General features: G+C 62.9%; 57 protein-coding genes (2 of these 57 only partly in view). 40 read left to right on the top strand and 17 right to left on the bottom strand.

Annotation, left to right across the window (positions count from 1 at the left end):
• Positions 1–487, bottom strand: partial view of an NADH:flavin oxidoreductase/NADH oxidase gene (locus EEB13_RS20465; RefSeq protein WP_033232921.1) — the 5' portion only. 617 nt of this gene lie to the left of the window's left edge; the window shows 487 of its 1,104 coding nt (coding positions 1–487); the start codon lies at positions 485–487; its stop codon lies beyond the left edge, outside the window.
• A 123-nt stretch (positions 488–610) separates the two neighbouring features.
• Between EEB13_RS20465 and EEB13_RS20460 the strand changes: the two genes are divergently transcribed.
• The 11 genes from EEB13_RS20460 to holA all read left to right on the top strand — a co-directional run bounded on the left by EEB13_RS20460 (position 611) and on the right by holA (position 11,976).
• A complete protein-coding gene (locus tag EEB13_RS20460) occupies positions 611–1,876 on the top strand; it encodes a glutamate-5-semialdehyde dehydrogenase (protein WP_045066954.1) in 1,266 nt (421 codons plus the stop codon).
• A 41-nt stretch (positions 1,877–1,917) separates the two neighbouring features.
• Complete coding sequence (locus tag EEB13_RS20455; protein WP_033232924.1) at positions 1,918–2,799, top strand: AAA family ATPase; 882 nt, start codon at positions 1,918–1,920, stop codon at positions 2,797–2,799.
• Positions 2,800–2,808: 9 nt separating this feature from the next.
• Complete coding sequence (locus EEB13_RS20450; protein WP_033232925.1) at positions 2,809–4,266, top strand: vWA domain-containing protein; 1,458 nt, start codon at positions 2,809–2,811, stop codon at positions 4,264–4,266.
• Between the two features lie 20 nt (positions 4,267–4,286).
• Positions 4,287–4,988 carry a nicotinate-nucleotide adenylyltransferase gene (nadD, locus tag EEB13_RS20445; RefSeq protein WP_072782446.1) on the top strand — a complete coding sequence of 234 codons (702 nt, stop codon included), beginning with the start codon at positions 4,287–4,289 and terminating at the stop codon, positions 4,986–4,988.
• 36 nt (positions 4,989–5,024) lie between these two features.
• Positions 5,025–5,471, top strand: coding sequence for a ribosome silencing factor (rsfS, locus tag EEB13_RS20440; protein ID WP_141486129.1), 447 nt, complete (start codon positions 5,025–5,027; stop codon positions 5,469–5,471).
• Positions 5,468–6,142: a histidine phosphatase family protein gene (locus tag EEB13_RS20435; protein WP_045066957.1), complete on the top strand. Its 675-nt coding sequence runs from the start codon at positions 5,468–5,470 to the stop codon at positions 6,140–6,142. Before rsfS ends, EEB13_RS20435 begins: the two co-directional genes overlap by 4 nt.
• Entirely contained in the window at positions 6,129–6,896 is a 768-nt protein-coding gene (gene octT, locus EEB13_RS20430; RefSeq protein WP_095885909.1) for a diglucosylglycerate octanoyltransferase, read from the top strand. The genes EEB13_RS20435 and octT overlap by 14 nt, the downstream gene beginning before the upstream one ends.
• Positions 6,897–6,900: 4 nt before the next feature.
• Positions 6,901–7,737 carry a DegV family protein gene (locus tag EEB13_RS20425; RefSeq protein ID WP_141486128.1) on the top strand — a complete coding sequence of 279 codons (837 nt, stop codon included), beginning with the start codon at positions 6,901–6,903 and terminating at the stop codon, positions 7,735–7,737.
• A gap of 86 nt (positions 7,738–7,823) precedes the next feature.
• Positions 7,824–8,648 (top strand): ComEA family DNA-binding protein, encoded by an 825-nt coding sequence (locus EEB13_RS20420; protein ID WP_095885910.1) that lies wholly within the window; start codon positions 7,824–7,826, stop codon positions 8,646–8,648.
• Positions 8,645–11,005, top strand: a complete 2,361-nt coding sequence (locus EEB13_RS20415) for a ComEC/Rec2 family competence protein (protein ID WP_095885911.1) — start codon at positions 8,645–8,647, stop codon at positions 11,003–11,005. The genes EEB13_RS20420 and EEB13_RS20415 overlap by 4 nt, the downstream gene beginning before the upstream one ends.
• Positions 11,002–11,976, top strand: coding sequence for a DNA polymerase III subunit delta (holA, locus tag EEB13_RS20410; protein ID WP_095885912.1), 975 nt, complete (start codon positions 11,002–11,004; stop codon positions 11,974–11,976). The genes EEB13_RS20415 and holA overlap by 4 nt, the downstream gene beginning before the upstream one ends.
• A gap of 124 nt (positions 11,977–12,100) precedes the next feature.
• On the opposite strand, the gene rpsT is transcribed toward holA, so the two are convergent.
• A complete protein-coding gene (gene rpsT / locus EEB13_RS20405; RefSeq protein WP_033232941.1) occupies positions 12,101–12,361 on the bottom strand; it encodes a 30S ribosomal protein S20 in 261 nt (86 codons plus the stop codon).
• A 198-nt stretch (positions 12,362–12,559) separates the two neighbouring features.
• Here rpsT and EEB13_RS20400 point away from each other — a divergent pair, with 198 nt between their 5' ends.
• The 4 genes from EEB13_RS20400 to EEB13_RS20385 all read left to right on the top strand — a co-directional run bounded on the left by EEB13_RS20400 (position 12,560) and on the right by EEB13_RS20385 (position 16,865).
• On the top strand, positions 12,560–14,179 hold the full coding sequence (locus EEB13_RS20400; RefSeq protein ID WP_045067891.1) for a circularly permuted type 2 ATP-grasp protein: 1,620 nt from the start codon (positions 12,560–12,562) through the stop codon (positions 14,177–14,179).
• A gap of 40 nt (positions 14,180–14,219) precedes the next feature.
• Positions 14,220–15,191 (top strand): alpha-E domain-containing protein, encoded by a 972-nt coding sequence (locus EEB13_RS20395; protein WP_033232943.1) that lies wholly within the window; start codon positions 14,220–14,222, stop codon positions 15,189–15,191.
• Between the two features lie 8 nt (positions 15,192–15,199).
• The gene (locus EEB13_RS20390) at positions 15,200–16,030 is read left to right on the top strand and encodes a transglutaminase domain-containing protein (RefSeq protein WP_095885913.1); all 831 of its coding nucleotides are present in this window, start codon (positions 15,200–15,202) and stop codon (positions 16,028–16,030) included.
• A 61-nt stretch (positions 16,031–16,091) separates the two neighbouring features.
• Positions 16,092–16,865: an aquaporin gene (locus EEB13_RS20385; RefSeq protein WP_033232946.1), complete on the top strand. Its 774-nt coding sequence runs from the start codon at positions 16,092–16,094 to the stop codon at positions 16,863–16,865.
• 52 nt (positions 16,866–16,917) lie between these two features.
• Here EEB13_RS20385 and EEB13_RS20380 read toward each other — a convergent pair whose 3' ends face one another.
• Entirely contained in the window at positions 16,918–17,436 is a 519-nt protein-coding gene (locus EEB13_RS20380) for a type II toxin-antitoxin system PemK/MazF family toxin (RefSeq protein WP_045066969.1), read from the bottom strand.
• A gap of 118 nt (positions 17,437–17,554) precedes the next feature.
• Between EEB13_RS20380 and lepA the strand changes: the two genes are divergently transcribed.
• A complete protein-coding gene (lepA, locus tag EEB13_RS20375; protein ID WP_033232951.1) occupies positions 17,555–19,447 on the top strand; it encodes a translation elongation factor 4 in 1,893 nt (630 codons plus the stop codon).
• Positions 19,448–19,453: 6 nt separating this feature from the next.
• Positions 19,454–20,389 carry an NAD(P)H-dependent flavin oxidoreductase gene (locus EEB13_RS20370; protein WP_045066971.1) on the top strand — a complete coding sequence of 312 codons (936 nt, stop codon included), beginning with the start codon at positions 19,454–19,456 and terminating at the stop codon, positions 20,387–20,389.
• Between the two features lie 35 nt (positions 20,390–20,424).
• On the opposite strand, the gene EEB13_RS20365 is transcribed toward EEB13_RS20370, so the two are convergent.
• Positions 20,425–22,383 carry a glycoside hydrolase family 15 protein gene (locus tag EEB13_RS20365; RefSeq protein ID WP_033233173.1) on the bottom strand — a complete coding sequence of 653 codons (1,959 nt, stop codon included), beginning with the start codon at positions 22,381–22,383 and terminating at the stop codon, positions 20,425–20,427.
• Positions 22,384–22,466: 83 nt separating this feature from the next.
• Between EEB13_RS20365 and EEB13_RS20360 the strand changes: the two genes are divergently transcribed.
• From EEB13_RS20360 to EEB13_RS20340, 6 genes are all read left to right on the top strand, one after another.
• The gene (locus EEB13_RS20360) at positions 22,467–22,709 is read left to right on the top strand and encodes a hypothetical protein (RefSeq protein ID WP_033233174.1); all 243 of its coding nucleotides are present in this window, start codon (positions 22,467–22,469) and stop codon (positions 22,707–22,709) included.
• Positions 22,710–22,831: 122 nt separating this feature from the next.
• Positions 22,832–22,921 carry an Ms4533A family Cys-rich leader peptide gene (locus EEB13_RS32335; RefSeq protein ID WP_309599224.1) on the top strand — a complete coding sequence of 30 codons (90 nt, stop codon included), beginning with the start codon at positions 22,832–22,834 and terminating at the stop codon, positions 22,919–22,921.
• 204 nt (positions 22,922–23,125) lie between these two features.
• Positions 23,126–24,157 (top strand): sulfate ABC transporter substrate-binding protein, encoded by a 1,032-nt coding sequence (locus EEB13_RS20355; protein ID WP_033232955.1) that lies wholly within the window; start codon positions 23,126–23,128, stop codon positions 24,155–24,157.
• A 7-nt stretch (positions 24,158–24,164) separates the two neighbouring features.
• Positions 24,165–25,010 (top strand): sulfate ABC transporter permease subunit CysT, encoded by an 846-nt coding sequence (cysT, locus tag EEB13_RS20350; RefSeq protein WP_033232957.1) that lies wholly within the window; start codon positions 24,165–24,167, stop codon positions 25,008–25,010.
• A complete protein-coding gene (cysW, locus tag EEB13_RS20345; protein WP_033232959.1) occupies positions 25,010–25,816 on the top strand; it encodes a sulfate ABC transporter permease subunit CysW in 807 nt (268 codons plus the stop codon). The genes cysT and cysW overlap by 1 nt, the downstream gene beginning before the upstream one ends.
• Positions 25,813–26,850 carry a sulfate/molybdate ABC transporter ATP-binding protein gene (locus tag EEB13_RS20340; RefSeq protein WP_033232961.1) on the top strand — a complete coding sequence of 346 codons (1,038 nt, stop codon included), beginning with the start codon at positions 25,813–25,815 and terminating at the stop codon, positions 26,848–26,850. Before cysW ends, EEB13_RS20340 begins: the two co-directional genes overlap by 4 nt.
• 9 nt (positions 26,851–26,859) lie before the next feature.
• Here the strand turns inward: EEB13_RS20340 and EEB13_RS20335 are convergent, their stop codons facing one another.
• Genes EEB13_RS20335 through EEB13_RS20305 form a run of 7 tightly spaced genes read right to left on the bottom strand, consistent with a single transcriptional unit; the run spans position 26,860 to position 34,072 of the window.
• Complete coding sequence (locus tag EEB13_RS20335; RefSeq protein WP_033232963.1) at positions 26,860–27,756, bottom strand: universal stress protein; 897 nt, start codon at positions 27,754–27,756, stop codon at positions 26,860–26,862.
• A gap of 54 nt (positions 27,757–27,810) precedes the next feature.
• Positions 27,811–28,596 (bottom strand): DUF998 domain-containing protein, encoded by a 786-nt coding sequence (locus tag EEB13_RS20330; RefSeq protein ID WP_051730377.1) that lies wholly within the window; start codon positions 28,594–28,596, stop codon positions 27,811–27,813.
• 24 nt (positions 28,597–28,620) lie between these two features.
• Entirely contained in the window at positions 28,621–29,376 is a 756-nt protein-coding gene (locus tag EEB13_RS20325; protein ID WP_033232965.1) for a sirohydrochlorin chelatase, read from the bottom strand.
• 4 nt (positions 29,377–29,380) lie between these two features.
• Entirely contained in the window at positions 29,381–30,667 is a 1,287-nt protein-coding gene (locus EEB13_RS20320) for a sulfate adenylyltransferase subunit 1 (RefSeq protein WP_033232967.1), read from the bottom strand.
• Positions 30,668–30,669: 2 nt separating this feature from the next.
• Positions 30,670–31,605, bottom strand: a complete 936-nt coding sequence (gene cysD, locus EEB13_RS20315; RefSeq protein WP_033233176.1) for a sulfate adenylyltransferase subunit CysD — start codon at positions 31,603–31,605, stop codon at positions 30,670–30,672.
• A complete protein-coding gene (locus tag EEB13_RS20310) occupies positions 31,602–32,345 on the bottom strand; it encodes a phosphoadenylyl-sulfate reductase (protein ID WP_141486127.1) in 744 nt (247 codons plus the stop codon). Before EEB13_RS20310 ends, cysD begins: the two co-directional genes overlap by 4 nt.
• Positions 32,342–34,072 (bottom strand): nitrite/sulfite reductase, encoded by a 1,731-nt coding sequence (locus EEB13_RS20305; RefSeq protein WP_033232972.1) that lies wholly within the window; start codon positions 34,070–34,072, stop codon positions 32,342–32,344. The genes EEB13_RS20310 and EEB13_RS20305 overlap by 4 nt, the downstream gene beginning before the upstream one ends.
• A gap of 471 nt (positions 34,073–34,543) precedes the next feature.
• Between EEB13_RS20305 and hemW the strand changes: the two genes are divergently transcribed.
• The gene (hemW, locus tag EEB13_RS20295; protein ID WP_092808674.1) at positions 34,544–35,746 is read left to right on the top strand and encodes a radical SAM family heme chaperone HemW; all 1,203 of its coding nucleotides are present in this window, start codon (positions 34,544–34,546) and stop codon (positions 35,744–35,746) included.
• 4 nt (positions 35,747–35,750) lie between these two features.
• Here the strand turns inward: hemW and EEB13_RS20290 are convergent, their stop codons facing one another.
• A complete protein-coding gene (locus tag EEB13_RS20290; RefSeq protein WP_187328589.1) occupies positions 35,751–36,581 on the bottom strand; it encodes an RCC1 domain-containing protein in 831 nt (276 codons plus the stop codon).
• Between the two features lie 238 nt (positions 36,582–36,819).
• Positions 36,820–37,536, bottom strand: a complete 717-nt coding sequence (locus tag EEB13_RS20285; RefSeq protein WP_261984601.1) for a TetR/AcrR family transcriptional regulator — start codon at positions 37,534–37,536, stop codon at positions 36,820–36,822.
• A 94-nt stretch (positions 37,537–37,630) separates the two neighbouring features.
• Between EEB13_RS20285 and EEB13_RS20280 the strand changes: the two genes are divergently transcribed.
• The 3 genes from EEB13_RS20280 to EEB13_RS20270 are packed head-to-tail and all read left to right on the top strand — an operon-like array spanning position 37,631 to position 40,050.
• Positions 37,631–38,578 carry an ATP-binding cassette domain-containing protein gene (locus EEB13_RS20280; protein WP_095885917.1) on the top strand — a complete coding sequence of 316 codons (948 nt, stop codon included), beginning with the start codon at positions 37,631–37,633 and terminating at the stop codon, positions 38,576–38,578.
• Complete coding sequence (locus EEB13_RS20275; protein ID WP_095885918.1) at positions 38,575–39,384, top strand: ABC transporter permease; 810 nt, start codon at positions 38,575–38,577, stop codon at positions 39,382–39,384. The genes EEB13_RS20280 and EEB13_RS20275 overlap by 4 nt, the downstream gene beginning before the upstream one ends.
• Positions 39,385–39,411: 27 nt before the next feature.
• Positions 39,412–40,050, top strand: coding sequence for a CG0192-related protein (locus EEB13_RS20270; protein WP_095885919.1), 639 nt, complete (start codon positions 39,412–39,414; stop codon positions 40,048–40,050).
• Here the strand turns inward: EEB13_RS20270 and EEB13_RS20265 are convergent.
• Positions 40,047–40,370, bottom strand: coding sequence for a type II toxin-antitoxin system VapB family antitoxin (locus tag EEB13_RS20265; RefSeq protein WP_033232977.1), 324 nt, complete (start codon positions 40,368–40,370; stop codon positions 40,047–40,049). The genes EEB13_RS20270 and EEB13_RS20265 overlap by 4 nt on opposite strands.
• Positions 40,371–40,469: 99 nt before the next feature.
• On the opposite strand from EEB13_RS20265, the gene hrcA reads away from it, so the two are divergent.
• From hrcA to EEB13_RS20240, 5 genes are all read left to right on the top strand, one after another.
• A complete protein-coding gene (gene hrcA / locus EEB13_RS20260) occupies positions 40,470–41,513 on the top strand; it encodes a heat-inducible transcriptional repressor HrcA (RefSeq protein WP_033232979.1) in 1,044 nt (347 codons plus the stop codon).
• A 79-nt stretch (positions 41,514–41,592) separates the two neighbouring features.
• Entirely contained in the window at positions 41,593–42,744 is a 1,152-nt protein-coding gene (gene dnaJ / locus EEB13_RS20255) for a molecular chaperone DnaJ (RefSeq protein ID WP_033232981.1), read from the top strand.
• Positions 42,745–42,746: 2 nt separating this feature from the next.
• Entirely contained in the window at positions 42,747–43,508 is a 762-nt protein-coding gene (locus EEB13_RS20250) for a 16S rRNA (uracil(1498)-N(3))-methyltransferase (protein ID WP_095885920.1), read from the top strand.
• Positions 43,509–43,627: 119 nt separating this feature from the next.
• Positions 43,628–44,866 carry an Ig-like domain-containing protein gene (locus EEB13_RS20245; protein WP_095887776.1) on the top strand — a complete coding sequence of 413 codons (1,239 nt, stop codon included), beginning with the start codon at positions 43,628–43,630 and terminating at the stop codon, positions 44,864–44,866.
• Positions 44,867–44,880: 14 nt separating this feature from the next.
• Positions 44,881–45,645: an alpha/beta hydrolase gene (locus EEB13_RS20240; protein WP_141486124.1), complete on the top strand. Its 765-nt coding sequence runs from the start codon at positions 44,881–44,883 to the stop codon at positions 45,643–45,645.
• Here the strand turns inward: EEB13_RS20240 and EEB13_RS20235 are convergent.
• Positions 45,637–47,226 carry an MFS transporter gene (locus EEB13_RS20235; RefSeq protein WP_141486123.1) on the bottom strand — a complete coding sequence of 530 codons (1,590 nt, stop codon included), beginning with the start codon at positions 47,224–47,226 and terminating at the stop codon, positions 45,637–45,639. The genes EEB13_RS20240 and EEB13_RS20235 overlap by 9 nt on opposite strands.
• 98 nt (positions 47,227–47,324) lie before the next feature.
• Here EEB13_RS20235 and EEB13_RS20230 point away from each other — a divergent pair, with 98 nt between their 5' ends.
• From EEB13_RS20230 to era, 5 genes are all read left to right on the top strand, one after another.
• Positions 47,325–48,005 (top strand): TetR/AcrR family transcriptional regulator, encoded by a 681-nt coding sequence (locus EEB13_RS20230; RefSeq protein ID WP_045066997.1) that lies wholly within the window; start codon positions 47,325–47,327, stop codon positions 48,003–48,005.
• Between the two features lie 99 nt (positions 48,006–48,104).
• On the top strand, positions 48,105–49,193 hold the full coding sequence (locus EEB13_RS20225) for a PhoH family protein (RefSeq protein ID WP_033232988.1): 1,089 nt from the start codon (positions 48,105–48,107) through the stop codon (positions 49,191–49,193).
• A 48-nt stretch (positions 49,194–49,241) separates the two neighbouring features.
• The gene (gene ybeY / locus EEB13_RS20220; protein WP_033232989.1) at positions 49,242–49,784 is read left to right on the top strand and encodes an rRNA maturation RNase YbeY; all 543 of its coding nucleotides are present in this window, start codon (positions 49,242–49,244) and stop codon (positions 49,782–49,784) included.
• 22 nt (positions 49,785–49,806) lie between these two features.
• A complete protein-coding gene (locus tag EEB13_RS20215; RefSeq protein WP_033232990.1) occupies positions 49,807–51,111 on the top strand; it encodes a hemolysin family protein in 1,305 nt (434 codons plus the stop codon).
• A gap of 25 nt (positions 51,112–51,136) precedes the next feature.
• Positions 51,137–52,054 carry a GTPase Era gene (gene era / locus EEB13_RS20210; protein ID WP_033232991.1) on the top strand — a complete coding sequence of 306 codons (918 nt, stop codon included), beginning with the start codon at positions 51,137–51,139 and terminating at the stop codon, positions 52,052–52,054.
• On the opposite strand, the gene EEB13_RS20205 is transcribed toward era, so the two are convergent.
• Positions 52,051–52,611 carry a TetR/AcrR family transcriptional regulator gene (locus EEB13_RS20205; protein WP_141486122.1) on the bottom strand — a complete coding sequence of 187 codons (561 nt, stop codon included), beginning with the start codon at positions 52,609–52,611 and terminating at the stop codon, positions 52,051–52,053. The genes era and EEB13_RS20205 overlap by 4 nt on opposite strands.
• A 6-nt stretch (positions 52,612–52,617) precedes the next feature.
• Positions 52,618–54,042, bottom strand: coding sequence for an amidase (locus EEB13_RS20200; protein WP_141486121.1), 1,425 nt, complete (start codon positions 54,040–54,042; stop codon positions 52,618–52,620).
• 317 nt (positions 54,043–54,359) lie between these two features.
• Here EEB13_RS20200 and kdpF point away from each other — a divergent pair, with 317 nt between their 5' ends.
• The 3 genes from kdpF to kdpB form a co-directional block, all read left to right on the top strand.
• Positions 54,360–54,458: a K(+)-transporting ATPase subunit F gene (gene kdpF / locus EEB13_RS20195; protein ID WP_116102890.1), complete on the top strand. Its 99-nt coding sequence runs from the start codon at positions 54,360–54,362 to the stop codon at positions 54,456–54,458.
• A complete protein-coding gene (gene kdpA, locus EEB13_RS20190) occupies positions 54,458–56,143 on the top strand; it encodes a potassium-transporting ATPase subunit KdpA (RefSeq protein WP_045066999.1) in 1,686 nt (561 codons plus the stop codon). Before kdpF ends, kdpA begins: the two co-directional genes overlap by 1 nt.
• 113 nt (positions 56,144–56,256) lie before the next feature.
• Positions 56,257–56,979: the 5' end (the start) of a potassium-transporting ATPase subunit KdpB gene (gene kdpB / locus EEB13_RS20185; protein ID WP_233363546.1), read on the top strand. It continues 1,275 nt past the right edge of the window; the window shows 723 of its 1,998 coding nt (coding positions 1–723); its start codon is at positions 56,257–56,259; its stop codon lies off the right edge, out of view.

Raw genomic sequence — 56,979 nt, 5'->3', positions numbered from 1 at the left:
AGTCGGCGACGATGCCGGCAATCGCATCTGTTGTCAGTTCCGCGGGCGTTAGGTAATCACCGAATGCCACGGCGCTCGGGGCGACGGTCGTCCAGGACAGGCGGTCTTCCTGGTCGAGCGATCTACCGCCACGCCACGGAACCTTCGTCGACGCCTTGCGGCCGGCGTGCGCCAGCTGAATTCCGGGCACCGCTCCGAAGTACGCGAGCTGCGCGTTGATCTCGGCAAACGCGCGAGCCTGCCGCTCGTTCCAGATACCGAGATCGGCGGGGCTGATTCGTCCTTCCGGGCTCACAGCGGTCGCCTCGGTGAGGATCAGGCCGACACCACCGATAGCTCGGCTCGCCAGATGCGTTCGATGCCATTCGTTGGGCACTCCCACCTGATCGCCGATGACATCAGCGGAGTACTGGCACATCGGTGCCATCCACACGCGGTTGGGAATGGTGACGCCGCGCAAGGTGAGAGGTTCGAACAGCACGCTCACGGAGTAACTCCTGACTCGGGGAAGGGGAGGATCACCCGAAGGTGGTCGATCCCGTGCAACAGCGGTAACAGTCCGAATCATTCCCGAAAGGAACGCGTCGGAGCCAATGGCTAATGTGTATTCATGACTGCTGTAACTTCCACCGGCTCGGACACTCGCGACGTAGTGCACGAGGCTGCCCGCCGGGCGCGTAAGGCTTCGCGGGTCCTGGCGTTGCTGACCACAGCACAGAAGGACCGCGCGCTCCACGCCGCGGCCGACGCGGTTCTTGCCGCAAGTGATCAGATCCTGGCGGCAAATGCCGTCGATATCGACACCGCGAAAGCTGCGGGTACCGAGGAATCGCTGCTTGATCGATTGCGTCTGACAGCGGATCGCATCGAAGGCATCGCTTCGGGTCTGCGTCAGGTTGCCGGACTACCCGACCCCATCGGTGAAGTGCTCCGCGGCTCCACACTGCCCAACGGCCTGGAACTGCGTCAGCAGCGCGTCCCGCTCGGTGTTGTCGGCATGGTGTACGAAGCCCGCCCCAACGTCACGGTCGACGCGTTCGGTCTGACCCTCAAGTCGGGAAATGCTGCACTGCTTCGCGGTTCGTCGTCGGCAGTCAAATCCAACGAAGCTCTTGTGGTCGCTCTTCGCGCATCGTTGGCTGCGCAGCAGCTCCCCGAAGACGCCGTTCAACTTCTGCCGAGCGCAGACCGGTCCACGGTGACGCATCTGATTCAGGCCCGTGGTCTCGTGGACGTTGTCATCCCGCGCGGCGGCGCCGGCCTGATCAGTGCCGTCGTTCGTGACGCCACTGTCCCCACCATCGAGACCGGTGTCGGAAACTGCCACGTCTACGTACACTCGGCTGCCGATCTGGTGATGGCCGAGAAGATTGTTCTCAACTCCAAGACCCGTCGGCCAAGCGTGTGCAACACCGCCGAGACGATCCTGGTCGACAAAGCCATTGCCGACACCGCGGTGCCCGCACTGCTTCAGGCGCTGCAGATGCATGACGTTGTTGTTCACGGCGATCTGCCCGGCCTCGTTCCGGCCACCGAGGACGACTGGTCGAACGAGTACCTCACCCTCGACGTCGCACTCAAGGTTGTTGCCGACCTGGACGAGGCAGTCGAGCACATCGACACGTACGGCACCGGCCACACCGAGGCAATCGTGACGTCGGATCTCTCGGCTGCCCGCGAGTTCACCGCGCGCGTCGACGCAGCAGCCGTCATGGTCAACGCATCAACTGCCTTCACCGACGGCGAGCAGTTCGGATTCGGAGCCGAGATCGGCATCTCGACGCAAAAACTTCACGCACGCGGCCCCATGGGGTTGCCGGAACTGACGTCCACCAAGTGGATCGTCTGGGGCGACGGACACACCCGACCCGCCTGATCGTTCACCTGGACTTGCCCCACCCTTTTTAGGAGTTAACCGTGGACCGAGCTCTTCCCGATACAACACCGTTCTTCTCGAGCGTCGACGACGTGATCGAGCGTTTGGCCGAGACGGGTTACCTGTCCGACAAGGGCACTGCAACGGCAGTGTTTCTCGCCGACCGACTGGGCAAACCCCTGCTCATCGAGGGACCGGCCGGTGTCGGTAAGACCGAGTTGGCGCGTGCGGTAGCCCAGACGACAGGCGCCGAGCTGGTGCGCCTGCAGTGCTACGAAGGCGTCGACGAGGCTCGTGCGCTGTACGAGTGGAACCACGCGAAGCAGATCCTGCGCATCCAGTCCGGCTCGGACCACAGCTGGGATTCCACCAAGGCCGATGTGTTCTCGGAGGAATTCCTTCTCGCGCGCCCGTTGCTCAAAGCGATTCGCCGCGAAGACCCGACAGTCCTGTTGATCGACGAGACCGACAAGGCCGACGTCGAGATCGAGGGACTGCTGCTCGAAGTTCTCAGCGACTTCGCGGTCACCATCCCGGAACTCGGAACCATTACCGCAACACGTAAGCCGTTCACGGTGCTGACATCCAACGCGACGCGTGAGCTGTCCGAGGCACTCAAGCGTCGTTGCCTGTTCCTGCATCTCGATTTCCCGGATGCAGACCTCGAACGTCGCATTCTTGCCAGCCGTGTCCCCGAACTGCCCGAAGCCATTGCCGAGCAGTTGGTCAACACCATCCGGGTTCTGCGCGGCATGCAGCTCAAGAAGGTTCCCTCGGTGTCCGAGACCATCGACTGGGGACGCACGCTCCTCGCCCTTGGCATGGACACACTCGACGACGACGCCGTACGCGCAACACTCGGCGTCATCCTCAAGCACCAGTCCGATCAGGTGCGAGCCACCGCCGAACTTCGGCTGAACTGAGGTCTGGTCATGGCACTCGGAGGTACGTCACCGATCAAGCCGGGTGGACTGGCGGCGCCATACGGTCTGCCAGGTCACCTCGTCGATTTTGTCGAGGCCCTTCGCCGACGCGGCATCATGGTCGGCCCCTCCGAGACCGTCGACGCCGGCCAGGTCATGTCGGTCCTCGATCTTCTCGATCGTGAAGCGCTCCGCGAAGGGCTGGCCTGCTCGCTGCTGCGCCGGCCCACCCATCGCGCGACCTTCGACGCCGTTTTCGACCTGTGGTTCCCGCGGGCGATCGGCGACCGTGCGGTGGGCGACGTCGACGTCAGCCTGCCTCGTAAGCCTGACGGCAGCCTCGATCTGCAGGCGCTGCGGGAGCTGATCGCCGAACTGCTGACCGACGGCAGCGACGAGGCCATGGAGCTGACCGAGCTTCTCACTGCCGCGATGGTCGAAGAGCTGGGGCAGTACCAGTCGAGCAACGGACCGTCGTTCTCCGCATACCAGGCGTTGCGGGACGTCGCTCCCGAAACACTGCTCAACAAGATCCTCGAAGGACTACTCGGTAATCAGCAGGGCGGTAGTGAGGGCAAGGACAACTCCGACTATCAATCGGAGGTTGCCAAGCGGACAGCGGCCCAGCGCATCGCGGACTTCCGCAAGATGGTCGAGAAGGAAACGCGTCGACGTACGGCCGAGAATCTCGGCAAGGAGCGCGTCGCCACCTACGGTGTTCCGAAGCTGGCCGAAGAAGTCGACTTCCTACGCGCGTCCGACGCGGAACTCACGACGCTCAAGAAGAACGTGACTCCGCTGGCACGGTTGCTCGCCAGCAGACTTGCCGTCCGTCGCAGTCGCAGCCGAGCCGGTTCCATCGACTTGCGTCGAACCTTGCGTAAATCGATGTCGACGGGCGGGGTGCCGATCGATCTGGTGCAGCGCAAACCCAAACGCGCGCGTCCCGAACTTGTCGTGATGTGCGACGTGTCCGGTTCGGTAGCCGGGTTCAGCCACTTCACCTTGCTGTTGGTCAACGCTCTGCGAGAGCAGTTCTCCCGCGTACGCGTATTTGCGTTCATCGACACCACCGACGAGGTCACCCGGTACTTCGATTCGAATGCCGACCTCGGATCCGCGATGTCACGGATGGTTCGTGAAGCGGAGCTGATCACGTACGACGGTCACTCCGACTACGGCCACGCCTTCGGGGTATTCCAGGAGAAGTTCGCACAGAGCATCACCAGTCGCACATCACTGCTGGTACTGGGCGACGGTCGCAACAACTACCGCGACCCCAACCTGCAATCACTCGCACAGATGGTTGCAGTGGCCAAGCACGCACACTGGCTCAATCCAGAGCCCAAGGGGCAGTGGGGGTCGGGCGACTCGGCTGCCAAGGTGTACAACGAGGTCATCAGCATGCACGAGTGCCGCTCCGCCCAGCAGCTGGCCGACGTGGTGTCCGGCCTGCTGCCGGTGTGAGACACGTAAGCTCGGCAGCTGTGCAGAAGGGACAATCGGTGGAACGTGCTCGACGCCTCGGCGTGATGGGCGGCACTTTCGACCCCATTCACCACGGTCACCTCGTCGCAGCGAGTGAGGTCGCCGACAGGTTCGGACTCGACGAAGTGATCTTCGTCCCCACTGGCCGACCGTGGCAGAAGGAGGCTCGAGGCGTCAGCCCGGCAGAGGACAGGTACCTCATGACGGTCATCGCCACCGCCTCCAACCCGCGGTTTTCCGTTTCCCGGGTCGATGTCGACCGTGAAAAAGTGACGTACACCGTGGACACACTTCGCGACCTGCGGGCTTATCATCCGGACGCGGAACTGTTCTTCATCACCGGTGCCGATGCGCTGGCCAGCATCCTTTCCTGGCAAGATTGGGAAGAGTTGTTCGCATTGGCAAAATTTGTCGGAGTATCGCGACCGGGTTTCGATCTCAACACCGAGCACCTGGCCGCTCACCTCGACACGATGCCCGCCGATGCGGTGACGTTGATCGAGATCCCGGCTCTTGCCATTTCGTCGACCGAATGTCGGCGTCGAGCAAGCGAAGACCGTCCCGTCTGGTACCTCGTACCGGATGGAGTGGTGCAGTACATCTCGAAGCGGAACCTGTATCGACCTGTCGACGCGGAGCGCCGTGACGGTGCGACAACCATGTCGGAACCGGCGCCTGGCAAGACGGCCGATTCGAACTAGAAGCAATACCAAGAAGACGAAACTGGAGAACATCGAGTGAGCGCAACAACCGAAGCCATCGACATGGCACGCATCGCGGCCCTGGCAGCCGACGAGAAGCTGGCCACTGAAGTGGTGGTGCTCGATGTGTCCGAGCAATTGGTCATCACGGACTGCTTTGTCATCGCATCCGCCGCTACCGAGCGTCAGGTGAACTCGATCGTCGAGAACATCGAAGATCGCCTCCGCGAGGCCGGCCACAAGCCGATCCGTCGTGAAGGCACCCGCGAGGGTCGTTGGGCACTTCTCGACTACGCCGAGATCGTTGTTCACGTGCAGCACGACGAGGAGCGCAATTTCTACGCTCTCGATCGTCTGTGGAAGGACTGCCCGGCAGTCGAGGTCGACGGACTCGGCCTGAACATCCCGGGACCGGCTGACGCACACACCGTGTTCGACACCGACACGGTTGCCGAGCCGGACGCGCAGGAACCTTCACTGTGACCTCCTCGGCGCCGGGAGCGGCGTCGAATCCTGTGCGGCGGCTGATTCTGCTCCGCCACGGGCAGACCGTGTACAACGCCGATTCTCGGATGCAGGGGCAACTCGACACCGACTTGTCGGAGTTGGGGCGCACGCAAGCGAAGAGTGCCGGTCCGGTGATCGCCGACCGTGCGCCGCTGACCATCGTGTCCTCGGACCTCAAGCGCGCGTACTTCACGGCAGTCGCTGTCGGTGATGCGGCCGGGCTTCCGGTCCTCACCGACACGCGTCTGCGTGAGACGCACCTCGGCGACTGGCAGGGATTGACCCACAGCGACGTCGACGAGCAGACACCTGGGCTCCGGGCGTCGTGGCGAGCTGACGCGACATTGGCCCCGCCTGGCGGTGAAAGCCGCATCGACGTTGCGAAGCGCAGTGTGCCGGTGGTGACGGAACTTCTGGCGGCACTTCCCGACTGGGCCGAGAGGCCGGTTGTCCTGGTGGCACACGGCGGCTTGATCGCGGCGTTGACCGCTGCACTGCTCGACTTGCCGATCGACCGCTGGGCGATTCTGGGCGGTCTCGGAAATACGAGTTGGGTTCAGCTCAGCGGACACGGAGATCCGGCTTCCATCGAATGGCGACTCGACGTATGGAATGCTTCTGCGAGTGTCGCAAATGACGTCCTCTGAGAGTGCCGACGGGCAGCGCCCCGTCCTTCTGGTTATTGCCGATTCGCTGTCGTATTTCGGCCCCAAAGGCGGACTGGCCGCCGACCATCCGCGGATCTGGCCCAACCTCGTCGCCGAGGAGTTGGGGTGGGACGTCGAGCTTGTCGCGCGCATCGGCTGGACGTGTCGCGACGCGTGGTGGGCGCTGACCCAGGACCCGCGAGTGTGGGCTGCCGTCCCGCGCGCCGGGGCTGTTGTGTTTGCCGTCGGCGGTATGGATTCTCTGCCGTCACCGCTGCCCACCGCGTTGCGTGAAACCATCCGCTACGTGCGGCCACCGGCCCTACGACGCGTGGTCCGCGAGGGATACCAGTGGCTTCAACCGCGCCTGGCACCACTCGGCCGCCCCGTGGCGCTGCCACCGAAGCTGAGCGTCGAATACCTCGAGAGCTCACGAAACGCGTTGGAATACATGCGTCCCGAACTGCCGATGATCGCGACGTTGCCGTCCGTGCATCGCAGTGACGCGTACGCGAGTGTCCATGCCGGTCGTCCGGCCGCAGTATCTGCGATCACCGAATGGGCAACAGCCAAAGACGTACCTGTTGTGGATCTTGCCGACGCGGTACGTGAAAACGTGTTCTCCGACAATGGCAACCCGGACGGAATTCACTGGGGTTGGGACGGACACATCGGTGTCGCCCGGGCCATGACTGCCGCAATTCGCGCCGCCGAAGCTCAGCGTGCGCCCACGTCCGCGAGTGAGGTCGGGTAGCGAAGTGTCAGTTGTCGTCGTCACGGATTCGTCTGCCTGCGTCCCACACGAATCTTCCGAAGCGTGTGGGCTCCAAGTCGTTCCGTTGCACATCCTTCGTGACAGCACTGATTTCCTCGAAGGCGTCGACACCATTCCCGACGACCTGTCCGGGCTCTCGACGGCTGGTGCCTCACCGGCAGAGCTGACCGAGGCCTACGGGCGCGCACTGGACCTGAGCCAGGGCGACGGTGTTGTCGCAGTCCACATCTCGCGGCAACTTTCGAGCACCTGGGACGCCGGGAGGCAGGCGGCCGAGGAATTCGGCGGCAAGGTACGCATCGTCGATTCAGCGTCCACCGGTATGGGTTTGGGGTTCCCGGCCTTGGAAGCGGCACGATTCGCAGCGACCGGATCTCCGCTCGACCTCGTGTACGACCGCGCTGTCGACGTTGCCGAACGCGGGCGCGCCTTCATCTTCGTCGACAAGCTCGACCAATTGCGTCGTGGTGGCCGGATCAGTACCGCGGCAGCGTTGTTGGGTACCGCCCTGGCGATGAAACCGCTGCTGCACCTGGTGGACGGCAAACTGGTCTTGAAAGAAAAAACTCGCACCAGCACCAAAGCGCTCGCGAGATTGGTTGATGCGGCAGTGGAGCGAGCGGGGCGCAGCCGCGTGGCCGTCGCCGTCCATCACATGAAAGCTCGGGAACGAGCCGAGGGCATCGCAGCACAACTGTCCGAGCGAATCCCGAATGTCGCCGAAACCGTGGTCACCGATTTCAGCGCAGTCCTGGGCGTGCACGTAGGCGTAGGCGCGATCGGTGTTGTGGTGTGCCCACTTCCGGAAGATGTGCCCTGAACAGTCGGTTATCCACAGACTGCCAGTTATCCCCAACACGATTTCTCTCGCTGCACAGATCAGTGGCCGCTCGCTAGCGTCGCTTCATGCGGATCAATCAAGAGCGGGAGAGGGTGCGTGATCGACTTTCCGCGATGAGCGGCGACGTCGCCCGTCCGGCAGTGCCCGAGTGGCTTCTGGATGTCGACGAGGAAGACGGATCTGAGGAGGATGCTCGGTTTGCCGCGGTGCCCGAACGTTGGCGCGGTATGCGATGGAGTCCGCACCGGCGCGGTGCAATTGTGTTGGTTTTCATTGCGCTTGTTGCCGCCGGGCTCGGTGTTTTTGCACTGTGGTGGGATTCGCCGACAATCCAGGCGGTGCCGGCACTGCCTGCAGCTGTGGGGATTCCGGTCGCGACATCGAATCAGGCTCAGCCGTCAGCGCTCGTCGATGACTCTCGTCCGGCATCGGTGGTTGTCAGTGTTGTCGGGCTGGTGCACAACCCCGGATTGGTGACACTGCCCGATACCTCACGGATCGCTGATGCACTGAGCGCGGCCGGTGGGGTGCTCGACAACGCTGACACTCTCAGCTTGAACTTGGCACAGAAACTGTCCGACGGCGATCAAGTAGTTGTTGGTGCGGTGGGTGATTCGCCGGATCAGCAGATCAGTTCGACTACAGCGGGCGGGGGGTCGGCTACGCCGAGTGCATCCGCTCCCTCGGGTGCAAATGGGGCGCCGATCAATCTGAATACTGCGACGGAAGCCGAACTCGACGCGCTTCCCGGAGTTGGACCCGTCACGGCCAGTGCGATCCTCGCGTGGCGTACGTCCAACGGAAAGTTCACGGATGTAGAGCAATTGGGTGAGGTGGACGGCATAGGCCCGGCGCGGCTCGACAAGCTGCGAGCTCTGGTCACAGTGTGAACGGGGATGCAGAGCAGCGGGTTCTCGACGCGAGGCTTGTGCCCGCAGCGGTGGCGGTGTGGGGAGCAACTGCTGCGGGCATCGTGTTCGGGCCCGGACTTGCGTGGTGCGTCGCGGTGGCTTCGGGCATTGCCTGCGCCGGCCTGGCTGTTTGCGTGTGGCGGTGGGGATCTACGGGCTGGATTCCGGTCCTATTGGTGGCCTGCGTATTCGGCGGTGCATTCAGCGCTGTGACTGCGTGGCGGATGGCAGATGTCGAAGCGCATCCACTGGCGCGCGCGGCGGCATCCGGAGGGTGGGTGACCGCGGAGGTGAACCCCACCGAGGACCCACGGGCGACGGCGTCGTCGATGGGTCCCGGTCAGGTGTATTTCCGGGCATCGGTGCGATCGTTGACCGTGGGTAATCAGCACTACGACGCCGGCGGCGCCGTGACAGTACGCGCGCCGAGCGGACTGTGGCCGGAAACGCTTCCCGGACAGGCGCTTACGATTCGGGGAAAGGTAAGCGTTCCATCGCGCTCGGATCTGACGTTGGCAGTGATCACCACCGAAGGCGGGCCGCTCGAGATCGGCGGCGCACCGTGGTATCAGCGGTGGGCCGGCGTCGTGCGGTCTCGATTTGCGGAGGTATGTGCTCAGGCGCTGGCTCCCGATGCGGCGGGCCTGCTGCCCGGTTTGGTCGTGGGGGACACCTCTGCCTTGTCTCCGGTGGTCAAGGACAACTTCACGGCGGCCGGTCTTTCTCATCTCACCGCCGTGTCCGGTGCAAACATCAGCATTCTCCTGGGCGCTGTGTTACTGCTGGTGCGGGCTGCCGCACTCGATCCGCGGATCGGGGCGGCACTTGCAGCTGTGACGATCCTGGCGTTCGTGATTGTGGCGCGGCCGTCGCCGAGTGTGCTTCGCGCCGCGGTGATGGGCACGATCGGATTGTTGAGTTTGGTGACGGGACGACGCAAACAGGCGCTGCCCGCGTTGGGTGCCGCCGTCATCGTGTTGGTGATCGTCATGCCGGAACTGGCCGTCGACTGGGGATTTGTGTTGTCGACCACGGCAACCGGGGCATTGGTGATCCTTGCGCCCGTGTGGGTCGACGCACTTCGGCTGCGCGGTTGGCCGCGGTGGCTGGCAGAGATGACGGCAGTGTCGAGTGCCGCGTTTGCTGTCACCGCGCCGGTAGTGGCCGCGATGGCAGGCACGCTCAGTGTCGTGTCGATAGCCGCAAACCTGTTGGTGGCACCGGTGATCGGAGTTCTCACGGTATTGGGAGCGCTGATGGCGCTGCTCGCCTTGGTCAGTGTGCCCGCGGCCGCACTTCTGGCTTTGGCTGTGCGGCCGCCGATGTGGTGGCTGCTCTCCGTCGCGGACCGGGCTGCCTCGGTGCCAGGGGCAAACCTCACCGTGCCGTCGGGATTGCTCGGGGCACTTGTAGTCCTGGGGCTGGTGCTTGTCTCGATACTCCTGCTGTGGAATCGCATCTCGCGGTGGCTACTCGGCGCAGTGCTGACGGGACTGGTGCTGGCACTGGCGTTTCACCACGTCTTCTCCGGTGGGCGGCTGGCGCCGGGATGGGCCATGGTGATGTGCGATGTGGGGCAGGGCGACGGACTGGTGTTGGCCACGGGGGATGGGCGGGTAATCGTGATCGACGTCGGGCCCGATCCGACGTCGATGGACCGTTGCCTGAACATGTTGGGGGTCGACGATATTGCGCTCGTTCTGATCAGTCACTTTCATGCCGATCACATCGCCGGGCTTGACGCCGTGCTTGCCGGTCGTTCGGTGTCGGCTGTGGGTGTCGGCCCGATGTTGTTGCCGGAATCAGGTTTTCGCGATGTGGACGCGGCCGCACGAGCCCATGGAGTTCCGCTGGTCGGTCTGCGCGCCGGGTCCACGTTTGTTCTCGGGACGGTGCAGTTCGACGTTCTCGGTCCCGTGTTGCCGGTACCCCGTGATGTCGTGGACGCGGACGCGTCGGCCAACGATCAGTCCCTGGTGCTGATGGCGCACACGAGTGCAGGCCGCATACTGTTGACCGGCGACTCGGAAACCGCGGGTGAAGCGTCGATCATGCGTAGCGGAATCGACGTGCGGGCAGATGTCCTGAAACTGCCGCATCACGGCTCACGAACTACATCGAAAGCATTTCTCGAGGCGGTTCGCCCCCGGCTGACCTTGGTGAGCGCCGGCGCCGGCAACACCTTCGGGCATCCGCATCCGCAGGTGTTGAGCGAGCTGGAATCGTTGGGCGGCGTCGTGGCACGTACCGATCAAGGTGGCACGCTCGCGGTGTACGGAAGCGGCGACGGGTCCGTGTCCGTGGTGTCGGTACCTCGTGGGACGATCTTCGGGTGAGTACTCCGGCTGGCCTCGATCCGTTGCACCTCGTTCTCGGAGACGACGAATTCCTGATCGAACGGGCAGTGTCGACGTTGATCAAGGCCGTTCGTGGTGATCGTGGGCAGGGAATCTCGGATCTACCCATCACCCGGATGCGTGCCGGCGATGCCAATGCGCCAGAACTTGCCGAACTGCTCAGTCCGTCGCTGTTCGCGGAAGATCGTGTGATCGTTCTGGAAGCGGCAGCGGAGGCCGGCAAGGACGCCGTTGCACTGGTACTCGACGCAGCCCGCGAACCGTCCGAAGGTGTTGTGCTGATTGTTCTGCACTCCGGTGGTGGACGCGCAAAAGCACTGGCGCCCGCGCTGGAGAAGTTGGGCGCCGTAGTTCATCAGTGCGCCAAACTCAACAAATCTCAGTTGACCGATTTTGTTCGGGCCGAGTTTTCGTCCGCACAGGTCAAGGTTTCGCCCGCTGTCATCGGGGCGATGATCGAAAGCGTCGGCTCGAACCTGCGTGAGTTGGCATCGGCGTGTTCCCAGTTGGCTGCAGATACCGGCGGGAAGATCGACGTCGACGCTGTCCATCAGTACTACTCCGGCAGGGCCGAGGTGTCGGGGTTCGACGTCGCGGACAAAGTAATCGTCGGCGATACCCGGGGCGCGCTCGAAGCACTTCGCTGGGCTGACCAGATCGGAACCCCGCACGTTCTTCTGGCCGACGCCCTCGCCGACGCGGTGCATACCGTCGCGAAGGTCGGCCCGTATGCCCGGGGCGGTGATCCGTTCCGGTTGGCGTCGGAGCTCGGGATGCCGCCGTGGAAGGTCAAGAAGGCAATCAAGGAAGTGAAGGGCTGGGACCCGGCGTCGATCGGCGCAGCAATGCAGATTGTTGCCGCGCTCAACGCCGATGTGAAGGGTGCGGCCGTCGACTCGTCCTATGCGCTGGAATCAGCGGTGCGTAAGGTCTGTGCGCTGCGTAAGTAAGACGCGCTCGGCACCCCGTATTATTCGAACGCATTATTTGAACGAACAATAGCCGCTCTGGTCGAGTAGACCGGAGCGGCTATTGAAACACCACTGATGACGGCGAACCGCCAACGAGGATGTGTCAGATCTTGTTTGCAGCCTGCGCGAGTGCAGACTTCTTGTTTGCAGCCTGGTTGGCGTGGATAACGCCCTTGCTGGCTGCCTTGTCGAGCTTGCGGCTGGTGGCGACGAGGAGCTCGTTGGCCTTGTCCTTGTCACCGGCTGCCGCAGCCTCGCGGAATGAACGAATCGCGGTACGCAGCGAGGACTTCACCGACTGGTTACGGAGTCGGGCCGCCTCGTTGGTACGGATTCGCTTCACCTGGGACTTGATGTTGGCCACGCGTAAAATCCTTGTCGTCTTTAGCTGGTTACGGTCGAGAAAGCTGTGGGCGCACTGATGCACCGACTGGCAAGATTACCAGTCCAGGGTCGAATATCCCAAACCGCCGCACGATGCGCCTGATTGAGAAGGTTACACGGGGTTTGCGGGGATGTTTCCGCACTGCTCAAATCGCGGACGTGTAGCAGCATGTTTGCTATGACGCCGACGGCAGACAATGTGGTGAATACAGGCTCGGCCACGACGCGGGCGCGTCCCTCCGGAGTGTTCGACGGATATGCGGACATCGGTCGCTACGAGTTGGCTTTCGACGAGATGTTCGACGCCGACGGATCAGTGCGAGAGTCCTATCGAGGGGTGTACTCCGCGCTGGCGCCGACGAGCAGTAAGGACCTCGGGGCCCGCGCAGACGCACTTGGTCGCGCCTTCATCGATCAGGGGGTGACGTTCTCGCTCTCGGGGCAGGAAAGCCCCTTCCCGTTGGATGTGGTTCCGCGCGTTATCGCGGCGCAGGAGTGGGCGCACCTCGAAAAGGGCATCAAACAACGGGTCAAAGCGCTGGAGTTGTTTCTGGCAGACATTTACGGCGAACAGCGGATTCTGCGTGATCACGTGCTTCCCCGGCGGCTGGTCACCTCGTGTGAGCACTTCCACCGGGAGGCCACGGGAATTGTGCCGCCCAACGGCGTGCGTATTCACGTGGCCGGGATCGACCTGGTCCGGGACGAAGTCGGTGACTTCCGGGTGCTCGAGGACAATCTGCGATCACCGTCCGGGGTCTCCTATGTGATGGAGAACCGTCGGACCATGACGCGGGTGTTCCCGGACCTGTTCATGTCGCACCGGGTGCGTGCTGTCGGTGATTATGCAACTCATTTGCTGCGCGCCCTGCGAGCCGGTGCGGCCACGAACGAAGCCGACCCAACTGTGGTTGTTCTCACACCGGGTGTCGCGAATTCGGCGTACTTCGAACACTCGCTGCTCGCGCGACAGATGGGTGTCGAGTTGGTGGAGGGCCGCGACCTCTTCTGCCGCGACAACGTCGTCTACATGCGCACGACGGAAGGTGAACGTCAGGTCGACGTGATCTACCGACGGATAGACGATGACTACCTCGACCCGATGCACTTCCGCCCGGACTCGATTCTCGGTGTGGCCGGCGTGCTCAACGCGGCCCGGGCGGGCAACGTCGTGATTTCGAGTGCTGTGGGAAACGGAGTCGGAGACGACAAACTTGTCTACACCTATGTGCCGCAGATCATCGATTACTACCTCGGTGAGAAACCGTTGCTGCAGAACGTCGACACGTTCCGTTGCTGGCTCGACGACGAGTGTGAGGAAGTACTCGACCGCGTCGCGGAACTGGTGATCAAACCCGTCGAGGGGTCCGGTGGGTACGGCATCGTGTTCGGCCCGGACGCGAGCCCGGCGGAACTGGCCGAGATCACCGGAAAGATCAGAGCCGATCCGCGCGGCTGGATCGCTCAACCGGTGGTGCAGTTGTCGACAGTGCCCACGAAGATCGGGGACGTGTTGTCGCCGCGTCATGTCGATCTGCGTCCCTTTGCGGTCAACGACGGTGACGACATCTGGGTATTGCCCGGCGGGTTGACTCGCGTGGCGCTCCCGGAAGGCTCGTTGGTGGTCAACTCGAGCCAAGGCGGGGGAAGCAAGGACACGTGGGTATTGGCCGCGGCGACATCAACCGACGCCGGGGAACTGGCGGGTGAGGAACTTGTCGGCGAACCGCCGGAATCCGCAGAACCTGACAAGGGCCCGGAACTGACTCCGTCACAACTGAATCAACAACAACAGTGATCACGCCGAAGCGATCAACAGAACGGAGTGTGATGTAAGGATGCTTGCCAGAAATGCCGAATCTCTCTACTGGATCGGCCGTTACGTGGAACGGGCCGATGACACCGCGCGCATCCTCGACGTGACCGTCCACCAACTGCTCGACGACACGACCCTCGATCCGGATCGAACGTCGCGGTTGTTGCTTCGGGTCCTCGGAATCGACGCGCCGGAAGAGGAACTGGATGTGCGGTCGCTGACGGATCTTGTTGCGTTCAGTCGCAATCAGGTCGGATCGATCGTCGACTCACTGTCGAGCGCCCGGGAAAACGCTCGTGGCGCACGTGAGGTGACGTCCAGTGAGATGTGGGAGTGCCTGAACACGACGTACAACGGCTTGGGGGAGCGCGAGCGAGCGTCGCGCTACCTCGGGCCACACGAGTTCTTCCGCTACGTCGAGGAACGCGCGGCAATGTTTGCGGGACTGGCGGATTCGACGCTCAGCCGCGACGACGGTTACCGGTTCCTGCTGTTGGGTCGCTCCATCGAGCGAGTCGACATGATCGTGCGCATGCTGCTGGCCCGTGCGGGGGACAAGCCGACGTCGCCTGCCTGGGTGTCGGTGCTGCGCTCGGCCGGCGCGCACGACACGTACCTCCGTACCTACCGTGGTGCTCTCGACGCGAACCGGGTCGTGGAGTTCATCCTTCTCGATCGGCTGTTTCCGCGGTCGGTGTTCCACTCGATTCGGCAAGCGGAGAAGTGCCTGGAGGAACTGGACCCGCAGCAGGCCAGCCGGGTCGGGATCCGCGCTGAGGCCACCCGATTGCTCGGTAGGGCACGAAGTGAGCTCGAGTTCCTCCCCCAGGGAGTGTTGCTCGAGGATTTGCAGTTGAGACTGTTGGGTTGGCAGGAGACGTGTCGCGAACTGGGTGAGGCTATTTCGTTGCAGTACTTCCATGCCGCGCCATGGGTCGCGTGGACTGACGCAAGTGCTGTCTACGCCGAGGCGACTGTGGAGGGGGAACTGTGAGTTGGCGAATGAGGGTTGTACACACGACCGGATATGCCTACGAAGCTCCGGTGACGTCGTCGTACAACGAGGTGCGACTGACTCCACGGGGTGACAACCGGCAAACTGTCATCTTGAACCGCGTCGAGACCCAACCGGCTTCGCGTGCCTACCGGTACACCGACTATTGGGGTACTGCCGTGACGGCTTTCGATCTTCATGCGCCGCATAAGGAACTGGAAGTCACCGGTCTTTCCGTTGTCGAGACGGAACCGTTTGTCGCGCCGGAAGAAAAGGTCGGCTGGGACGAGTTGGCCGGTAATTCGATCAAGGATCGGTTCAACGAACAATTGAGTTTCACGGATTATGTCCCGCGAGACGAGAAGTTCACGGCAATTGCCGAAGAATTGCGACAGGGTTTATCGCCGGAGGAAGCGGTAGTGGCCGTGTCGAAATGGGTGTACAGCGAAATGTCGTATGTGCCCGGGACTACCGGCGTCCACACGTCGGCGGTCGAAGCCTGGGCCGCACGCGAAGGTGTGTGTCAGGATTATGCGCATTTGACACTCGACATACTGCGCACCATGGGAATTCCGTGTCGATATGTTTCCGGATATCTGCATCCGACGCGCGATGCCGCTATCGGGGACACGGTGGTCGGGGAATCACACGCCTGGATCGAGGCGTGGACGGGTGCCTGGTGGGGATACGACCCGACAAACGTGATAGCTGTGAATGAACAACATGTCGCGGTCGGGATAGGTCGGGACTATTCGGATGTGCCGCCGCTGAAGGGAATCTATTCCGGCGGTCGATCGACAGATCTCGAAGTTGTTGTGGAGATCACTCGCCTTGCGTAAAGTCCGGCAAATCTAGACGCGTGAGCATTACTGCCGTTTCATTGACGAAGAAGGTGGGAATATGTCTCCAACTGCACAGGAATTAACCGAGGTCGAACCGATTTCGGACGTCAAGAAATATGTGGCCGAAGCGGTGGGGACATTTGTACTGGTGTTCTCCGCCGTCGGCACCGCCGTATTTGCCGGTGCGAAAGTCGGAAACCTCGGAGTTGCTCTGGCTTTCGGTTTGACCTTGCTGTTTCTGGTGTACGCCATCGGCCCGATTTCGGGTTGTCACGTCAATCCCGCGGTGACCGTCGGCCAATTTGCCATCGGGCGAATCTCGGCAGTGAATGCGGGCATCTACATCGTCGCTCAGATAATCGGTGGTCTTCTTGCAGGTGTTGTCATCTACACCGTCGCAAACAGCCTTCCTGCCTACAACAGAGTCGCAGACGGCCTGGGTGCTAACGGATGGGGAGCGCACAGTCCGTCGGCCGAGAAGAACCTCCTGGGAATGGTGGTGTCCGACGGCTACGGCATCGGCGCCACGATGATCATCGAGATCTTGCTGACCGCGCTTCTGGTGTTCGTCGTTCTGGCGTCCACCGACCAGATCTCCGACGTTCCGCTGGCCGGAGTGTCCATCGGCTTCACGCTCGCCGTGATCCACCTGATCTCGATCCCGATCGACAACACGTCCGTGAACCCCGCCCGCAGCCTTGCCGTCGCCCCGTATCAGGTCGGTGCCATGGGCCAAGTGTGGCTGTTCATCGTGTTCCCGATCATCGGCGGCGCACTCGGCGCACTGATCTACCGCGCGTTGTTCGGCCGATTCAATCGCTTGAACAGCTGAGCCGCCTCAACAGCTGAGCGATTTCGGTAGTGCTTTGTCCTTCGGGTCGGCTTCAGCTCCAGCTGAAGTCGGCCCGAAGTTTTGTGGCGACCAACTCGAACTTTTTGCGGTCCATGACGGCTCCTTCGCGGCGAATACCGGCTTCCGGGACGTCGAGAACACGATCCAACCTGATCCAACTTGGGCGGCCTTCGCTGTCCCACGGGCCGGACCCGATGGCGACCCAATCTCGCTCGCCGTTGCGCTTGCTCTGCGACGACAGCATCAAGCCCAGAAGTGTGTCCCCGTCTCGGCCGACAACCAGAACCGGGCGGTCCTTGCCCTGCGTCGGGTCCTCTTCGTAGGCGACCCAGGTCCAGACGATCTCGCCGGGATCGGCTTTGCCGTCGAGATCGGGGGAGTATTCGACCTTGCGGGCGCGATGCGCGGTGGGGACGGTGCGCGCCGCGACCGGTCGGCCGGACGTGCCCGTCGACGCGTTCGACGACTGCAGTTGGCGTAGCAGTGTCGGGCCCTTGTCCAGAGCGAAGTTACCGAGGGTTCTACCGAGCTGCTTCCACATGCTTGCCATGGCGACCGAGCATAATCGCATGGTGCGCGGGAACCCTGAGCGCTTGGTGCGGGCACACCCGAGTGCTCTGTGCGGGAACCGCTGGCGCGGCGGCGGTGAGACTTGGATATCCTAAGGGTTGACAGTGGCCCGGATCCGGGCCGGTGCCGGTCCGATTAAGGGGTCTCCCATCAGCAGCTTCGCCGACAAGACGTTCACGGATCCTGCGCAGATCCGGAACTTCTGCATCATTGCGCACATCGACCACGGTAAGTCGACGCTGGCAGACCGCATGCTGCAGCTCACCGGCGTGGTCGAAGAGCGGGCGATGCGCGCGCAGTATCTGGACCGCATGGACATCGAGCGCGAACGTGGCATCACCATCAAGGCCCAGAATGTGCGCCTGCCCTGGACTGTCAACGGTGAAGAGTTTGTCCTCCACCTCATCGACACCCCCGGCCACGTCGACTTCACGTACGAGGTCTCGCGTGCGCTCGAAGCGTGTGAAGGCGCGATCCTGCTGGTCGACGCAGCTCAGGGCATCGAGGCTCAGACACTGGCCAACCTGTACCTGGCGATGGAGAAGGATCTCAAGATCATTCCCGTCCTCAACAAGATCGACCTCCCGGCTGCCGATCCCGACCGCTATGCCGAGGAAATTGCGCACATCACCGGCTGTGAGCCCGGCGATGTCCTGCGCGTCTCGGGTAAGACCGGCATGGGCGTCAAGGAACTGCTCGACGAAGTAATCGTGCAGATTCCCGCACCCGTCGGTGATGCCGACGGTCCGGCTCGCGCGATGATCTTCGACTCGGTCTACGACGCGTATCGCGGCGTGGTCACGTACGTGCGTGTTGTCGACGGCCGGATCCGTCCGCGCGAGAAGATCACGATGATGTCCACCGGCACCACGCACGAACTGCTCGAGGTCGGCATCATCTCGCCCGAGCCGAAGGCCAGTATCGGCCTGGGCGTCGGCGAGGTGGGCTATCTCATCACGGGTGTGAAGGACGTTCGTCAGTCGCGAGTCGGTGACACCGTCACCACAACGCGCAACGGCGCCACACAACCGCTCGTCGGCTACCGCGATCCCAAGCCGATGGTCTACTCGGGTCTGTACCCGATGGACGGCTCGGACTACCCCGTGCTGCGCGACGCTTTGGACAAGCTCCGCCTCAACGACGCGGCCCTGGCGTACGAGCCCGAGACATCGGTTGCTCTGGGATTCGGTTTCCGCTGCGGCTTCCTGGGACTGCTGCACATGGAAATCACCCGTGACCGTCTCGAGCGCGAGTTCGGTCTCGAACTGATTTCCACGGCGCCCAACGTCGTGTACCGCGTCGTGATGGAAGACGGGTCCGAGGTCATCGTCACCAACCCGTCGTACTGGCCTGAAGGCAAGGTTCGTGAAGTGTACGAACCGGTCGCCAAGTGCACCGTCATCGCGCCGAGCGAGTACGTCGGCGCAATCATGGAGCTGTGCCAGTCGCGTCGTGGTGAGCTCGGCGGCATGGATTACCTGTCGGAGACCCGCGTCGAACTGCGCTACGAATTGCCCATGGGCGAGATCATGTTCGACTTCTTCGACGCGCTCAAGTCCCGCACCAAGGGCTACGCCAGCCTCGACTACGAAGAGGCCGGCGAGCAGCAGGCAGACCTGGTGAAGGTCGACATTCTGCTGCAGGGCGAGGCCGTCGACGCGTTCTCCTCGATCGTTCACCGCTCCAACGCCGGTGCCTACGGTGGCCGGATGACATCGAAGCTGCGCGAGCTCATCCCGCGTCAGCAGTTCGAAGTTCCGATCCAGGCCGCGATCGGCGCGAAGATCATCTCGCGCGAGAACATTCGCGCAATCCGCAAGGACGTCCTTGCCAAGTGCTACGGCGGCGACATCAGCCGTAAGCGCAAGCTGCTCGAGAAGCAGAAGGAAGGCAAGAAGCGGATGAAGACCATCGGCCGCGTCGAGGTTCCGCAGGAAGCATTCGTGGCAGCACTGACATCCGAATCGGTCGGCGAGAAGCCCAAGAAGTAGGAGCGCATGATCACCACCTGGTTGTCCCGAGAATTCGGAATCGAGATCCCGGTACTCGGGGCACCCATGGGTGGGCGGGCCGGTGGCGCTCTCGCCGGCGCGGTCTCCGCTGCCGGTGGGCTGGGTCTGCTGGGGGCGGCCAGGTACAACACACCCGAGTGGATCGAGGCCGAAGCCGACGTGGCTCGCTCGATCGGCGGGAAATTCGGTGTCGGGCTCATGACGTGGTCACTGCCCGAGAACGAATTGATGCTCGACACCGCGATAGCGGTCAAACCGACCATGATCACCTTGTCGTTCGGTGATCCCGCCGCCTATGTCGGCCGCATCCACGATGCCGGGATTCCCGTTGTGTCACAGATCAATACGCTCGAAGACCTCCGCGTTGTCGAGGCCGCGGGAGTGGACGCCGTCATCGCGCAGGGCGGTGAGGCCGGCGGGCACACCGGCCGCATCGGAACTCTCCCGCTGCTGCAGGAGATCCTCGAAGCAACCTCGCTGCCGGTGCTCGCTGCGGGTGGGATCGGGACCGGGCGCGGTCTGGCCGCGGTTCTTGCTGCCGGCGCGGAGGGCGTGATGATCGGGACCGCGTTGCTCGCCAGCCCCGAAACTGTCGGCCCGGATTACGCGCGTGATCGCGTCGTCGAAGCCGGGAGTGCGGACACCGTCTACACGTCCGTGTTCGACCGAGCGCGCAGTCAGCCGTGGCCGCAGCGTTGGGGTGGCCGAGCCATCGCCAACGACTTCACGGCAGCGTGGGACGGCGTCGATGCCGATGAGGGCACTCTCGCAAAGGCGTACGACCCGTCCGATCCGAACAACGGCGTCGTGTATGCCGGAGAAGCGGTGGGACTCGTGCATGGAACTCACCCCGCCGGTGACGTGGTTCGGCGGATCGGCGCGGATGCGGAGCGCCACCTATCTGCTGTGCGCCTTTCTTGACCGCGGGCGGTTGAGAAAGGCGCACAGCAGGGGACTTACGTCGCGTTGTGCGCAGGCTGGAATGCGCCGGCTTCGGCGGCCTCCTCGGCGCGGATCACGTGCACCACGGCGTTGATCAATGCCAGGTGGGTGAACGCCTGCGGGAAGTTTCCGAGATGACGGCCGGTGTGTGCGTCGATCTCCTCGGCGTAGAGCTTGAGCGGGCTGGCAAATCCGAGTAGACGCTCACACAGGTGCTTCGCGCGCTCGAGTTCGCCGATCTCGACCAACGCCGAGACCAACCAGAACGAACAGATGGTGAATGTGCCTTCTTCGCCGCTCAATCCGTCGTCGGTGGTTTCGACGCGGTAGCGCAGAACCAGGCCTTCCTCGGTGAGTTCGTCGGCGATGGCAAGCACGGTTGCCCGGATACGGGGATCGTCGGCCGGGAGGAAACGCAGGAGCGGCGCGAGAAGCAGCGACGCGTCGAGTGAATTGTGCCCGTATCGCTGGGTGAGCACACCACGAGAGTCGACGCCGTGAGCGAGGATATCCTCTTTGATCTCGTCGGCAATGGCGGACCACTGCTGCGCAAAGCTCTTCTCGCCCTGCATTTCTGCGAGCTTGGCGCCGCGGTCGAGAGCAACCCAGCACATGATCTTCGACGACGTGAAGTGTTGCGGTTCGCCGCGCACTTCCCAGATCCCGCGGTCGGGTTGACGCCAATGCTTGATGGCTTCCTCGACCTGCCGCTTGAGTAGCGGCCACAATGCTTCGGGGACACGCTCGCGGGTGCGGATGTGGAGATACACCGAGTCGAGCATGGTGCCCCAGATGTCGTGCTGCTTCTGGTCGAACGCGCCGTTGCCGATCCGTACCGGCCGCGCACCGTCGTAGCCGGACAGGTGGCTCAGTTCGGACTCCTCGAGGGTTCGCTCACCGCCGATGCCGTACATGACTTGCAAGGGGTGTGGTTTCCCGTGGTCGGAGCTGGAGACGTCGTAGATGAAGTTGAAGAAATCGTTGGCTTCGCGGTCCAGTCCGAGGGTGTAGAGGCCCCAGAGCGCGAAGGTGGAATCGCGAACCCACGCGTAGCGGTAGTCCCAGTTACGTTCTCCGCCAGGTGTTTCCGGGAGAGATGTCGTGGAGGCGGCAAGGAGGGCGCCGGTGGGGGCATAGGTGAGCCCCTTGAGGGTGAGTGCGCTGCGCTGGAGGTAGGCCCGCCACGGATGGTCGGGGAACTTGCCGATGGTGACCCATTCACGCCACGATTTTGCGGTCTGCCACATCATCTCGGCGGCTTCGTCGAAGGTCTGCGGCGACGGCAGTTCGGACCACGACAGTGCGACGAACGCGTTGTCGCCCTCGACCAACCGGGTGCGTGCACGGGCTTCGCGCCCCTCGAGTCCGAGGCGCAGATCGGTGGTGAGGCGCAGTGACGGATGATCGCCGGGCCGTGAGGAATGGCACGTGGCCGTCGCTTCCTCGTACACCTTGCCGGTGTACTCCCAGATTGCGGCACCCCGGTGGTAATCGAAGGCCGGTTCGCAGCTCATTTCGAGTTCGACAGTGCCGCTGACGCACTTCACAGTGCGGAGCAGGATGTGTTCTGCATCCCAGTCGGTGGGTGTGCGCCGATGAGTGCTGGAACGCTTGTCGACGTTGTGCCACGGGCCGAGAACCAACGCGTCGCGCACGACCAGCCATCCCGTCTCGGTCTGCCAGGTGGTCTCGAGAATGAGCCCGCCGGGAAGGTAGCGGCGAGCTGCCGGAACGTTCTGACCGTACGGGCCGATCCGGAAGTGCCCTGCACTGCGATCCAGGATCGCGCCGAAGACGCTCGGAGAGTCGGGACGCGGGACGCACATCCACTCCACTGATCCGTTCCGGGCGATCAAGCAGGATGTCTCGCAGTCGGACAGAAATGCGTAGTCGTCGATGGGTGGGAAGGTGCTTCGGTGGTGGCCTGCCGTGGTGGAGGGGACGGCCTGCATTACTTCGTCGTCGACACTCATTCGGACATTGTCCGGCCAGATCTGAGGCACGTCCACTCCACAGTCGTTCGGTGCCCGCGGCGGCGAACGATAGGGTGATGAGCGTGGAGCGAATTGCGGGTTGGTGGGACGGCGTGGAGCTGTGGATTGCCGGCCTTCCCTTCATCCCACAGGTCGTGTTGGTCCTTGCCGTTGTTGTTCCACTGTGTGCCGGCATCGCGATCGGTCTGGATCGTGGATTGTCAGCAGTGCTGTCGTCGCCGGTCTTCGAGTGGCTACGACGCACCCCAGCGGCAATCTCCGAGAAAACCCCCGAGAAATCTTTCAGAGAAGTCGAGGAAAACTGATGCCCCGCTCACGGGTCACTCTTGCACTGATCGCCCTGATCCTTCTTTGTATCGTGGCGTGGCTTCTCACTCGTTAGAGATTCGATTCGAGACCGCCGGAATGCTCTGCTAGAGTCCTCGACGTGTCCGAAGCAGCAGCTCCCCAGATCCGCCACCAGTTGGCGTTGATCGCTGTCGGCATGCTTGACGTCGCTGACGTCGCCTGTTGTTGATTTCCCTGTAGTTCGAATTCCTCGGCGGCGCACGTGCGCCCCGCTCGAACTCTTCTGCGCGTAGTTCGCGCCCCCCGACCATGGGCATCTTAAAGCCCCGTCGGCTCTTCATGTCCGAACATTCCGATGGATTCAGCCCCAGAGGTCTCGGACTTTCACGCTGTGTCAGCCCTTTTCTGTCAGCCCTCTCGGAAGGTATCTGCAATGAAACGCCGTTCCCGCACACTCCTCACTGCTATCGCGACCATGGGGGCCGTGGTACTCACAGCGTGCAGCGGTGGCTCGAGCGATACCGTCGGTGCCGATACGGTTGCCAGCGATGGTAGCGCCGGCACGATCAACCTGTTTGCCTACGCGGTCCCGAAGCCCGGTTTCGACAAGCTGATTCCCGCATTCCAGGCGACGGAAGACGGCAAGAACGTTGCGTTCAACCCGTCGTACGGCGCCTCGGGCGACCAGTCGCGCAAGGTGAAGGACGGCGCGGAAGCCGACTTCGTCAACTTCTCCGTCGAGCCCGACATCACGCGTCTCGTCGACGCGGGCCTGGTGGACAAGAACTGGAATCAGGACGCCTACAACGGAATTCCGTTCGGATCGGTTGTCACCATCGTGACGCGTCCCGGAAACCCGAAGGGCATCAAGGACTGGGACGACCTGCTCCAGCCCGGCCTCGAGGTTGTCACCCCGAACCCGTTCAGTTCGGGCTCGGCCAAGTGGAACCTGTTGGCGCCGTACGCGGCAAAGAGTGACGGCGGCAAGAACCCGCAGGCCGGCCTCGACTACATCACCGCGCTCGTCAACGATCACGTCAAGATCCAGCCGAAGTCGGGCCGCGAAGCATCGGAAGCCTTCTTGCAGGGCAGCGGCGACGTTCTGATCAGCTACGAGAACGAAGCACTGTTCATCGAGGGCAACGGTGATCCGGTCGAGCACGTCACCCCGCCGACGACGTTCAAGATCGAGAATCCGGTCGCTGTGCTGTCGAACAGCAAGGTTCTGGAGCAGGCAACGGCGTTCAAGGATTACCTCTACACCACCGAAGGCCAGAAGCTGTGGGCCGAAGCAGGATTCCGCCCGGTTGATCCCGCGGTTGCCGCCGAGTTCACCGACAAGTTCCCGGAGCCCACGAAGCTGTGGACCATCACGGATCTGGGTGGCTGGAAGACCGTCGACTCCACACTGTTCACCAAGGACACCGGTTCCATCGCCGTAATCTACGACAACGCAACCAAGTAAGACTGCCGTGACCGACACCATTGAACGCACGCCCGTTACCCGCAAACCCAAACTCGCGCGGGTCACGGGAAGCGTCGGGCCACTCGGCATCGGCGTGGCCACACTCTGGCTTTCCATCATCGTCCTGCTGCCGCTCGCGGCGTTGACCGTCACCGCTTTCGACGACGGTATCGCCGGGTTCTGGGACGCCATCACCGCACCGGTCGCGCTGGCGTCGTTGCGGGTGACGCTGTTCGCCTCGATCGTCGTGGCGTTGATCAACGTCGTGATGGGCACGATCATCGCGTGGGTGCTTGTGCGAGACGAGTTCCCGGGCAAGCGAATTGTGAACGCGATGATCGACCTGCCGTTTGCGTTGCCGACCATCGTGGCGTCGATCGTGCTGCTGTCGCTGTACGGGCCGCAGTCACCGATCGACATTCACCTCAACGCAACCCAGCCCGGCCTGATCGTCGCGCTGGCATTCGTGACGCTGCCGTTTGTCGTGCGTTCGGTGCAGCCGGTTCTGATGGAGGTCGATCGTGAAGTCGAGGAAGCGGCAGCATCTTTGGGTGCGTCCAACTGGACGATCTTCCGTTCCGTTGTGTTGCCGACGCTGGCTCCTGCCGTGATTTCAGGAGCCGGCCTGGCGTTTGCGCGAGCGATCGGTGAGTACGGTTCCGTGGTTCTCATCGGCGGCAACATTCCGCGCGTGACGCAGGTGACGTCGCAGTACATTCAGCAGCAGATCGAAATCGATCGTCCGACCAATGCTGCTGCGGTGTCGGTGGCCTTGCTGCTCATCGCGTTCGTGACGCTGTTCGTGCTGCGTCTCTTCTCTTCTCGGGGTCAACGACGTGAGGAACGCGGCTGATGAACATTTCCACGAAATCGCGGATCGGACTGCGGTCCGTCGCGCTGCTGTACCTGTTCGTTCTTCTTGTGGTGCCGATCGGCGTGATCTTGACGCGTACGTTCGAGAACGGGATCGGCGCGTTCATCGACTCGATCACGACGCCTGCGGCGATTTCGGCACTGAATCTGTCGCTGCTCATCGTGGTGATCGTGGTACCGATCAACGTGATCTTCGGAATTGTCACCGCACTTGCCTTGGTGCGCGGGCGTTTTCCCGGTCGCGGTGTTTTGCAGTCCGTCGTCGACCTGCCGTTTGCGGTCTCGCCTGTTGTGGTCGGTGTGTCGCTGATCCTGCTGTGGGGCGCAAACGGATGGTTCGGCGGAATCGAGTCCTTGGGATTCAAGGTGATCTTCGGATTGCCTGGCATGGTGCTCGCAACCATCTTCGTCACGTTGCCGTTTGTCGTCCGTGAGGTCGAACCCGTCCTGCACGAGATCGGTGACGAGCAGGAGCAGGCCGCGGCGACGCTCGGTGCTTCGGGGTGGCAGACGTTCTGGCGCATCACGTTGCCCGCGATTCGGTGGGGCTTGACCTACGGAATCGTGTTGACCGTTGCCCGCTCTCTCGGTGAATTCGGAGCTGTCATCATGGTGTCGTCGGGCTTCCCCGGGGTATCCCAGACGTTGACCTTGCTCGTGCATTCGCGATACATCGACGATCACAACACCTTTGGTGCGTATTCGGCAGCTACTCTGCTGATGGGCATCGCCATCATTGTCCTGTTGCTGATGACGCTGCTGGACCGCAAGAGGAGCAACACATGATCACTGTGACCGGGGCGCGTAAGAACTACGGTGACTTCGCGGCGCTCGACGACGTGTCCGTCAACATCCCGTCCGGTTCCCTGACCGCACTGCTCGGGCCGAGTGGCTCCGGCAAGTCGACGCTATTGCGGTCGATCGCGGGTCTCGAGCAACTCGATTCCGGCACCATCACGATTGCGGGAAAGGACGTCACCGGCGTCTCCCCGCAGAAGCGTGACATCGGGTTCGTGTTCCAGCATTACGCCGCGTTCAAGCACATGACGGTTCGCGACAACGTCGCGTTCGGTCTCAAGATCCGTAAGCGTCCGAAGCCGGAGATCGAGAAGAAAGTCAACGAACTTCTGGAGATCGTCGGCCTCGACGGCTTCCAGCATCGTTATCCGGCACAGCTTTCCGGTGGTCAGCGTCAGCGGATGGCATTGGCGCGTGCCCTTGCCGTCGATCCGCAGGTGCTGCTGCTCGACGAGCCTTTTGGCGCGCTGGACGCGAAAGTTCGCGCAGACCTGCGCACCTGGCTCCGCCGGTTGCACGACGAAGTGCATGTCACGACGGTTCTGGTCACCCACGACCAGGAAGAAGCCCTCGATGTCGCGGATCGCATCGCTGTGCTGAACAAGGGACGGATCGAGCAGATCGGTGAACCTGCCGACCTCTACGACCGCCCGGCCAACGATTTTGTGATGTCCTTCCTCGGATCTGTCGCCAAGCTCAACGGCCAGTTGGTACGCCCGCACGACATCCGGCTCGGCCGCGACCCCAGCATGGCTCTCGCTCAGGAAGCCGGAACCGCAGAATCGCTCGGCGTCACCCGGGCAACAGTCGAACGTGTGGTGTACCTGGGCTTCGAGGTTCGTGTGGACCTGCGCAACGAAGCGACGGGGGAGCTGTTCTCAGCTCAGGTCACGCGCGGAGACAGTGCTGCTCTGCATTTGGAAGCCGGCGAGACGGTGTACGCCCGTGCGACTCGGGTTCCGGACCTTCCGGAAGAGCCGGTGGACTCTCCGACGGTTGTGAGCCTCGTAGGCCAGGTGTGACGCGGTTTCTCACCCCTCGCGGCACACCATCACCGGGCACTGGGCGTGGTGAATGAGGCTCTGACTGGTGGATCCCACGATCGAGGCCATGAACGGGCTTCGACCGTGGCTTCCCACGACAACAAGTTGAGCCTCGGCTGAATGCTCGAGAAGCGCCTTCATCGGTCCACTTCGCTGCACGCTGCGAGTGACCTCGACCTCGGGGTACTTCTCGGTCCAGCCGGCGAGGCATTCGGAGAGCAGCGCGTTCTCGTGCTCCTCGTACGGACCCCAATCGGTGAACCGCCGCGCTTCGGAGTAGCCCCCGAGCGAGGCGTGTTCGTTCCAGGTGTGGACGGCAACGAGGGGCACACCGAGAAACGCCGCAAACTCGAAGGCGTGGCCGGTGGCGAGTTCGCTGAGTTTGCTGCCGTCGATACCGACGACGATGGGCCTGGTGTCGGTGTTGGCGTGATCGCCGCTGCCGCGGAAGACGGTCACCGGGCAATGGGCGCGGTTCACCACTCTGATCGTGTCGGATCCCAGAAACACCGACTGCATCTCGGTGGTTCCGGCTTGTCCGAGCGAGAGGATTCGTGCGGTTTTCGAGAGTTCGACGAGCGCTGCCGCCGTGGTACCGGAGACGAATACACGCTCGATGGTGACGTCGGTGTGGTCGTCACGAATGGCGTTCTCGGCCTCCTCGACCAACTTCGCACCTTCGATACGGACGTGACGATCGAACATCTCTTCGTCGGTCACGGCGCCGCCTTCGCTGAAATCCGGTTGTCCGCGCAGCACATGTGTCAGGCGCAGCGGTTCGTCGAATTTCCGGGCCGCAGACGCCGCCCATCGCGCAGCGTTCACCGCGCCGGGGGAGCCGTCGATTCCGGCCACGATTCCGTGTCGAACAGATGCACTGGTCATGGGAGTCTCCTCGCGTCGCCTCCTTCCAGTGTGTCCCTGCTCGCCTCGGGTTCGCTACACGGAAGCCTTTGCCCGCCGGGCAAGCACGTCGGTGGAGACCGAGGGCAGTGATCGACGTGGCCGCAATGACAGCAGGGCAGTGATGAATCCGTTACCGAGAAGTGTCATGTCGACGTTTTTCAGAACGGTTCTGCGCATCAGGGCGAGGATCGCTGCGACGCCTGTGACGGCCATCCACATGGGAAGCGGGTAGAGCGTGAGACGTTCACCGAGTCCGAAGGTGAGGGTTCGGCCGAGGAGAAGGACAGCACCGACGAGTCCTGTTGCCGCGCAAAGGCCTGACCACACTGCGATCCACCGCTGGTGGTTCCAGAACGAGACGGTGAGAAGCACGAGGACGGCGTGGCGGGCGACAAATCCGGGCAGGACAGCAGTCCAGTGGACGAAGGTTCCGTCGTTGGCGGGGAACATTCCGGTGGCAGCGGTACTCAAGGCCACGACGACTGCCAGTCCCAGTATCCATTTCTTCGTGCGACCGTCCGGAATGTACTTGTGCAGCAACGCTGCTCCGAGAATGGTGAGTGCGCCGAGGATCATGAACGCGGCATTCATCACGTCGTGTAGCGGTGAACACGAATCGGTGCTGCAGGTTGTGACGCCCAGCGAACTGATGGAATCACGCGCAAAACTGTAGGGAGTCTTCCAGGCGCCGGCTGTGAGGATCTCGACCAGTAGATACAGGACGGACAGGACCCAGGCGACGCCGGCGGTGCCGAGACGGAAATTGTGAGTGATCGTCTTGCTCCCAACTGGTTGGTGGAACCAACAGTACGGTAACAATCTGATAACGGCCTGTGAAATTGCTCAGGCGGAGCGAATCAACCGGCCGGGAAGAGTTTCAGCAGCGGCGTTGTATCGGTCGATCATCGTCTCGATCAGCAGGGCGTGGGCACCGATGGTGTCTGCAAAAACCGTGCCGTCGAAAGCGGTAGTTGCGGCAGCACTGAGGCGATCGGTCAGAAGGCCGGGTGCAAGAAACCATGGCGCAACAACTATGCGGTTGGCGCCGCCTTCGCGGAGTGCGGAAATTGCGGCCCCCACGCTGGGCTGCGCCGAGGTGGCAAAACAGACTCGAACACCGGACCACTTCGTTCCGGTAGCGAGGGCGCCGGGAATCTCGGCAGTTGCGGAGTTGGCTTCCGCGTCGGACGAGCCGACCGCGGCAACCGCTACACCCACCGACGGATCGTCGGGATGCGCACCGGCTTCGAGAATTCGCTCCCGCAGCGCCTCGATCAATCGATCGTCACGACCCAGTACCTCGGCTTGGGTCACGGTCAACTGCGGGTGGCGCAGTGTGGCCGCTGCGAGGAGCCCGGGCAGGTCGACGCGGGCGTGGAAAGCGTGGCCCAGCAACATCGGAACAACAACGGCGTGAGTGTGGCCGTCGTGTGCAACACCGTCAAGGACCTGATCGATGGACGGCGCATTGAGATCGAGAAACGCCAGCCGGACATCGAGACCTGGCTGGGCTTCACGAAGAGCCGCCACGGCAGCCGTGATCGCCCGAGCGGAACGGGGATCACGGCTTCCGTGTGCAACAGCAATGAGCGGAACCATCTTCTTAGACGCGCTCGCCCAATTCGACAGCGGAAATGACGTCGCCGACCAGGCCGGCTGCGAGAGTGTTTCCACCAGCGGGATCGATCAACAGGAAGCTGCCCGTGTGGCGGTTGACGGCGTAGTCGTCGGCCACGATCGGCTCGGCTACCCGGATCGAGATCTTGCCGATCTCGTTGAGCTCGAGTGTTTCCGGGCCCTGATCCGTGGTGAGATCCTGCTCGTTGAAGCGCTCCACCAAGCTGCCGACGATGGCCTGCGTCGTGCGCGTGCCGTGCTTGAGCAGCAAGCGTGCACCGGGGCGAAGCGGCTTCTCGGCCAGCCAGCAGACGGTGGCGTCGAATTCGCCGATGGGCTCGGGTGCGTCCGACGGCGACGCGATGGTGTCGCCGCGTGAGACGTCGACGTCGTCGGCCAGGATCAGCGTGACGCTGCGCCCGGCGTGAGCGACATCCAGTTCACCGTCGGCGGTGTCGATCCGGACGACAGTGGTGCGCGTACCCGAAGGCAGGATCACCACTTCGTCTCCTGGCACGACGGAACCGGCGGCAACCTGGCCGGCGTAGCCGCGGTAGTCGAGGAACTCCGCCGTGCGGGGGCGGATCACGTACTGCACGGGGAAGCGCAGGCCGACGCGGTGCGGCTCGGCGTCGACCGGAATCGACTCGAGGTGCTCGATCAGCGTGGGGCCGGTGTAGTACGGGGTCTTGTCCGAGCGGATTGCGACGTTGTCACCGTGCAGAGCCGACACCGGGATCTCGACGACGTCCTCGCTTGCCCAGCCCAGTGAGCTGGTGAGTTCGTTGAACTCTGCGGAGATCGAGGTGAAGACCTCTTCGGGGTTCTCGACGAGGTCGATCTTGTTCACGGCGAGAACGAGCTTCGGGACACCGAGCAAGGCGAGAACCGCTGCGTGCCTACGAGTCTGCGCGATGACACCCTTGCGGGCATCGACCAGCAGGATCACGAGCTGAGCCGTCGACGCACCGGAAACCGTGTTGCGGGTGTACTGCACGTGGCCCGGTGTATCGGCCAGCACGAACGTGCGCTTGGGGGTCGCGAAGTAGCGGTACGCCACGTCGATCGTGATGCCCTGCTCACGCTCGGCGCGCAGACCGTCGACCAAGAGCGAGAGGTCGGGGGTATCGAGGCCGCGGTCCACCGACGCGCGGGTCACGGCGTCAATCTGGTCGGCGAGAACGGATTTGGTGTCGTACAACAGGCGGCCCACGAGGGTGGACTTTCCGTCATCGACGCTGCCGGCAGTTGCCAGTCTCAGCAAGTCGCTCATGATCAGAAATAGCCCTCTCGCTTGCGGTCTTCCATGGCCGCTTCGGAAACTCGGTCGTCGCCGCGGGTCGCGCCGCGCTCGGTCAAACGTGATGCCGCAACCTCGGCCAGGATGGCTTCATTGTCGGCTGCATCGGAGAGAACAGCACCGGTGGTCGAACCGTCGCCGACGGTGCGGTAACGCACCGAAAGGGTCTGCAGCTCTTCGCCTTCGGCCGGTCCGCCCCAGACGCCGGGGGTCATCCACATGCCGTCGCGCTGGTACACCGGACGCTGGTGGGCGTAGTAGATGCTGGCGAGTTCGACGTTGTCGCGGGCGATGTAACGCCAGATATCGAGCTCGGTGAAGTTGCTGAGCGGGAAGACGCGGACCTGCTCGCCGGGGGAGTGGCGACCGTTGTACAGGTTCCACAGTTCCGGGCGCTGCTTCTTGGGATCCCACTGGCCGAAAGCGTTGCGCAAGGAGAAGATTCGCTCCTTGGCGCGGGCCCGCTCTTCGTCGCGGCGAGCGCCACCGAAGACGGCGTCGAAGCGGTTCTCGGAGATCGCGTCCAGCAACGGAACGGTCTGCAGCGGGTTGCGGATACCGTCGGGACGCTCGGTGAGGCGACCGTCCGCGATGTACTCCTCGACGCTGGCCACGTGCAGGCGCAGGTTGTACTTCGCCACGACGTGGTCACGGAAGTCGAGGACTTCCTGCAGGTTGTGGCCGGTGTCGACGTGCAGCAGCGTGAATGGCAGCGGTGCAGGCCAGAAGGCCTTGATCGCCAGGTGCAGAAGCACCGTGGAGTCCTTGCCGCCCGAGAACAGGATGACCGGGCGTTCGAACTCGCCGGCCACCTCTCGGAAGATGTGGATCGCTTCGGACTCGAGGGCGTCGAGAGTATCGAACTGTGTGCCGTCGAGCTGAGGACGTGAAAGTGTCAAGTCAACTGTCATGATGCGTGCAACCCGCATTCTGTCTTGGAGGCACCGGCCCAACGACCGCTACGCGGATCGCTGCCGGGGGCTGGCTTGCTGGTGCAGGGCGCGCAGCCGATGGATGGATAGCCCTCGTCGACAAGCGGATTGACGAGGATGGAATGGGTGTCGATGTAGTTCTGCATCTCCTCGTCCGACCACGGAGCGATCGGATTGATCTTGACGAGTCCGAAGCCCTCGTCGAAGGAGATCAGCGGAGCGTTGGCGCGAGTAGGAGCTTCGACGCGGCGGATGCCGGTAACCCAGGCGCTGTAGCCGGACAACGTCTGCTTGAGCGGCGCGACCTTGCGAAGTGCGCAGCAACGGTTGGGATCGCGGGCGAAGAGGTCCTTGCCCTCCGCGATGTCCTGCTCACCGACGCTTGCCAATGCGCGAGCGTTGATGACGTTGACGCCGTACACCTGCTCGACAGCGTCACGCGTGCCGATGGTCTCGGGGAAGTGGTAGCCGGTGTCGAGGAAAAGTACGTCGACGCCCGGATGTACCTGTGCGGCAAGGTGAACCAGCACACCGTCCTGCATATTCGATGCAACGATGTAACCGCTACGATCCCCCGTCGCTGCGCTCGCCCCGTCACCGAACGTGTCCTCGGTCCACTGCAACAGTTCCTGCGCGCTGGCTCCGTCGAGTTCTACGGCACCGCGTTCGGCGATCGCCCGAAGCTCGTCGACGGTTGCTCGCGAAATGTCCACTGTCATCGCAAATCTCCTTCGTCTGCTCGCACTGCCCATTCGGCGAACCGCTCACCTTCGTTGCGGTTCTTCGCGAACTGACGTACGACGCGGTCGATGTAGTCACCCATCTCGACGCTGGTGACCTTGTGCTGGCGCAGCTTGCGTCCGAAGGCGCTGTCGAATCCGAGGCTGCCTCCCAGGTGAACCTGGAAACCCTCAACTTGATTCCCGTCGCCGTCGTCGACGAGCTGGCCCTTGAAGCCGATGTCCGCGACCTGCGAGCGGGCGCACGAGTTGGGGCAACCGTTGATGTTGATGGTGATCGGCACGTCGAGCTGGCTGTTGATGTCGGCCAGACGTTCTTCGAGTTCCGGAACGAGAACCTGCGAGCGCTTGCGGGTCTCGGCAAACGAGAGCTTGCAGAACTCGATGCCGGAGCAGGCCATGAGGTTCTTGCGCCAGTGCGACGGACGTGCGGGAAGGCCCAGTGCGTCGAGGTCGGCGATCAGCGGCTCGAGGGTGTTGTCTGCAACGTCGAGAATGATGAGCTTCTGGTACGGGGTGAAGCGGATCCGGTCGCTGCCGGCCTTCTCTGCCGCGTCGGCGACCTGCGCCAGGATATCGCCGGACACTCGGCCGGCGATCGGCGCGAAACCGACTGCATTGAGGCCGTTTCGGGTCTTCTGGATGCCGACGTGATCGATCGGGCGCGTGGGCTTCTCCGGTGCGGGACCGTCGATGAGCGGACGCTTCAGGTACTCGGTCTCGAGAACTTCGCGGAACTTCTCGATGCCCCAGTCCTTGATGAGGAACTTGAGCCGGGCCTTCGCGCGCAGACGACGGTAGCCGTAGTCGCGGAAGATCGAGACAACACCTTCCCAGACGTCGGGAACCTCGTCGAGCGGAATCCAGGCGCCGACGCGTTGCGCGAGCATCGGGTTGGTGGACAGTCCGCCGCCGACCCAGAGGTCGAGGCCGGGGCCGTGCTCGGGGTGGTTCACGCCGATGAAGGCGATGTCGTTGATCTCGTGAACAACATCCTGCTGACCGGAGATGGCGGTCTTGAACTTGCGCGGCAGGTTGGAGTACTTGGGGTCGCCGATGTAGCGGCGCACGATCTCGTCGATCGCCGGAGTGGGATCGAGGACTTCGTCGAACGATTCGCCGGCCAGGGGAGAACCGAGGACAACGCGGGGGCAGTCACCGCAGGCTTCGGTGGTCTTGAGTCCGACGTCTTCGAGACGCTTCCAGATCTCCGGGACGTTCTCGATCTCGATCCAGTGGAACTGAACGTTCTCACGGTCGGAGAGGTCTGCGGTGTTGCGGCCGAACTCCTTCGAGATACCGGCGATGGTGCGCAGTTGCTCGACGTTGAGAGCGCCGGCGTCGCAGCGCACTCGCATCATGAAGTACTTGGCCTCGAGGAGATCGAGGTTCTCGTCGCCGGTGAAGGTGCCGTCGTATCCCTGTTCACGCTGGGTGTAGAGGCCCCACCACCGCATGCGGCCGCGCAGGTCGCTCTTGTCGATGCTGTCGAAACCCTGCTTCGAGTAGATGTTCTCGATGCGCGCGCGCACGTTGAGCGGGTTGTCGTCCTTCTTGGCCTGCTCGTTTGCGTTGAGCGGCTCGCGGTATCCGAGGGCCCACTGACCTTCGGCGCGCTGCTTCGTGGGGCGAGCAGCGCGAGCGGGCCGTGCCTCGGCGGGCGCTGCCGAATCGGCAGTCGGGGCGGCGTCGGTTGTCGACGTCATCGATGAACTCCTGGATCTTCGGCGGTGTTGATCAGGCACGAGGCACGCAAACGCTGCAGCATTGTGACTCTGTCCGATCGGGGTGCACCGGACCGTGTCGAGTGAGGGGGCTGTCCTCGGGCTCGAAAGGCTTGCGGCCGGCAGATGTGCTCACCAAGCAGGCAGCGGAAACGCTGAAGGCTGGGGAAACAGGTGGAGATGAGCGGGGAAGGCTTGTTGATCAGTTGAAGATCAACAGCAACAGCAGTGCAGACACGTGGAACTGCACACGCGCTTGAAGTCGACGTGGCGACGCGCCACAAGTCGTACTCCTGGTCCGGTCATGCGGACCATTGTGCCACGTCAACTCGATAATTCCGACTCGGGGACCTATTTCCACGAAAAATGGGGGAAATAGCGTGCTCAGGGGACTTGGTGGTCCGGCCAGGTCGGCGAATAGGTCGGCACGCGCGATGCTGGGAGACTGGTGGAGTGAATGTCACCGCTACAACCCCCTTCGTGTTGCCCGCTCGCTCGCTCGAGGGCGTCGGGACGCGGCCGTTCGGGATCTATGTCCACGTCCCGTTCTGTGCGACGCGATGTGGCTACTGCGACTTCAACACGTACACCGCGGGCGAGTTGGGGACCTCGGCGTCGCCGCAGTCCTGGCTTGAAGGGCTCAAACGCGAACTCGACCTCGCGGCGCAGATGACCGGAGCACCGGCGGCCGAGACGGTGTTTGTCGGTGGCGGAACCCCGTCGCTGCTGGGCGGCGACGGTCTGTCCGAGGTGCTCGAGGCAGTACGGAGCAGTTTCGGTCTGGCTCCCGGTGCCGAGGTCACGACGGAATCGAATCCCGAATCGACGTCGCCGGAGTTTTTCGACGCCCTGCGCAGCGCCGGTTTCACGCGAATTTCTCTCGGTATGCAGTCGGCGGCCCAGCATGTGCTCAAGATCCTGGACCGCACGCACACACCGGGCCGGGCAGTAGCGGCCGCAAAAGAGGCGCGCGCGGCAGGGTTTGCGCACGTGAACCTCGACTTGATCTACGGAACGCCGGGGGAGCGGGATATTGATCTCGATGCTTCCCTGGATGCAGTTCTTTCCGCCGACGTCGATCACGTCTCGGCCTATGCGCTGATCGTGGAGGACGGCACTGCGATGGCACGCAAGGTTCGCCGTGGTGAATTGCCCGCGCCCGACGACGATGTGTTGGCGTCGCGGTACGAACGGATCGACGCGCGGCTGTCCGAGGCTGGATTGTCCTGGTACGAGGTCTCCAATTGGGCGAAGGCGGAAACGGTCGAATCCGGGGATACCCGTTGCCGTCACAACCTCGGTTACTGGGACGGCGGCGACTGGTGGGGTGCCGGTCCCGGCGCGCACAGTCACGTCGGCGGAGTGCGGTGGTGGAACGTCAAGCACCCGGCGCGCTACGCGGAGCAACTCGCACAGGGTGAACTGCCCGTCGGTGGCAGTGAGGAACTTTCCGCCGACGACATTCACATGGAGCGGGTGATGCTGACCGCACGGTTGCGCACCGGCCTGCCGTTATCGGAATTAACTGTGTCCGAACGTGATTCGGCCGATCAGGTTGTTGCCGACGGTTTGGCGATCGTCGACGACGGCCATCTGATCCTGACCGATCGTGGTCGGCTACTTGCCGACGCCGTCATCCGCACGGTACTGACCTGAGCGGCTACTTCGGGTAGGTGTTCGTTACCTGTGTGAAGTTGTCATCGCCCCAGGAGATGATGGTGCCGTCGGATTTCAGGGCCGACGAATGGTTGGCGCCGGCACTGACGGCGGTGAAGCCGCTACCCCTGGGCGTATTCGTGACCTGCTTGTCGTTGTCCCAGCCCCACGAGGTGATGGTGCCGTCGAATTTCAGTGCCACGCAATGGTGTGCGCCGGCGGCGACCGCAGTAAAACCGCTGCCCCGAGGAGAGCCGGTGACCACCCGGTGGCTGTCGCCTCCCCAGGAGACGACGGTGCCGTCGGATTTCAATGCCACCGAGTGGTAGTTGCCGGCGGCGATGGCAGTGAAGCCGTTTCCAGTGGGGGTGTTCGTGACCTGGTTGAAGCCGTCGTCTCCCCAGGATGTGATGGTGCCGTCGGCATTGAGCGCCACCGAATGGCTGTCTCCGGCGGCGATGGCGGTAAACCCGCTGCCGGTAGGTGTGTTTGTGACCTGTTTGTAGGTGTCCCAGCCCCAGGATGTGATGGTGCCGTCGGATTTCAGTGCCGCCGAATGGTAGGTGCCGGTGGCGATGGCGGTGAACCCGCTACCGGTGGGGGTGTTCGTGACCAGCTTGGAGCCGTTGTTTCCCCAGGATGTGATGGTGCCGTCGGATTTCAGCGCCAGCGAATGGCTGCCGCCTTCGGCGTAGGCGGTGAAGCCACTACCTCGAGGGGTCTTCGCGGCGAGGGCGGAGCCGTCCCATCCCCAGGAGGCCACGTTTCCGAGTGGTTCGACCGGCATGTCATCTGGTCCGGCCGCAGCGATTGCCACAGCAGCAAGAGTGAGCACACCTCCAGTCAATACGACGGCGAGACCCTGTAAACGACTGACAGGGCGTAATCGGCGCCGGTGAACCATGACTGTGCCTCTCTGCGGCAAAATCCCGCACAGGGGCGGTGTGGCACCGTAGGTAACCACTGAGCAAAGATATCGGACAGTTCGGTCAAAAGCACGCATTATTTAGGGCCATTTTTGGCCACTATGTGCGTGTGGACGAAACTGGCCACTGCGATGTGGTGGTGGGGGCTCAATTATTCGGGGCGATGCCGAACAGTAGTGCGTCGATTCCGGCTTCGAATGCTGTGTTGTTGTCGATCGATTCTGTTGTGGCTGCAGATTCTGTTGTGGGTGCGCTGATATCGGTGCTCGCATACAGTGCCGCCAGGTGCGGATAGTCGCCGTGGGCGAGTAGTGCGCCGATGTGTTCGGCCCCGCTGTTGGCAGAGGAGCCGGCGGACATTCCCGCAGATTCTTGCGCTGCGAAGCTGGTAACCCAGCCTGTGAGTAGTGCGATTCCGGTCATCGTCGCCGGTGCGCTCAGGCCGGTCGGTGACAGCGCGCCGACCATCTGGTCGAGGTAGCGCATCGACTGCGGGCCGAGGCCGGTCGGCTGGATCTGACTGAGCCAAGGGTGTCGGCGGTGAATCGCCCTCGACTGCACGGCGATGGCGAGGACGTCGGTGCGCACGTTTCCGGTCAGTGGCGGGTAGTCGTATTCGGCCCCGACGGAGTCGGCCATGAGCGCCATCAGGTCGTCCTTGCCGTTGACGTACCGGTACAACGACGCGGCGGCCGTGCCCAGTTCTTGTGCGACACCGCGCATCGACACTGCGCGGAGCCCCTGGTCGTCGGCGATTCGGACGCACGTGTCGGCAAGTTGTTCCAGCGTGTAAGCCGGGCGGGGTCCTCGTTTGGTGTCCTCGCCTCGCAGCCACATCGAGGCCGGTGGTCCGGCGTTGGTCATAGCACCAAGCATGCCCCACTTCAGTAGTTGCGAACACTGTTCGCAGTTGTCTATTCTCTAATTGCGAACAGTGTTCCCAATTGAGGAGGTAGACATGCCGGCTATCGAAGCGGAATCACTCACCAGGTGTTACGGAAAACGCACGGTGGTCGACGGTGTGAATCTGAGCGTCCCCGCGGGGACTGTTCATGCGTTGCTCGGACCGAACGGTTCCGGCAAGACGACGATCGTGCGGATGCTTGCCACGCTGTTGCGGCCCAGTGCGGGCAGCGCTCGTGTTCTCGGTTTCGACACAGTCCTGGCCGCCGCGCAGGTGAAGAAGAGCATCGGACTGGTCGGACAATTTCATGCCGTGGATCCTCGTCTGACCGGCGCCGAGAATCTCGCTATGTTTGCTCGGCTCAATGGATATGCGGCTAAGGCTGCGCGTCTGCATGTGGGGGAACTACTAGAAAGATTTGAACTCCTCGATGCTGCCGACCGGCAGGTGCAGACGTATTCCGGCGGCATGCGAAGGCGACTCGACATCGTCGCGGGAATGGTGGTGCGCCCGGCCGTTCTGTTCCTCGACGAACCGACGACAGGTCTCGATCCCCGAAGCCGACACGAAATCTACGAATACGTACGAAGTTTCGTGAACGACGGTACGACCGTCGTACTGACCACCCAATACCTCGACGAGGCCGACAAGCTGGCGGACAGCGTCACCATCATCGACGCCGGAAAAGTAGTTGCTGCCGGAACCCCGGACGAGATCGTCGAGGCTGTGGGAACAGGTCTCGACGTGGTGATCGCCGACGAGCACCGATGTGGTGAGGTCACCGAGATTGTCGGGCGATTCGGCGGCCGGCCAGGTGCTTCTCACGATTCGGCGACGGAACTGTCCTTTGCCTTCGACGGGCAGTCGATCGCGCTGCTGCCGATACTGCGGGCGCTCGACGACGCCGGAATTGCCGTGCAGGACATCGGGCGTCGCCGGGCAACACTCGACGACGCCTTCCTGGCCCTCACCGGCCACACCAGCGAGAGGATTTCCGCATGACCACGCCCACCCGAAGTGCCGTCTCGGCGTTTACCGGCACCCGAATTCTGTTCATGCGGATCGTTGCGGTGTATCGCCACGCGCCCGCACTGGTTGCAGTGACTCTTGCTGCGCCCCTTGGCATGATGCTGCTGTTCGGTTTCGTTTTCGGTGGTGCACTGTCCGGTGGCGCCGACGGGGTCGCGTATCGGTCGTATCTCACTCCGGGTGTACTTGTCCTTGTTGCGTCGATGGGCTTGGTGGTCACCGCTTCGACAGTGAATGCCGATCTGCACAGCGGCCTGACCGACCGACTTCGTGCATTGCCCATCCATCCTGTTGCTATGCCTGCGGGCCTGGCACTGGCGGAAACCGTCACCGGCGCAGTGGCTTTGGCCGCTATGGCGGGAGTCGGGTATCTGTCGGGATGGCGGATCGACGCGTCGGCCACAGACGTGGCGCTTGCGATCGTGCTGCTCGTCGCATTCCGGTGGGCACTCGCCTGGCTCGGGATCGTGCTCGGCAGTGCCATCCGGGACGAGCAGATGCTCCAACAGCTCGCCCCGCTGATCTTCGGGACGATCATGCTCTCGAACGTCTTTGTCCCCACCGAGACCATGCCGAGTGTTGTTGCAACGGTGGCCGAGTGGAATCCCGTCAGTGCGGTGGTCGCAGCGCTGCGTGAGCTGTTCGGTTCGGGTACCAGTGTTGCGCCCGATGCATCGTGGCCCATGCAGCATCCCGTTGCCGCGGCGTTCGGGTGGACTGCGGTGCTGCTAGCGGTCGCGATCCCGATTGCAGTGCGGCGCTACTCGTCATCGCAGTAACCGCGCTGTCGCAGTAACCTCACCTGCGTGGCCCTCATACACAGTGCGCAATTGAATCCGTCGAAGATCGAACTGCTCAGTGCTTGGGTGCCTGGGCAACCGTGGGTCGGATCCGCCGATACCTCGAGCCTCGAGCACATCGACGCGTACCGCTTCGATGATCCGGACGGCGAGGTCGGCATCGAGACGCATCTGCTCCGCACTGCGGACGGAGCGGTTCTCCAGATCCCGCTCACGTATCGAGGTGCTCCACTAGTCGGGGCGGAAGCCTTCCTGGTCTCCACCATGGACCATTCCGTCCTGGGGCAGCGCTGGGTGTACGACGCGTGCTGCGATCCGGTGTACGTCCGCGCACTGGCAACGACCATCGTCACCGGAGGAACCGAAGCGGCGCTGGAGTTCGCTGACCCCGGCAATGCCCGTGAGGTCACAACACATGTGTTGGGTAGCGGGTCCGGAGACGTTCCGTCGATCGGGGCGGTGAACTGCTCCACCGCGGGTTCGGCAACAACGATGGGTTCGGCAACAACGATCACATCCGGGATGCTGGAACTGACGGTGTTCAGAGTGATCGACGCCGGCGCTGAATTGGGTGAACTCAGCCTGACCGGAACGTGGCCCGGCCAGGCTGAGCGCGCCTTGCTCGCGTCGCTGCAGATCGGTTAGTGCGAACCTTCGATGATTCCGGGCATCGCGTCGTAGTCGAAGACTCGCGCATGGAGAACGACGCGATTCCGCAGTGCTGAACGCACCGCCCGGTGCAGGCCGTCTTCGAGGTACAAGGTGCCCTTCCACTGGACGGCGTGTGGGAAGAGATCGCCGTAGAACGTGGAGTCCTCCGACAGAAGGCGGTCAAGCTCGAGGACCTTGGTGGTGGTCACGATCTCGTCGAGCCGGACCTGACGCGGCGGAAATTTGGACCAGTCACGAAGGGACAGTCCGTGGTCGGGATACGGCTTGCCGTCCATCACGCCCTTGAAAATCATGACTCCACAGTAAGGCCACCACCCGAGACTGGCGCTCGGGCGATTAGACTGCCAGTTGAGATCAGTGCACACAGCGCGCGGGAAACGGAGGTCGCAACGATGTCGAGTACCGACGACAGGCGATTCGAGGTTCTGCGCGCAATTGTCGCGGACTACGTTTCCACGCAGGATCCGGTCGGATCGAAGGCTCTGGTCGAGCGTCACAACCTTGGTGTGTCGAGTGCCACCGTGCGCAACGACATGGCGTTTCTCGAAGCCGAGGGCTACATCGCCCAACCCCACACCAGTTCTGGGCGCGTGCCGACAGACAAGGGATACCGTGAGTTCGTCGACCGCATAGCCGACGTCAAACCGCTGTCCGGGCCCGAGCGCCGCGCCATTCTGGAATTTCTGGAATCCGGCGTCGACCTCGACGACGTGCTGCGGCGCGGTGTGCGTCTGCTGGCTCAATTGACCCGGCAGGTAGCCGTAGTTCAGTACCCGACACTCTCGGCGTCGTCGGTCCGTCATCTCGAAGTGGTGGCGTTGACCCCGGCGAGGTTGCTTCTCGTTCTCATCACCGACTCCGGGCGCGTCGATCAACGCATCGTCGAGTTGGGTGACGTTCTGGTGGACGAGGATCTGTCCAGGTTGCGTGCACTGCTGGGCGGCGCGCTGGAAGGCAAGCGTCTGGCAGCAGCCTCCATCGCCGTCTCCGAACTGGCCGACGAGGCTCCCGACGATCTGCGCGACGCCGTTGTCCGGTCCGCGACGATCCTGGTCGAGACGCTGGTCGAGCATCCCGAGGAGCGTCTTGTCCTCGGCGGAACGGCCAACCTGACGCGCAACGCCTCCGACTTCTCCGGCCTGGCCGGATTCCCGGGTTCGTTGCGGGCGGTTCTCGAAGCGCTCGAAGAGCAGGTGGTGGTGCTGAAACTGCTGGCATCGACCCAGAACGCCGGGATGGTCACCGTCCGGATCGGTGAAGAAACTCAGGTCGAGCAAATGCGCGGGACCTCCGTGATTTCGACGGGCTACGGTGCGGCCGGTACCGTTTTCGGTGGTGTCGGTGTGCTCGGTCCCACTCGGATGGACTATCCGGGAACAATTGCATCGGTTGCCGCCGTTGCCAGATACATCGGCGAAGTCCTCTCCGAACGATGACGTGCGTCGCCGCAGGCCGACGCTCCTCTTCGTGAGGTACGAGGAAAACTAGAAGTAAGAGAAGGACGAGAGAAAAAACGTGGCACGGGATTACTACGGATTGCTCGGCGTCGACAAGAACGCGACCGATCAGGAACTCAAGCGCGCATACCGCAAGCTGGCTCGCGAACTGCACCCTGACGTCAACCCGGACGAGGCAGCGCAGGCCCAGTTCAAGGAGATCTCGACGGCGTACGAGGTTCTCACCGATCCGGAGAAGCGTCGCATCGTGGACCTCGGCGGCGATCCCCTCGAATCCGGTGGGGGCGGCGGTGGCGGCTTCGGCGGTGGATTCGGTGGCGGCGGCCTCGGCGACGTCTTCGAAGCGTTCTTCGGTGGCGGCGGTGGCGCAGGCCGTGGACCTCGCGGACGCGTGCAACCCGGTGCCGATTCCCTGCTGCGCACCAAACTGACTCTCGAAGAATGTGCGACGGGCGTCAGCAAGCACGTCACCGTCGAGACCGCGATTCTGTGTGACAGTTGTACGGGCGCCGGCACGAACGGTGATTCCAAGCCTGTCCGTTGCGAGACGTGTAACGGCGCCGGTGAAGTGCAGTCTGTCCAGCGTTCGTTCCTCGGCCAGGTCATGACGTCGCGTCCGTGCCCCACGTGCCGCGGCGCCGGCGAGACCATTCCCGATCCGTGCCACAAGTGTGGTGGCGACGGCCGCGTCCGCGCGAAGCGCGACATCACCGTGAAGGTTCCGGCGGGTGTTGCAGGCGGCATGCGTATCCGTTTGACCGCGCAGGGTGAGGTCGGCCCCGGTGGTGGACATCCCGGCGACCTGTACGTCGAGATCGTCGAGCAGCAGCATGAGGTCTTCGTCCGCGACGGCGAAGATCTGCACTGCACCATTCGCGTCCCCATGGTCGATGCGGCGCTGGGTACGACGGTCACCGTTGACACCATCATCGACGGCCCCAAGGAAATCGTCATCGAGCCGGGAACTCAGCCCGGTCACGTCGCCGTTGTTCGCGGACACGGTATGCCGAAGTTGCGGTCCGGTACGCGCGGCGATCTCCACGCTCACCTCGAAGTGGTCATCCCGAGCCGCCTCGACAACAAGCAGTCCAAGTTGCTCAAGGAATTCAAGTTGCTCCGCGATCGTGACGAGGCCGAAGTTGTCTCCACCGGGTCGCAGAACAGTGGCGGGTTGTTCTCGCGTCTTCGCGAAGCATTCAGCGGCCGCTGACAGTGGCTGCGACGGTCTTTTTCCTCGACCCCGTTCCGGGCGTCGGTGAGACTGCGGTTCTGGACGGTCCGGAGGGTCGCCATGCGGCGACCGTCCGCCGGATCGGTGTCGGTGAGCGCCTTGTACTGGCTGACGGCCGTGGCCGCGTCGCCGACGCCGAGGTGACCGCAGCCGGGAAAGACCGCTTGGAACTTCTGGTCAGTGACGTACAGGTACTCGAGCAACCGAAGCCGCTGGTGACGCTCGTTCAGGCATTGCCGAAGGCGGAGCGTTCCGAGTTGGCTGTCGAGTTGGCCACCGAGGCCGGTGTCGACGCCGTCATTCCGTGGCAGTCACTGCGGTGCGTCGCCAAATGGGAAGGCGCGAAGCTCACCAAAGGCGTCGCTCGTTGGCGTAGTGCCGCGGTGTCGGCGGCCAAGCAGTCGCGCCGGGCATTTGTTCCGGAGATCGCTGAGCTGCACAAGACCGCGGCTGTGGTCGCGGTGGTTCGCGAAGCCGTTGCGCGCGGCGCCGTGGTAGCTGTTCTGCACGAGTCGGCCACCACTGCGCTGGCGGCACTTCCCCTGGCAAGTGCGGAAGAAGTATTTCTGGTTGTCGGACCTGAAGGTGGGCTCGACGACTCGGAAATCGCTGCACTCTCGGAGGCGGGCGCAACCCCCGTGCTACTCGGCCCGACTGTGCTGCGAACCTCGACGGCCGGCGCAGTTGCATTGGGGGCCATCGGTGTTCTGACCGATCGCTGGGGACCACGACCGCTGCACTGATCGGTATGTGATCTGAAGCCAATTGAGACCTTGCGCTCAGCGAAGTGTCAGCCATGACCACTATCGTTGAATTGCCCGGCGGCGTTCCGCGGGTTCGTTCGGAAATCTCAGGAGGACAGATGCGCTCACGTGCGCACAAGCGAGTTGCAGGCGCGGTGGCTGCCGTCGCGGCAATGATGCTGGCTGCGGGGTGCACCGTATCCACTGACGACAAGGCCGATCCGGCTGCGAGTGCTGTTGCCACCACGGCAACCAGCGTCGCTGTCATCTCGGTGTCGCCTGCAGAAGGCGGCACTCCGATCAACCCGCTCGACCCCATCACCGTCGAGGTCGCCAAAGGCACTTTGACGAGTGTCACCCTCACGAACCCTGAGGGTAAGGACGTCGCCGGAATCATCACGCCGGACAAGACCGCGTGGAAGCCGAGTGAACCACTGGGCTACGGCAAGTCCTACGACCTGGTTGTCGATGCAGTCGACTCGAATGGTGTTGCCACAACCAAGAATACGACGCTCACGACTGTCGCCCCGAGCAATCAAACGCGGGCATACATCAACACGACCGGCGGCGCGTCGATCTCCGAGGGCGGCACATACGGCGTCGGCACCGTCGTTGCGGTTCACTTCGACGAATCGATCGGAGACAAGGCCGCTGCCGAGAAGTCGCTACTGGTGACGACCAATCCGCCGGTCACCGGATCCTGGTACTGGGTGGACAGTCAGAACGTTCACTGGCGCCCGCAGGAGTACTACACGCCGGGAACCACGGTGTCGGTGAGCGCGAACATCTACGGCAAAGAGTTAGGCAAGGGTCTGTACGGCGAGCAGGACGACACCGTCGCCTTCACGATCGGTGACTCCCACATCTCCATTGCCGACGACAACACCAAGATGGTGACCGTGTACGAAAACGGTCAGGTGATCAAGGAAATGCCGACGTCCATGGGCATGGGTGGAACCGAAACCATCGGCGACACCACACTGTCCTTCTGGACACAACCAGGCACGTACACCGTCATGGACAAGGCAAACCCGGTCATCATGGACTCGTCCACGTACGGTCTGCCCATCAACTCGCGGCTCGGGTACAAGGAGACCATCAACTGGGCGACGCGCATCAGCACCGACGGTATCTATCTGCACGAGTTGGAAAGCACCGTCTGGGCTCAGGGCAACACCGACACGTCACACGGTTGCCTCAATCTCAGTGCGGCCAATGCCAAATGGTTCTTCGACTTCGCGCAGCCCGGTGACGTTGTCGAGATCAAGAACACCGGTGGCGCTCCGCTCGAGGTGTGGCAGAACGGCGACTGGACCCTGTCCTGGGACCAGTGGGCCGCGGGCAGCGCCCTCGCCTGAGCTAGGTTTTCCTGGTGTCTCGGATCAAGATTTCCTACGGTTCCCACGGTCAGCAGTTCGGTCATCTGTATGTTCCCGATACCGTTGACGGCCCAGTGCCTGTTGTCGTGCAGATCCACGGCGGATTCTGGAGCGGGCAGTACGGGCTGAACCTCGGCACCGCGTTTGCCGTCGAACTCGCGCGAGCTGGTGTGGCGGTCTGGAACATCGAGTACCGGCGCCTTGGGGCTGGCGGCGGCTGGCCGGAGATGTCCGCAGACGTGAAAACCGCGTACGACGCGATTCCCGGGATTGTGGCCGAAGCTACCGAGATCGAATTCGACCTGACGAAGGTTCGCCTTGTCGGGCACTCCGCCGGTGGGCACCTCGCAGTCTGGTTGGCGGGGGAGAAGGACGTGTTCACGCGCCCGGAGCGCGTTGTCGCGCAGGCCGCCGCACTGGATCTTGCGTCGGCGGCCGAGCGTGGTCGACGGATCAGCTACATCGAGGATCTTTTCGGCATCCCCTTCGAATCGGATCCGGATCTGTATCGGAGTGCGTCGCCGCAACATCGGTTGCCGATCGGCGTCCCCGTTGTGTGTGTGACGGGCAGCGATGATCTGCAAGTCCCGGCCAAGGTCAGTGCGCGGTACGTGAGGGCGGCGCAGGCAGCCGGTGATCCCGTGGCATTGCGTGTGGTCGAGGGCGAGGGGCACGATGCATTTCTCTCGCCCGGGGCCGAGTCGTGGAGGGTCTCCCGTGAACTGGTTCTGGAAGACCCACAGGCTACGTCACACTGATACCAGAGCCTTTTTGCCCGGCAGGATGAACGCGACGACGATCGCGCCGACGAGCAGTGCGAGGCCGCCCGCCCAACTGGCGGCCGAGATCGCGTCGGCATACGCGGCACCGGCTGCGTCGAGTAGCGGCTGAGCTCGAGCCGCGGCCAATGGATTGTCGGCCATCTCTTCGGCGACCAGGGAAGCGCCGCCGACGGATTCTCCGGACACTTCGAGTGCGTAGGCGGCTTGTTCGGCCAGTTCGCCGGTCAGTTGCGGGACCTGCATTCCGCTGATGAATCCGGCAATCGAATCTTTGTAGCTTGCAGCCAGAATCGAGCCGAGGACGGCAATTCCGAGTGAACCGCCGAGTTCGATGGCAGTGTCGTTGAGACCGCCGGCACCGCCAAGATCGTCCTCGGAGAAGTTGTCCATGATGGCGTCGGTGGCCGGTGGTTCACTGAGGCCGATGCCGAGACCGAGCAGGATCAGCGGGACCGCGAACATCCAGTAGCCGGAGTCGCCGTCCACCTGCGTGAGGATGAGGACGCCGATCGCAGCGATGAGCATGCCACCGACGATGGATGCGCGGACACCGATCAGCGGGGTGATCCGGCCGCTGACCACCGCACCGATCGACACGGCAATTGCCAAGGGCAACAGACGGACACCGGTCTCGAGTGCTCCGTATCCGAGAATGAACTGGAATTGCTGCGAGATGTAGTAGATAGCGCCGAATGCGGCCAGGAACAGAAGCAGTACGGCAAGTGTTGCGCCGCCGACCACACGCTGACCGAGTTTACGGACGTCGAGGAGCGGTTGGGGATGCCGCAGTTCCCAGACGACAAACATCGTGAGGCCGAGTGCGGCAAGCACTGCTGCGCTGATGGGTCCTGCGGTCCAACCGAAGTGGAAGCCGTTGATGATCGAGTAGACAAGTGCGCCGATGGTGACGACCGACAGCGCGCCGCCGATCCAGTCGATGCGACCGAGGTGCTCGGCCTTGCTCGGCGGCACCAGGAATACGGCGGCCAGGGCAGCAACTGCTGCGATTGGAACGTTGATCAGGAATGTGGCACTCCAGGAATGACTTTCGAGAATCCATCCGGCCAGCAGAGGGCCGAGCGCGATGGCAAGACCCGAGGTGGCTGCCCACGCTGCGATAGCGCGTGAGCGTTCGGATTTCGGGAAGGTCGCGACCAGGAGTGACAGCGTCGCGGGCATGATGATCGCGGCACCGACGCCCATGATCATGCGGGCCGCGATGACGGCGGTGGTGGTGTCGGCAATGCTGCCGAAGACTGCGCCGCCGGCGAACACCGCGAGTCCGGCGAGGAGTGCACCGCGACGACTGTACTTGTCGCCGATCACGCCGAACAGCAGCATCAACGCGGCGTAGGGGACCGTGTAGCCGTCGATGACCCATTGAAGTTGTGTGCTGGTGAGTCCGAGGTCGCGGGTCATGTCCGGCGCCGCGACGATCAGTGCCGTGTTGGCCATGACCACGATCAGCAAGCTCAGACACAGCACCCCGAGCGCGGCCCATCGCCGTGGATACGGCTGGTCCATTTCTGTGACCGGTTTGCTCACGAGTGTTGTCATGGCGTGACTCCGTTTCTGATCTATTTGCACAGTGCTGTGTAAGTTAATAACTTGCACACCATTGTGCAACTATCATTGATGTAGATCACACGAGGAAGGTGGACAACGCGTTGACGGAATCGGGAACTGCTGTGCCGGCAACGCGGCAGCGACGCAGTCAGGCGCGGGCGAACCGCAGTCGCATCATCGAAGCGGCGATCACAGCATTTGCAGTCGATCCCGACGCCAGCATGGACGACGTCGCAAAAGCCGCCGGCGTCGTGCGGCGGACCGTGTACGCACACTTCGAGAGCCGTGACGCCCTGATCAACGGAATCGTGGACGAGGCGTCGGCTGATCTGGTGGCGGCGTTGAGCCGTGCGGGGGAGCCGCCCGAGAACCCGGAACTTGCGACCGCCGTGCTGGCGTTGTTGGCCTGGCCGGTGGGAGATCGGTTCCGGGTGCTGCTCAGCTTCGCCCGAAAGGAATTGGGTGAGCAGCGCATCCTCGACCTGATGGAACCCGCTCGTGCCTTGAGTATCAGGGTTGTCGAGCAAGGCCAGAGGGAAGGTATCTTCTCGACCTATCTGCCGGCCGAAACCTTGGTTGCGATGACCGAATCGGTGACCATCACGCTGTTCGACCAGGCAAACAGTGGGGTGATCACGGACTCGGGAGAGTCCTTCGCGATTGTGTGTCTCGTCCTGGTCGGGATCAGCCCGGACCGCAGCGCGGAGATAGTCGCGGACGCCTGGAAATGGATCCGAAAGTCAGTGCCGCCCGTTGCGCCCGGGGATTAACAAGTGGGCGGTGTCGGACTCGGGCGCTAGACTTCGAAGTATCGGAGCCCTCGGGTCGAGCGGGCTCTTTCGGACCAGGAAGCAGGCCATATTCTCCACGTGAGTGAACACAGTGAGTTCGGCGGCAACCGTACATCCACCGTTACCGAGCGCGCTCTGCCCGCAGAGCGCACCGTCCGATCGAGTATGGACCTGGCGCCGGAGACCGTGCGTCAACTCCTGGGATCGACGGACGAAAACCTCACCGCGATCGAACGTGAGCTTTCTGCCGATATTCACGTTCGTGGCGGCACCATCACACTGTCCGGAACACCGGCCGACGTTGCCCTCGCGGAGCGGGTATTCGCCGAGCTGGCCGTGATGGCCAGGCGCGGACAGCCCATCGCACCCGACGCCGTCCGCAGAACCATCGGCATGCTCACCAACGAGGTCGGGGAGTCCCCGGCCGAGGTGCTCTCGCTCGACATCTTGTCGCGGCGCGGCAAGACAATTCGTCCCAAGACGCTCAACCAGAAGCGCTACGTCGACGCGATCGACGAGAACACCATCGTCTTCGGCATCGGGCCGGCAGGCACCGGTAAGACGTACCTTGCGATGGCCAAGGCTGTGCAGGCCTTGCAGTCCAAGTCGGTCTCACGCATCATCCTGACCCGTCCGGCCGTCGAGGCGGGCGAGCGGTTGGGATTCCTGCCCGGCACGTTGCACGAGAAAATCGATCCGTACCTGCGCCCCTTGCACGACGCCTTGCACGACATGATGGACCCCGAAGCCATTCCGAAACTGATGGCAGCCGGGGTCATCGAGGTGGCGCCACTGGCGTACATGCGTGGTCGCACCCTGAATGACGCGTTCATCATCCTGGACGAGGCGCAGAACACCACGGCCGAACAGATGAAGATGTTCCTCACCAGGCTCGGATTCGGATCCAAGATCGTTGTCACCGGAGACGTCACGCAGGTCGACCTGCCTGGCGGTGCGCGATCGGGACTACGGGCGGCATCCGAAATCCTCACGGGCATCAACGATATCCACTTCGCGAAGCTCGACAGCAGCGACGTCGTCCGCCATCGATTGGTCTCCGACATCGTCGACGCCTATGAACGCCACGAAACGGATCGCGACGGGGAGCCGAGGCTCGGCAACCGAGCACAACGCCGCGCTGCGCATGCTCATTCGCCTCGACGGTAGGCTGAGCGACGCACCAACCCCTACTTTTCCCAGGAAAGAGCGTCGCACATGAGCATCGAGGTCTCGAACGAATCGGGCATGGACATCTCCGAACCGGAGTTGATCAGTGTCGCCCGTTTCGTGATCGCACGGATGGATGTCCATCCGGCGGCCGAGCTGTCGATGGTTCTCGTCGACTCCGCGACGATGGCAGATCTGCACGTCCGGTGGATGGATCTTCCGGGTCCGACCGACGTCATGTCCTTCCCGATGGACGAACTGGAGCCAGGCGGACGCCCCGACTCCCCGGAACCCGGACCGTCGATGCTCGGCGACATCGTCTTGTGCCCGTCGTTCGCGGCCGATCAGGCAGACAAGGCCGGGCATTCACTGGCCCACGAGCTTGCGTTGCTGACGGTCCACGGGGTGCTGCACCTCCTCGGCTACGACCACGCGGAGCCGGAAGAGGAGAAGGAGATGTTCGGACTGCAGAACAGTCTCCTCGAAGAGTGGTACGAGGATTTGCGTCGGATCGAACGCGAGGCCGCGCTGGCGGAGCGAGATCAGAAACTGCTCGGCAAGACCGGGTTCGTCGACGGCGCAGACCGATAATCGAACAGCCGGGGGATCTGTAGTGAGTAGCGCAATCGCGCTGTTGGTACTAGCCGTTGCTCTGGTCCCGGTCGGTGGACTCTTCGCCGCCGTGGATTCGGCGCTCAACACGATATCGTCGGCACGCATCGACGAGATGGCAAAAGAGGAGCGAGCAGGCGCTGAGCGCGTGCAACGCATTCTGACCGATCGTCCGCGATACGTGAATCTCATGGTGTTGCTTCGCATTTTGTGCGAGATCACCGCAACAGTCGTGTTGGCAGGCGCACTCATCGATGTGATGTCGATGGGCTGGGCTCTGACAACCACGGCGGCTGTCATGGTGCTGGTCTCGTACGTGGTGATCGGTGTCGGGCCGAGGACGCTCGGTCGTCAACATGCGTACTCGATCGCTCTGACGGCGTCGTTGCCGCTGTTGTGGATCGGTGTTCTTCTCGGGCCGGTCAGTCGCATCCTCATTCTTCTGGGTAATGCGCTGACGCCGGGTAAAGGTTTCCGGAACGGCCCGTTCGCGTCGGAAATCGAACTGCGTGAACTGGTCGACATGGCACAGGCTCGCGGCGTCGTGGACGACGAAGAGCGTCGCATGATCCAGTCCGTGTTCGATCTCGGCGACACGTCCGCCCGCGAGGTCATGGTGCCGCGCACCGACATGGTGTGGATCGAGAACGACAAGAGCGCCGGACAGGCAACATCGTTGGCAGTGCGCAGCGGACACTCGCGCCTACCGGTGATCGGTGAGAACGTCGACGACGTTCTTGGTGTCGTGTACCTGAAAGACCTGGTGAAACAGACCTATCACCTGCCCGACGGCGGCCGCAGCGTCAATGTCTGTGAGGTGATGCGTCCGGCGGTATTCGTTCCGGATTCAAAGCCACTCGACAGCCTGCTCGCCGAAATGCAGCGCGACCGCAACCACATGGCGATCCTCGTCGACGAGTACGGCGGAATTGCCGGGCTCGCGACCATCGAGGACGTCATCGAGGAAATCGTCGGCGAGATCGCGGACGAGTACGACGAAGACGAGACACCACCCGTCGAAGATCTTGGTGACGGGATGTTCCGCGTCTCGGCGCGCCTGCCCATCGAGGACCTCGGCGAACTGTTCGATCTGGAACTCGAGAACGACGAAGTCGAGACCGTCGGCGGTTTGATCGGTTACGTGCTCGGCCGGGTGCCGCTACCCGGATCCGAGGTGGAGTACGACGGTTTGATCCTGCGCGGTGAGGGAACGAACACCGGCCGTGGACGTGTGCGCATCAGCACGGTTTTTGTGCAGCGTGCGCCTCGCTCGGAAGACGATGCGGCAGAAGACAACGATGACTGAGCGAGACGTTCTACGAGGAGTAGGTATGAGTAAGAAGGAATTCCGGTCGGGGTTTGTGTGTTTCGTCGGCCGGCCCAATACGGGTAAGTCCACGTTGACCAACGCGTTGGTCGGCAGCAAGATCGCCATCACGTCCTCGCGTCCGCAGACGACGCGCCACACGATCCGCGGCATCGTGCACCGCGAGAATTCCCAGCTGATCCTGGTGGACACCCCGGGTTTGCACAAGCCGCGCACCCTGCTCGGCCAGCGCCTCAACGACCTGGTTCGTGACACGTACTCCGAGGTCGACGTCATTTGCCTGTGCATTCCGGCTGACGAGCCCATCGGTCCCGGCGACCGCTGGATCGTGCAGCAGGTCCGCCAGATGGCGCCGAAGACGACGCTGGTCGGCATCGTCACCAAGATCGACAAGGTCAGCCGCGACGCCGTCGGCAAGCAGTTGCTAGCACTGTCCACCCTGCTCGGACCCGAGTGCGAAGTTGTGCCTGTGTCCGCCCAGTCGGGTGAGCAGGTCGAGATACTGGTCGACGTGCTGTCCGGTCTGATGGACGAGGGTCCGGCCTTCTACCCCGACGGTGAATTGACGGATGAGCCCGAAGAGGTACTCATGGCCGAACTCATCCGTGAGGCCGCGCTCGAAGGCCTCGGCGAGGAATTGCCGCACTCCCTCGCCGTCGTGATCGAAGAGGTCATTCCGCGTGAAGGACGCACCGAGAAGCAGGGCGAGATGCTCGACGTCCACGCTTTGCTCTATGTCGAGCGGCCCAGCCAGAAGGGCATCGTCATCGGCAAGGGCGGAGCGCGCCTACGGGAAGTAGGCACCAGCGCGCGTCTGCAGATCGAGAAGCTCCTCGGTGTGCGGATCTTCCTGGAGTTGCACGTCAAGGTTGCCAAGGACTGGCAGCGCGACCCCAAGCAGTTGGGCCGGCTCGGGTTCTAGGGCGCAGCCCCTTTGAGTACCAACAGGATCGACGACGCGACATCCGCGTTGTCGATACCTGTTGCCAGGCGGCGCAGTTGTAGGCCCACGATCATCGCGACGAGGTAGGACGCGACGGATTCCGGATCAGGTGCCCCGAGCGCGGTCAGGACTGCGACTCCCAAAGAGTCGTACGCCGCAAAACACTCCGCGGCTATCTGGTGAAGTTCGTGATCGCGGCCTGCGGCGACGAACATCTCGAACGGTGCGATCCGCTCGACCACAAAAGCGATGTCCTGCGCGATGCTCTCCGTGGCGGCCTCCGCATCCTCCGCGCTCAAATCCTGGTCGCGGTACTGCTCGACGAGCTCGAGTATGCGGGCAGTCTCCTCGGCCGCAAACCGGGACAGTGCGGCCCGGAGCATGTCCGACTGGCTCGGAAAGTGATACGTGACGGAACCCAGTGACACCCCGGCGTCGGATGCAATGCGACGGTTACTCACACCGGAGATACCTTCGGTGGCAACGATGTGAAGTACCGCGTCGAGGATGCTTGTTCGGATGTCTACTGCGGCCATTTGGGCTCACCACCACTGTTGAGGACGACTCTGATCCCAGCGGAGCACCGACTCCAATTGCGAGGCGAGCGAAACCAGCAACGGCTCAGTGCTCTCGCTACCCATCAATTGTGCTCCGATCGGCAGTCCGGCGCTGCTGAATCCCGCGGGGATATTGATCGAGGGCCACCCGAGGACATTCCATGGCCAGGCATACGGGCACGCCGCAGTCATCACCTTGTCGGTTTCCCAGCCGCCGATACCGTCGATAGCGGTGACCGGGATCGGCGGAGTTGCCGTGGTTGGCGCAAGGACGACGTCGTACTTGTCGAAGATTGCGCCGATGCGCCTGCGCATTCTCGGCTCGGCTGCCCGAGCAGCGCGCAACGGTGCCCCGCGAAGTAGCTTGCCGCTCTGTGCATTTCCGCGGGTTCTCGGGTCTGCGAGCGCCGGGTCGGGGAGGCGACCGAGCCAATCGTGTACCCCGACGAGTGAGCGTGGCAGGAAGTTGAGGCCGAAGATCAGTCCGTAGGCGGGATCGTCCACGACGACGCGATGGCCGAGACTGCGCAGCGTGTCGGCGACGGAATATACAGCCCTTCGCACTTCGGGATCGAGTGTGACCGGTGTAGCGGTGAACGGATTACGCAGGGAGAGAGCAATGTTCAGCCTTCCGGGATCGCGGCCGACCGCGTCGCTGACCGTGAGTGGCGTCGGCGTGTGTAGGTCGCCGTCATGGTTTCCGGCTGCTACGTCGAGGAGAAGGGCTGCGTCGGCGACCGTGCGGGCAAGCGGTCCGTTGACGGTCAGGCCGTAGAACGCTTCGGCGTCGGGCCACGTGGAGATGCGGCCACGCTGCGGTTTGATGCCGACCAGATTGGTCCAGGCCGCCGGTATCCGGATCGACCCGGCTCCGTCGGAACCGATTCCGGCGCTGACCAATCCGGCCGCAACCGCGGCTGCGGTACCGCCGGACGAACCGCCGGGAGTGTGCTCACGTGACCATGGATTGCGGGTGTATCCGAAGGCGCTACCGCTGGTGAGCGGCCACTGGCCTAGTTCAGGGCTGTTGGTCTTTCCGACGATGACAGCGCCGGCGGCGCGTAACCGTCGAACCATCTCGGAATCTTCCGTCTTGACGGGGAAGTCGCCGGGGCAACCGAATGCGGTGGGCTCGCCGGTGATGTCGACATCGTCCTTGACCGCGATGGGTACGCCCAGGAGCGGGAGTCGCTCGCCGCGGGCAAGCCGGCGGTCTGCGTCGGCGGCTTCCTCGAGTGCTTTCTGGCGGCGAACGATCTTGAATGCATTGAGTGTCGACTGCGCTGCGTCGATGCGGTCGAGTGTCTCGGTCGTGGCTGTTACGGACGACGTGGCGCCCGACGTCAGGCCGGCCACCTGATCGATCAAGGTAGGGGCATGGCGCAGTTCCGTATGCGGTCTCGGCGGCATTGAACTCCTCAATTCGGAACTTATCGAGCGACCGATCAGCAACGCGTTTCAGTATCGACGACGGTGGGTGGCGCGTCAAGATTCCGTCAAGACGGTTGTCCGCTGTGTAAACGGATCGTCAGAGAGCGTCAAAGCCGACATTTTCAGGTCGAAGCTGGGAGAGCGCTCCTGGTGCGTCATGGCTGCGATGAACTGCAGCACGGTTTTTGATGTCGAAGAGGGAAGCTCATGGCCGACTTGGCCTACGTTGCTCTGATTCTTGGTGGTTTTCTCGTGTGCGCACTGGTTCTTCGCGCCTTACAAGCGAGCGCTCCCAAATGACGGTCGCCGGTATTGTCAGCGTCGTGCTGATTGCCGTGGCCGCGGCCTTGGTTGTTTATCTCCTTGTTGCGCTCGTAGATCCTGAGAGGTTCTGATGTCGCCCGCTCTGGCAGCCGGACTGCAGATTGCGTTTGTTCTGATTGTGTTGGCGATCGCGTACGTTCCGGTCGGCGATTACATGGCTCGGGTGTACACCTCGACCCGTGATCTGCGGGTGGAGAGCGTCATCTACCGCGTCGGCCGGATCGATTCACGGGCTGAGCAGACGTGGTACGGCTACGCCGCCAGTGTGCTGGGATTCTCGCTCGCGAGTGCGTTGCTGCTCTACTTCCTTCAGCGGATACAAGGTGTATTGCCGCTCAGTGACGGGCTGTCAGGGGTGAGCCCGGCGGTGGCGTTCAATACGGCGATTTCCTTTGTGGCCAATACGAACTGGCAGTCATACACTCCGGAAACGACGATGAGCAATGTCGTTCAGCCGTTGGGTTTGGCTGTTCAGAACTTCGTATCGGCAGCTGTGGGTATGGCGGTGGCGATTGCGCTCGTTCGCGGCTTCGTCCGAGTAGCGAGGGGCGGTGAGATCGGGAACTTCTGGGTAGACCTCACACGAGGATGCCTTCGTATCCTGTTGCCGTTCTCGTTTGTGATCGCACTGATCCTGTTGAGTCAGGGCGTGATTCAATCGTTCCACAGCGGATTTGCGTCGACGGGTCTCGACGGAAATGCCGTCACCAATGCGCTTGCGCCGGTGGCGTCGCAGGAAGCGATCAAGGAACTCGGAACCAATGGCGGCGGAATCCTTGCTGCCAACTCCGCCCATCCGTTCGAGAATCCGACGCCGCTCAGCAACATCGTCGAAATTCTGGCGATACTGCTGATTCCGGTCTGTCTGACAAGGACTTTCGGAACGATGGTCAGTGACCGCCGTCAAGGGCTGACGCTGCTCGCTGTGATGGGTCTGTTGTGGAGCGGATTGCTGGCCGTCACATTGGCCGCTGAATCCGGTGCTCGCGGTGTCGCCGCAACCGCAGCAGGTTCGATGATGGAAGGTAAGGAAGTCCGCTTCGGGATTCCCGGATCGGCATTGTTCGCGGTGAGCACCACCGGAACATCCACCGGCGCAGTCAACTCCGCACACGACAGTATGTCTCCCTTGGGCGGCGGTGCGGTCCTACTCAACATGCTGCTCGGGGAAATCGCTCCCGGCGGGGTCGGAACCGGTCTGTACGGCATCTTGGTCCTCGCGCTGATCGCGGTGTTTGTCGGCGGACTCCTGGTTGGCCGCACTCCCGAGTACCTCGGTAAGAAACTCGGCCGACGTGAAATCACCCTGGCAGCGCTCTCGATTCTGGTGATGCCTGCGCTGGTGTTGATCGGCACCGGCATCACAGTGATTCTCGGGTCGACCTTGGGATATCAAGGAAACGGCGGAGATCCGGGTTCGCCGGGGTCCATCCACGGCTTCAGTGAAGTGCTGTACGCCTTCGCGTCGGCGTCGAACAACAACGGCAGCGCATTCGGCGGTTTGACCGTCACGAGCGACTGGTTCCAGTCCTCGCTCGGTATCGCCATGCTGTTCGGCCGCTTCCTGCCCATCATCTTTGTGCTCGCATTGGCCGGATCATTGGCGTCGCAGAAGAAGGTGGCGCCCACCGTCGGTACCCTGCCCACGTCGGGGCCGATGTTCACCGGACTCCTCACCGGCACCGTTGTGTTGGTTGCCGCACTCACATTCTTCCCGGCCCTCGCACTGGGCCCTATCGCGGAGGCGCTCCAATGACCATGAATACCGAAGCGACCCTCAATACCGAAGAAAAACCTGTGGCGGTGGACAGCGTCGACGGCGCCGTCCATTCCCACCACGTCAAGGCCGGCGCGTTCAACCCGCGGCAGATGATCACTGCACTACCGGGCGCCGTACGCAAGCTCGACCCGCGGCATCTCGCCCGCAATCCGGTGATGTTCGTAGTGTTTGTCGGCTCCGTCATCACGACGGTCATGGCGATTGCCGAACCGTCCGTCTTCTCTTGGGTGATCACACTGTGGCTCTGGTTCACGGTGATCTTTGCCAACCTCGCCGAATCCGTGGCCGAGGGGCGCGGTAAGGCGCAGGCCGCCAGTCTGCGAAAGGTGAAGCAGGACACCACTGCCCATCGCATCACGCAGAGTGGTGCCACCGAGATGGTGTCCGGTACCGACCTCGTTGTCGGCGATCGGGTGATCGTGGTGGCGGGTGAGGTCATACCGGGCGACGGCGATGTCGTCGAAGGTATCGCTTCAGTCGACGAGTCCGCCATCACCGGCGAATCCGCACCGGTGGTCCGCGAATCGGGTGGTGACCGGTGCGCCGTCACCGGTGGTACGACGGTACTCTCCGACCGCATCGTCGTGGAGATCACGGCGGCACCCGGCCAGTCGTTTGTGGACCGGATGATTGCGTTGGTCGAGGGCGCTTCGCGTCAGAAGACACCGAACGAGATTGCGCTCAACATCCTGCTTGCGTCGCTCACGGTGATCTTCCTGCTCGCGGTCGTTGCAATCGGTCCGATGGGGTTGTACGCCGGCCACGAGCAGGATCCGATCAAATTGATCGCCCTTCTGGTGTGCCTGATCCCG

Source organism: Rhodococcus sp. WS3, assembly GCF_003797085.1.
Classification (GTDB): Bacteria; Actinomycetota; Actinomycetes; order Mycobacteriales; family Mycobacteriaceae; genus Rhodococcus_F; species Rhodococcus_F globerula.
The sequence above is the reverse complement of the archived record's forward strand: the minus strand, read 5'-3'. Positions and strand labels throughout refer to the sequence as shown.

Bases quoted from the DNA above. Each gene is read 5' to 3' on its own strand.
- EEB13_RS20460 (WP_045066954.1), top strand. From the start codon at position 611: ATGACTGCTGTAACTTCCACCGGCTCGGACACTCGCGACGTAGTGCAC.
- EEB13_RS20450 (WP_033232925.1), top strand. From the start codon at position 2,809: ATGGCACTCGGAGGTACGTCACCGATCAAGCCGGGTGGACTGGCGGCG.
- octT (WP_095885909.1), top strand. From the start codon at position 6,129: ATGACGTCCTCTGAGAGTGCCGACGGGCAGCGCCCCGTCCTTCTGGTT.
- EEB13_RS20420 (WP_095885910.1), top strand. From the start codon at position 7,824: ATGCGGATCAATCAAGAGCGGGAGAGGGTGCGTGATCGACTTTCCGCG.
- EEB13_RS20400 (WP_045067891.1), top strand. From the start codon at position 12,560: ATGACGCCGACGGCAGACAATGTGGTGAATACAGGCTCGGCCACGACG.
- EEB13_RS20395 (WP_033232943.1), top strand. From the start codon at position 14,220: ATGCTTGCCAGAAATGCCGAATCTCTCTACTGGATCGGCCGTTACGTG.
- EEB13_RS20390 (WP_095885913.1), top strand. From the start codon at position 15,200: ATGAGGGTTGTACACACGACCGGATATGCCTACGAAGCTCCGGTGACG.
- EEB13_RS20385 (WP_033232946.1), top strand. From the start codon at position 16,092: ATGTCTCCAACTGCACAGGAATTAACCGAGGTCGAACCGATTTCGGAC.
- EEB13_RS20380 (WP_045066969.1), bottom strand. From the start codon at position 17,436: ATGGCAAGCATGTGGAAGCAGCTCGGTAGAACCCTCGGTAACTTCGCT.
- EEB13_RS20370 (WP_045066971.1), top strand. From the start codon at position 19,454: ATGATCACCACCTGGTTGTCCCGAGAATTCGGAATCGAGATCCCGGTA.
- EEB13_RS20365 (WP_033233173.1), bottom strand. From the start codon at position 22,383: ATGAGTGTCGACGACGAAGTAATGCAGGCCGTCCCCTCCACCACGGCA.
- EEB13_RS20355 (WP_033232955.1), top strand. From the start codon at position 23,126: ATGAAACGCCGTTCCCGCACACTCCTCACTGCTATCGCGACCATGGGG.
- cysW (WP_033232959.1), top strand. From the start codon at position 25,010: ATGAACATTTCCACGAAATCGCGGATCGGACTGCGGTCCGTCGCGCTG.
- EEB13_RS20340 (WP_033232961.1), top strand. From the start codon at position 25,813: ATGATCACTGTGACCGGGGCGCGTAAGAACTACGGTGACTTCGCGGCG.
- EEB13_RS20335 (WP_033232963.1), bottom strand. From the start codon at position 27,756: ATGACCAGTGCATCTGTTCGACACGGAATCGTGGCCGGAATCGACGGC.
- EEB13_RS20325 (WP_033232965.1), bottom strand. From the start codon at position 29,376: ATGGTTCCGCTCATTGCTGTTGCACACGGAAGCCGTGATCCCCGTTCC.
- EEB13_RS20320 (WP_033232967.1), bottom strand. From the start codon at position 30,667: ATGAGCGACTTGCTGAGACTGGCAACTGCCGGCAGCGTCGATGACGGA.
- cysD (WP_033233176.1), bottom strand. From the start codon at position 31,605: ATGACAGTTGACTTGACACTTTCACGTCCTCAGCTCGACGGCACACAG.
- EEB13_RS20310 (WP_141486127.1), bottom strand. From the start codon at position 32,345: ATGACAGTGGACATTTCGCGAGCAACCGTCGACGAGCTTCGGGCGATC.
- EEB13_RS20305 (WP_033232972.1), bottom strand. From the start codon at position 34,072: ATGACGTCGACAACCGACGCCGCCCCGACTGCCGATTCGGCAGCGCCC.
- EEB13_RS20285 (WP_261984601.1), bottom strand. From the start codon at position 37,536: ATGACCAACGCCGGACCACCGGCCTCGATGTGGCTGCGAGGCGAGGAC.
- EEB13_RS20280 (WP_095885917.1), top strand. From the start codon at position 37,631: ATGCCGGCTATCGAAGCGGAATCACTCACCAGGTGTTACGGAAAACGC.
- EEB13_RS20275 (WP_095885918.1), top strand. From the start codon at position 38,575: ATGACCACGCCCACCCGAAGTGCCGTCTCGGCGTTTACCGGCACCCGA.
- EEB13_RS20265 (WP_033232977.1), bottom strand. From the start codon at position 40,370: ATGATTTTCAAGGGCGTGATGGACGGCAAGCCGTATCCCGACCACGGA.
- hrcA (WP_033232979.1), top strand. From the start codon at position 40,470: ATGTCGAGTACCGACGACAGGCGATTCGAGGTTCTGCGCGCAATTGTC.
- EEB13_RS20245 (WP_095887776.1), top strand. From the start codon at position 43,628: ATGCGCTCACGTGCGCACAAGCGAGTTGCAGGCGCGGTGGCTGCCGTC.
- EEB13_RS20235 (WP_141486123.1), bottom strand. From the start codon at position 47,226: ATGACAACACTCGTGAGCAAACCGGTCACAGAAATGGACCAGCCGTAT.
- ybeY (WP_033232989.1), top strand. From the start codon at position 49,242: ATGAGCATCGAGGTCTCGAACGAATCGGGCATGGACATCTCCGAACCG.
- era (WP_033232991.1), top strand. From the start codon at position 51,137: ATGAGTAAGAAGGAATTCCGGTCGGGGTTTGTGTGTTTCGTCGGCCGG.
- EEB13_RS20205 (WP_141486122.1), bottom strand. From the start codon at position 52,611: ATGGCCGCAGTAGACATCCGAACAAGCATCCTCGACGCGGTACTTCAC.
- EEB13_RS20200 (WP_141486121.1), bottom strand. From the start codon at position 54,042: ATGCCGCCGAGACCGCATACGGAACTGCGCCATGCCCCTACCTTGATC.
- kdpF (WP_116102890.1), top strand. From the start codon at position 54,360: ATGACGGTCGCCGGTATTGTCAGCGTCGTGCTGATTGCCGTGGCCGCG.
- kdpA (WP_045066999.1), top strand. From the start codon at position 54,458: ATGTCGCCCGCTCTGGCAGCCGGACTGCAGATTGCGTTTGTTCTGATT.